At 58.8% G+C, this 47,241-nt stretch carries 37 protein-coding genes; 21 read left to right on the top strand and 16 right to left on the bottom strand.

The window, feature by feature from the left end; translation table 11 throughout:
- Window positions 1–440 precede the first annotated feature (440 nt).
- Window positions 441–1,925, top strand: a complete 1,485-nt coding sequence (locus ABIZ35_RS20870; RefSeq protein WP_348221856.1) for a peptidase S10 — start codon at window positions 441–443, stop codon at window positions 1,923–1,925.
- Window positions 1,926–2,107: 182 nt separating this feature from the next.
- Here ABIZ35_RS20870 and ABIZ35_RS20865 read toward each other — a convergent pair whose 3' ends face one another.
- The 3 genes from ABIZ35_RS20865 to ABIZ35_RS20855 form a co-directional block, all read right to left on the bottom strand.
- Window positions 2,108–2,770, bottom strand: coding sequence for a dihydrofolate reductase family protein (locus ABIZ35_RS20865; protein ID WP_348221855.1), 663 nt, complete (start codon window positions 2,768–2,770; stop codon window positions 2,108–2,110).
- Between the two features lie 244 nt (window positions 2,771–3,014).
- The gene (locus ABIZ35_RS20860) at window positions 3,015–3,935 is read right to left on the bottom strand and encodes an ABC transporter permease (protein ID WP_348221854.1); all 921 of its coding nucleotides are present in this window, start codon (window positions 3,933–3,935) and stop codon (window positions 3,015–3,017) included.
- 3 nt (window positions 3,936–3,938) lie between these two features.
- On the bottom strand, window positions 3,939–4,361 hold the full coding sequence (locus ABIZ35_RS20855; RefSeq protein WP_348221853.1) for a hypothetical protein: 423 nt from the start codon (window positions 4,359–4,361) through the stop codon (window positions 3,939–3,941).
- Between the two features lie 105 nt (window positions 4,362–4,466).
- On the opposite strand from ABIZ35_RS20855, the gene ABIZ35_RS20850 reads away from it, so the two are divergent.
- Window positions 4,467–4,862: a hypothetical protein gene (locus ABIZ35_RS20850; protein WP_348221852.1), complete on the top strand. Its 396-nt coding sequence runs from the start codon at window positions 4,467–4,469 to the stop codon at window positions 4,860–4,862.
- On the opposite strand, the gene ABIZ35_RS20845 is transcribed toward ABIZ35_RS20850, so the two are convergent.
- The 4 genes from ABIZ35_RS20845 to ABIZ35_RS20830 all read right to left on the bottom strand — a co-directional run bounded on the left by ABIZ35_RS20845 (window position 4,837) and on the right by ABIZ35_RS20830 (window position 8,542).
- Entirely contained in the window at window positions 4,837–6,525 is a 1,689-nt protein-coding gene (locus ABIZ35_RS20845; protein WP_348221851.1) for a HAMP domain-containing sensor histidine kinase, read from the bottom strand. The two genes, ABIZ35_RS20850 and ABIZ35_RS20845, sit on opposite strands and share 26 nt — an antisense overlap.
- 30 nt (window positions 6,526–6,555) lie before the next feature.
- Entirely contained in the window at window positions 6,556–7,080 is a 525-nt protein-coding gene (locus ABIZ35_RS20840; RefSeq protein ID WP_348221850.1) for a hypothetical protein, read from the bottom strand.
- Window positions 7,081–7,460: 380 nt separating this feature from the next.
- Window positions 7,461–7,643: a transposase gene (locus ABIZ35_RS20835; protein WP_348221849.1), complete on the bottom strand. Its 183-nt coding sequence runs from the start codon at window positions 7,641–7,643 to the stop codon at window positions 7,461–7,463.
- 668 nt (window positions 7,644–8,311) lie between these two features.
- On the bottom strand, window positions 8,312–8,542 hold the full coding sequence (locus ABIZ35_RS20830) for a hypothetical protein (RefSeq protein ID WP_348221848.1): 231 nt from the start codon (window positions 8,540–8,542) through the stop codon (window positions 8,312–8,314).
- 12 nt (window positions 8,543–8,554) lie between these two features.
- Here ABIZ35_RS20830 and ABIZ35_RS20825 point away from each other — a divergent pair, with 12 nt between their 5' ends.
- Entirely contained in the window at window positions 8,555–9,529 is a 975-nt protein-coding gene (locus ABIZ35_RS20825; protein WP_348221847.1) for a response regulator, read from the top strand.
- A 33-nt stretch (window positions 9,530–9,562) separates the two neighbouring features.
- On the top strand, window positions 9,563–12,751 hold the full coding sequence (locus ABIZ35_RS20820) for a PAS domain S-box protein (protein ID WP_348221846.1): 3,189 nt from the start codon (window positions 9,563–9,565) through the stop codon (window positions 12,749–12,751).
- 23 nt (window positions 12,752–12,774) lie between these two features.
- On the opposite strand, the gene pgeF is transcribed toward ABIZ35_RS20820, so the two are convergent.
- On the bottom strand, window positions 12,775–13,602 hold the full coding sequence (gene pgeF, locus ABIZ35_RS20815; RefSeq protein ID WP_348221845.1) for a peptidoglycan editing factor PgeF: 828 nt from the start codon (window positions 13,600–13,602) through the stop codon (window positions 12,775–12,777).
- Between the two features lie 22 nt (window positions 13,603–13,624).
- Window positions 13,625–15,658, bottom strand: a complete 2,034-nt coding sequence (locus tag ABIZ35_RS20810) for a glycoside hydrolase family 15 protein (protein WP_348221844.1) — start codon at window positions 15,656–15,658, stop codon at window positions 13,625–13,627.
- Window positions 15,659–15,767: 109 nt separating this feature from the next.
- Between ABIZ35_RS20810 and ABIZ35_RS20805 the strand changes: the two genes are divergently transcribed.
- Entirely contained in the window at window positions 15,768–16,340 is a 573-nt protein-coding gene (locus ABIZ35_RS20805) for a hypothetical protein (RefSeq protein WP_348221843.1), read from the top strand.
- A 39-nt stretch (window positions 16,341–16,379) separates the two neighbouring features.
- On the opposite strand, the gene ABIZ35_RS20800 is transcribed toward ABIZ35_RS20805, so the two are convergent.
- The gene (locus ABIZ35_RS20800; RefSeq protein ID WP_348221842.1) at window positions 16,380–18,275 is read right to left on the bottom strand and encodes a family 10 glycosylhydrolase; all 1,896 of its coding nucleotides are present in this window, start codon (window positions 18,273–18,275) and stop codon (window positions 16,380–16,382) included.
- A 445-nt stretch (window positions 18,276–18,720) separates the two neighbouring features.
- Here ABIZ35_RS20800 and ABIZ35_RS20795 point away from each other — a divergent pair, with 445 nt between their 5' ends.
- Window positions 18,721–19,482 carry a hypothetical protein gene (locus tag ABIZ35_RS20795; RefSeq protein ID WP_348221841.1) on the top strand — a complete coding sequence of 254 codons (762 nt, stop codon included), beginning with the start codon at window positions 18,721–18,723 and terminating at the stop codon, window positions 19,480–19,482.
- A gap of 8 nt (window positions 19,483–19,490) precedes the next feature.
- Window positions 19,491–20,228 (top strand): 4'-phosphopantetheinyl transferase superfamily protein, encoded by a 738-nt coding sequence (locus ABIZ35_RS20790; RefSeq protein ID WP_348221840.1) that lies wholly within the window; start codon window positions 19,491–19,493, stop codon window positions 20,226–20,228.
- Window positions 20,229–20,475: 247 nt separating this feature from the next.
- Here ABIZ35_RS20790 and ABIZ35_RS20785 read toward each other — a convergent pair whose 3' ends face one another.
- Window positions 20,476–21,096 carry a hypothetical protein gene (locus tag ABIZ35_RS20785; protein ID WP_348221839.1) on the bottom strand — a complete coding sequence of 207 codons (621 nt, stop codon included), beginning with the start codon at window positions 21,094–21,096 and terminating at the stop codon, window positions 20,476–20,478.
- Between the two features lie 40 nt (window positions 21,097–21,136).
- A complete protein-coding gene (locus ABIZ35_RS20780) occupies window positions 21,137–21,775 on the bottom strand; it encodes a helix-turn-helix domain-containing protein (RefSeq protein WP_348221858.1) in 639 nt (212 codons plus the stop codon).
- A gap of 126 nt (window positions 21,776–21,901) precedes the next feature.
- On the opposite strand from ABIZ35_RS20780, the gene ABIZ35_RS20775 reads away from it, so the two are divergent.
- The 9 genes from ABIZ35_RS20775 to ABIZ35_RS20735 all read left to right on the top strand — a co-directional run bounded on the left by ABIZ35_RS20775 (window position 21,902) and on the right by ABIZ35_RS20735 (window position 34,040).
- Complete coding sequence (locus ABIZ35_RS20775; protein WP_348221838.1) at window positions 21,902–22,738, top strand: SDR family NAD(P)-dependent oxidoreductase; 837 nt, start codon at window positions 21,902–21,904, stop codon at window positions 22,736–22,738.
- Window positions 22,739–22,918: 180 nt separating this feature from the next.
- Window positions 22,919–23,851, top strand: a complete 933-nt coding sequence (locus tag ABIZ35_RS20770) for an alpha/beta fold hydrolase (protein WP_348221837.1) — start codon at window positions 22,919–22,921, stop codon at window positions 23,849–23,851.
- A gap of 26 nt (window positions 23,852–23,877) precedes the next feature.
- The gene (locus tag ABIZ35_RS20765; protein WP_348221836.1) at window positions 23,878–24,627 is read left to right on the top strand and encodes an SDR family oxidoreductase; all 750 of its coding nucleotides are present in this window, start codon (window positions 23,878–23,880) and stop codon (window positions 24,625–24,627) included.
- Window positions 24,628–24,732: 105 nt separating this feature from the next.
- Window positions 24,733–25,653, top strand: a complete 921-nt coding sequence (locus ABIZ35_RS20760) for an aldo/keto reductase (protein ID WP_348221835.1) — start codon at window positions 24,733–24,735, stop codon at window positions 25,651–25,653.
- Between the two features lie 395 nt (window positions 25,654–26,048).
- A complete protein-coding gene (locus ABIZ35_RS20755) occupies window positions 26,049–28,838 on the top strand; it encodes a ribonucleoside-diphosphate reductase subunit alpha (protein ID WP_348221834.1) in 2,790 nt (929 codons plus the stop codon).
- 305 nt (window positions 28,839–29,143) lie between these two features.
- Window positions 29,144–30,184 carry a ribonucleotide-diphosphate reductase subunit beta gene (locus ABIZ35_RS20750; protein WP_348221833.1) on the top strand — a complete coding sequence of 347 codons (1,041 nt, stop codon included), beginning with the start codon at window positions 29,144–29,146 and terminating at the stop codon, window positions 30,182–30,184.
- Window positions 30,185–30,263: 79 nt separating this feature from the next.
- Window positions 30,264–31,424: a WD40 repeat domain-containing protein gene (locus ABIZ35_RS20745; RefSeq protein WP_348221832.1), complete on the top strand. Its 1,161-nt coding sequence runs from the start codon at window positions 30,264–30,266 to the stop codon at window positions 31,422–31,424.
- Window positions 31,333–32,610: a WD40 repeat domain-containing protein gene (locus ABIZ35_RS20740; RefSeq protein ID WP_348221831.1), complete on the top strand. Its 1,278-nt coding sequence runs from the start codon at window positions 31,333–31,335 to the stop codon at window positions 32,608–32,610. Before ABIZ35_RS20745 ends, ABIZ35_RS20740 begins: the two co-directional genes overlap by 92 nt.
- A gap of 14 nt (window positions 32,611–32,624) precedes the next feature.
- Window positions 32,625–34,040 carry a phosphotransferase gene (locus ABIZ35_RS20735; RefSeq protein WP_348221830.1) on the top strand — a complete coding sequence of 472 codons (1,416 nt, stop codon included), beginning with the start codon at window positions 32,625–32,627 and terminating at the stop codon, window positions 34,038–34,040.
- Here ABIZ35_RS20735 and ABIZ35_RS20730 read toward each other — a convergent pair.
- Both ABIZ35_RS20730 and ABIZ35_RS20725 read right to left on the bottom strand, forming a co-directional pair.
- Entirely contained in the window at window positions 34,016–34,276 is a 261-nt protein-coding gene (locus ABIZ35_RS20730) for a UBP-type zinc finger domain-containing protein (protein ID WP_348221857.1), read from the bottom strand. The genes ABIZ35_RS20735 and ABIZ35_RS20730 overlap by 25 nt on opposite strands.
- Before the next feature lie 102 nt (window positions 34,277–34,378).
- A complete protein-coding gene (locus ABIZ35_RS20725; protein WP_348221829.1) occupies window positions 34,379–36,205 on the bottom strand; it encodes a hypothetical protein in 1,827 nt (608 codons plus the stop codon).
- 167 nt (window positions 36,206–36,372) lie between these two features.
- On the opposite strand from ABIZ35_RS20725, the gene ABIZ35_RS20720 reads away from it, so the two are divergent.
- The gene (locus tag ABIZ35_RS20720) at window positions 36,373–36,753 is read left to right on the top strand and encodes a DUF4259 domain-containing protein (RefSeq protein ID WP_348221828.1); all 381 of its coding nucleotides are present in this window, start codon (window positions 36,373–36,375) and stop codon (window positions 36,751–36,753) included.
- Between the two features lie 74 nt (window positions 36,754–36,827).
- Here ABIZ35_RS20720 and ABIZ35_RS20715 read toward each other — a convergent pair whose 3' ends face one another.
- Window positions 36,828–40,175, bottom strand: a complete 3,348-nt coding sequence (locus ABIZ35_RS20715) for a protease pro-enzyme activation domain-containing protein (protein ID WP_348221827.1) — start codon at window positions 40,173–40,175, stop codon at window positions 36,828–36,830.
- Window positions 40,176–40,449: 274 nt separating this feature from the next.
- Here ABIZ35_RS20715 and ABIZ35_RS20710 point away from each other — a divergent pair, with 274 nt between their 5' ends.
- Window positions 40,450–40,845 (top strand): hypothetical protein, encoded by a 396-nt coding sequence (locus ABIZ35_RS20710; protein WP_348221826.1) that lies wholly within the window; start codon window positions 40,450–40,452, stop codon window positions 40,843–40,845.
- 12 nt (window positions 40,846–40,857) lie between these two features.
- The gene (locus ABIZ35_RS20705) at window positions 40,858–43,362 is read left to right on the top strand and encodes a DUF4132 domain-containing protein (protein ID WP_348221825.1); all 2,505 of its coding nucleotides are present in this window, start codon (window positions 40,858–40,860) and stop codon (window positions 43,360–43,362) included.
- Between the two features lie 265 nt (window positions 43,363–43,627).
- On the opposite strand, the gene ABIZ35_RS20700 is transcribed toward ABIZ35_RS20705, so the two are convergent.
- Window positions 43,628–45,190, bottom strand: coding sequence for a methyltransferase domain-containing protein (locus ABIZ35_RS20700; RefSeq protein ID WP_348221824.1), 1,563 nt, complete (start codon window positions 45,188–45,190; stop codon window positions 43,628–43,630).
- A gap of 122 nt (window positions 45,191–45,312) precedes the next feature.
- On the opposite strand from ABIZ35_RS20700, the gene ABIZ35_RS20695 reads away from it, so the two are divergent.
- Both ABIZ35_RS20695 and ABIZ35_RS20690 read left to right on the top strand, forming a co-directional pair.
- Window positions 45,313–45,588, top strand: coding sequence for a hypothetical protein (locus ABIZ35_RS20695; RefSeq protein WP_348221823.1), 276 nt, complete (start codon window positions 45,313–45,315; stop codon window positions 45,586–45,588).
- 118 nt (window positions 45,589–45,706) lie between these two features.
- Window positions 45,707–47,038: an aminotransferase class III-fold pyridoxal phosphate-dependent enzyme gene (locus ABIZ35_RS20690; RefSeq protein WP_348221822.1), complete on the top strand. Its 1,332-nt coding sequence runs from the start codon at window positions 45,707–45,709 to the stop codon at window positions 47,036–47,038.
- Window positions 47,039–47,241 lie beyond the last annotated feature (203 nt).

Below are 47,241 nucleotides of genomic sequence, written 5' to 3'. Positions count from 1 at the left end.
CGTTTCCTGTTTTATACTTTCCGTTGTATCGGGATGCTGTCAGTTGTATTGGTATGCTTTCAGTATACCAGTAGACCAAGAAATATAACGCCCTGAGAAGGGCGTTGCGCTATCCATCCACGCTCATCAATGAGCGGGACTTCCGCGCTTTTTGTTAAGCGCCATAAGTCACCCACCCCTTCCTATAAACAACACTCGAATTGTACCACGCAGGCGAGCTTAGTTTCCCATGCCTCCCGCGCCCCATCTCCAGCGCCGCCGGCGCGGCGGATTATGGCTGTCCCGTACAAATCACGTTTATCAAGAGTTTCGAAAAAATTACTTTGCTATCGTCTTGCAGGCTCAAAGAGTCACTAGAGGTTTTGTTGATCGAGGCCAGGTATCATCTCTGAGAGCAACGATCCACTTTTCACAATACCATCATTAAGAGAAACCACCCAATGAGCACCGAAACACCGGAACCGAAAGAATATGCAGCGCCGTCTGGAAGCAGCAAACGAATTGTATGGCGTGACGGAAAGGAAGAAGCCCTTGAGATAGATGTGGCGGCGGAATGGATCGTCCTGCGCAAGAAGGAAAAACCTGCGGCGGAAATCTTTCACACTTATTACAAGGTCGCAGATGCGAAAGTGCGCAGACCGGTCACATTTGTCTTCAATGGCGGTCCAGGGGCCGCGTCCGCCTATCTCCACATTGGGGGAATTGGACCTCAGCGCATCGCGTTTGGCCCAAATGGCGCGATGCCGCCGCCGCCGACCCGGCTTGTGGAGAACGCCGAAAGCTGGATCGAGTTCACGGATCTTGTCTTCGTGGATCCGGTGGGAACCGGGTTCAGCCGCGTCATTGAACCCGCAAAGAAGCTGGACGAAAAAGAGAAACCTGATCCGTCGAAAACGGTCGATGAGAAGGAATTTTATGCGCTGGAACGAGATCTGGAATCGCTGGGCGAGTTCATTGAGCGGTTCCTCTCCAAGCATAAACTCTGGGATGTTCCAATCTATATCGCCGGCGAAAGCTATGGCGGCTTCCGCAGCGCGAAACTCGCCCGCCGCCTCCAGGAAACCCACGGTGTCGGTTTGACGGCGGCGATTGCTATCTCCCCCGCCCTGGAGTTTTCCCTGCTGCAGGCGAACGATTATGATGTCCAGTCCTTCGTGGACCAGTTCTGTTCGATGTCCCTGGCGGCGGCGTTCCACAAGCGTTCGCGGATTCTTACGGGCGACGAACCTATTGAAACGCAGCGCGAAGCGATCGAAGCCTTCGCCACGGGAGAACTAGCGCGTGCGCTTCTGATCGGAACAGCCAACAATCGGGAAGAAAGCAAGCAGGTGTTTGCCAAAGCCGCGGATTTCCTGGGGCTACCCGAAGATCTGGTGCAGCGGGGGCATGGACGAGTGCCCTTCTGGCGATTTGCCCGCGAGCTTTTAAAATCCGAACAGAGAACGCTCAGCTATTACGATGCGTCGGCCACGGCGATTGATCCATTTCCCGATCGCGACGGAAACGAAGCGCCGGAGCCGGGACTGGCCGGTTCGCAGCGTCTCTTCGTGAGCGGTATCAATCACTTATTGCGCAGTGAGCTGAATGTTGAGACCGACCGCAAGTACGAGATCTTGAGCTACGATGTCAACCGGGAATGGAAGCGCGACGGCAACAGTCACGTCTTTGACGCCCCGGCGGGATCGATCGACGATCTGCGCTACGCCATGAGCGTAAACCCGCACATGAAAGTTCTCATCGCACACGGCTACTACGACATGGTCACGCCCTACTTCTCATCCGAGCGCCTCGCCGCACAGATGAAGCTCTTGCCCGAACAACAAGAGAACCTGTTCATCCAGCACTATCCAGGCGGCCACATGTTCTACACCTGGGACAAATCCCGCGCCGACTTCCGCGACTGGGTGCGGCGGCATTACGTCTGAGGCGACATGGTGACAGAATTGGCGCAAGTGCGGGAATATCTTGCGGATCACCTAGCAGTCCAACGCGATAGAAGGGCTAGATATGTTTTGGAGCCATTTCCCTCGAGAATATGAGAAATTCGCATTTATCCCTATCTACCGCGTCAGACTACTAGCCCCGCAAGATCACAAGCACTCGGTTGTTATGCGTCATTGCGCCCTTGGCGCCGGAGTACAACATGGGTGGCTTTCTCCGACGCAACGAACTGAACGCATTCGTATCCCAGAGTGCGCATGTCAATTCCCTCGAACAGTCGCTCTCCCCCGCCCAGCAGGACCGGCGATATCGCGACGTGCAGCTCATCGATGAGGCCTTCACGAAGATATTGCTGGATCGTGTTAGCTCCGCCGCCAATCCGCACATCCATTCCGTTGGCTGCGTCACGCGCCCGGTCAAGCGCCTCGTGAATACCGCCCGTGACAAAGTAGAATGTCGTTCCGCCTTCCATCTGGATGGGCGGGCGCGCGTGATGAGTCAAGATGAAAGTTGGAACGTGATACGGTGGGGTGTCCCCCCACCAGCCTTTCCAGTCCATGTCAGGCCAGGAACCGCGAATCGGTCCGAACATATTTCTTCCGAGAATCCAGGCGCCCACATTCTTGAAGCCTCGCGCAGCGAAGTCGTCATCGATCCCCGTTACGCCACCGTCGGCGCCAAATAGGGTCCGTTGGAACGTGCGTGTCGGGAGTAACCATTGGTGCAGATCTGTCCCGCCCAGGCCGAGTGGATTGCTGATGTCCTGATTCGGACCGGCTCCGTATCCGTCAAGCGAGATGGTAAAGCTCTCAACTCGGACGCGTGTCATTTTATGCTTCCTTTCGATTGACGCCTAACATTTGAGTGTGCAGTCATGATTGTCATTCTCCTTAAAGTCAATTCCCTTAAGGCTTCAATCATTTGTCGTGTGACAAGACAACAAATCGACATTCCTTCACGAAAAAACAACAAATTTCCGCGAGGCGCCTTATAGGGCCCGAACGGCGCTGTACCCAGGAGGGGATCCGGCAGTATGCAAAAATCGATCATGAATTTGTACGTCCCTGACGCCATTACCCCTGCCGCGCTCCGTCCCCCAGCGCCGCCGGCGCAGCGAACCTGCCCCGCCCTCGGAGGAGCAAAGCGGCGAGGGTAAGTAAGTATGGCAGGGCGAGGAAGAATTGGTAGGGGATGTGGGACGCGGTGGCCTGGAATTGGTATTGCAGGGCGCTGGCGAGGCCGAAGAGGAGGGCGGCGATCAGGACGCCGGCGGGGCGCCAGCGGCCGAGGATGACGACGGCGAGGGCGATGAAGCCGCGCCCGGCGCTCATGTTTTCGACGAAACCGTTGGTGTAGGCGATGCTGAGGTACGCGCCGGCGAGGCCGGCAAGCGCGCCGCCCCAGACGATGGCGAGGGTGCGGACGCGAGCGACGCGCACGCCGTTCGCGGCGGCGGCTTCGGGGTATTCGCCTGTCGCGCGCAGGCGCAGGCCGGCGACGGTCTTGGAGAGAAACAGAGCGCACGCGGGGACAAGAAGCCAGCTTAAGTAACCGAGAACGTTTTGCTCGAAGAGGGCGACACCGATGATGGGCAGCTTGTGCAGAGCGGGAATGGCCAGCGGTTCGAAGACGACGGCGCTGGCGCCGCTCTGGCTGAACTGGGCGCGAAAGAAGACGCCGGTAAGGCCGAGGGCCAGAATGTTGATCGCCGTGCCGGTAATTACCTGATCCGCGCGCAGACGGACGGCGAAGAGGGCAAACAGCAGGGCGAGCGCCGCGCCGGCGACGATGGCGGCCAGCAGTCCCAGCCAGGGCGAATGGGTGTGGTAAGAAACCGAGAAGCCCGCGAGCGCCCCCGCCAGCACCATGCCTTCGATGCCGACATTGATGACGCCCGCGCGCTCCGCCATCACCTCCCCGAGCGCGGCCAGCAGCAGCGGGGTGGCAAGGCGGACGCCGGTAATGAGCAGCCCGGTGATGATCAGGGCAGTCATGCGTTACGCGCTTTTCTTGTTCTTGATCTCGTTCAGATGGCGCTCTTCCTCAAGATCCAGCGCTTCCAGGCTCGTGCGCTGCGTCTCGCCCGTCGCCGGGACGAGGTCGGTGGTGGCGACCAGGATCGTGTAGCGCAGGGCGAACTTCTTCTCGGCGGCGCTCAGGCGGTTGCGCGCTTCGTCGGAAAGCGCGTCCAGCCACTTCTGGCGCTGGGCTTCCGAGCCTTCCGTGTGACGCGCGCGCAGGGTCGCGGGCAGCGTCGCCGGGTCGATATCCACCGCCGCCGTGCCGTCATCGTAGATTTTGGCGGCGATGCCGGTGAGCCTTCGATAATGATTGAAAAACAGCTGCGATTTGACGTCGGCGGCGACCGCCTCGCGGTCCACCACGGTCACTCGGTCTTTTTCCGCGATCAGCTTTGACATAATGCGTATTCCTCTTCGGGTACCATAGTCTCAAATCGGACGCTCCCCGCGCGGTTTGGCGGCGAACGCTTCTCGGGTAGATTGCTCTCGGAGATTATCGAAACTATGAACACCCTTTCCACTGTTGCAGACGTATTGCTTATTTTAGCATTTTTAGGCTTCGTTGGCGTACTGATCTGGCTCGGCGCAACGGCGGTTCACATAAAAAACTCAGTCGTGGGCAACGGCAAGAAGCTTTATATGCGTCCGGCCGCCTCCGCCAAGAACCTGATGGTCGCCGGAAAAGGGATCGTGCAGCAGGAAGGCGTCCGCGTCAAGCGCATTGGCGCGACCGGGAAAGTGGCGGTACATGCCGTCCAGGCCACGGTGGCGGAAGCAAAAGTCGCCGTGGAATCACTGCGGGAAGCCGAGATAGGCCCACTGCTGAAGCATGCGCAGCTGGCCGCGAAGTTCGCCGGCGTCGTCGCGCAGACAATCAAAGCGACGGCGAAGCAGGGATAAATCCATCAGTCGCCCGCGCCGCCACGCCGTTGTTTTCGATCTGCGTGGGCGCGGGCTGGCTGACCAGAACGTGATGCGTCTTCGGCAGCGTCACGGTAAAGATTGATCCGTGCTCCGGGGCGCTCTGGACGCGGATCGTGCCGCCGTGCGCATTGACCAGGGCGCGAGTGAGATAGAGACCGATCCCCGTCCCCAAGACGGGAAGACTCCCTGCCTTACCGACCCCGTTCGTCACATCCTGGATGCGATAGAACTTGTCGAAAACGTGCTCGGCCTGCTCGGGCGTCATCCCCATCCCCTCATCGCGCACGCTGATGTCCACGGAAGTCTCTTTATCGTCCACAATCAGCTCGACCAAGCCGCCGTCCGGTGAATATTTGATCGCGTTGCTCAGCAAGTTGATCAGGATCTGCTCGAACTTATCGACATCCCCTTCGATCGGAACGGGCTGCTCCGGCGCGGTGAGAAAGAGCCGATGCTTCTTCGTATGCGTCCGCATGATCTCCAGCACCTTGGAAGATGGGCTGCGGACATCGAAGGTGCGCACATGCATGACGACCGGCCGACCCGCCTCCACACGGCTGTTGTCGAGCAGTTCATTGGTCATGCGCAGCAATCGCTCGCACTCTTCCTTGATGATGCCGTAAATCTCGGCGCGCTCTTCTTGCGAAACCCCAGCCCCTTCCGGCGTGTCCATGATGTCCAGCGTTTCGATGAATCCCTTGACGGCGGTCAACGGGTTGCGCAGCTCGTGCGAGGCGAAAGAAACGAACTCGGCGCGCAGGGCGTCGGCTTCCTTCAGACGCTGCGCCATGCGGTTCAACTCGTGAGCCAGATCCTGCATTTCGTCGCGGCTGTGGACACCGCGCAGGCGGTAATTGAGATCGCCCTTGCCGATGCGTCGCAGCGCTCCGCCCATCTGGTTGACAGGTTCGATCAGATTTCGCGCCAGGAAGAACGACACGATGGCGCTGCTGGCGACAATCGCCACGAACAGCACGATCAGCGGACGATCGAGGTTCTGATAGGCCATCTGGACGATCGCGGGATCGATCCCGACAAGGTCGCGCAGACTGAGCTGAATGACCGCCGCCACGGACAGGGTGACGAGCATCATCAGCAGAACGCTGAAGATGGAAAAGGCGAGGGTGAACTTGTCCGTCAGCCGCACGCGCAGCACGGTTCGGGTCAGCCAGCGCCAGAGCAGCCACATGCCAATGTCCATGGCGACCATCGAGACCAGCATCATGGGGCGGACGCCGTTGATGGGAGCAAAGCTATGGGGAAGACTGCCGCTGGCGTTCAGCAGCAGCACCGCCTCGCCCAGCAGCAAAAGAGCGAAGGCGAGGCTGACCAGCGGACGACGGCGCAGGCGACGCGGGGTGCTGGCGAGCAGCAGGACATAGCCGCCCATCCGGGTGATCGAAACAATGTCGATCAGATGGATGCCCTGTCCATTGTCGCTGACGGCGGAGATCAGCGCGGCGACCGTAACGCAGGCGAAACCGGCGGAGCGGCAGGCGTGGAGCCAGTGGCTCTGTCGCCAGAGAGCACGGGTTGCCCCATGCGCGGCGTAATACAGCCAGCTGCGGAGCGAAAGATACGCGAGCGCGCTGCTGGTGGCGAACAGATAGAAGCCAAGTAGGAACGCCAGTATGCGCATGGGGACGATCTCTCCGCGAGACGCCGCGGCTTAATGCGCGAGCGGCGCCAGCTTGGGCATCACGACGGGCGGGATAGTGCTTCCCGAACCGGGATTATCGTCCAATCCTACGGATTTTCCATCCACCATAATTCCCACATCGTTCACGGACTGCGCGGCAGGCGAGCGGTCGGCGGCGGGAACGTCAACGTTCACCACCTGCACACTCACGGCGCCATGGCTGTCCTGGGCGATCTTTCGCACGGCTGCGAGGGTCTGGTTAAGGTTCTGGGTCGCGGCCTGGTTCTCCGGCGTGTAAGTCCAGCCGACCACGATCTTGTGCTTGGCCGTGGCGGGGTCGCCGATCTGTTCTTCGGAGGGAATAGGATCGCCGTTCCGGCTCGGAATCGAGATCCTGGCCCCGGGCGGCGCCGGCTTCGGCGGCTCCTTTGCCTGTGACTGCTGCTGCTCATCCTCATCATGATCCGGACGTGCGTTGCTATTCATTCCTTTCGACAAAAACGAAAGCGCGGCGATGAGTACGAGTATGACGACGATTGGTCCTGCGAACTTCATAAATCTCTCCTGTCGTTCTCATGATACGAGAAATTGTGGCGACTGTCAAGAAGAGATACGGGCGCCGGATTTCTTGCTTGAATGCACGCTTCCTTCATCACAATCACTGAAATACGGCGTAAACGCATAAATCAGTAGCCTATACTACCTCCATTCACTTTTCCAAAGGATTTTCAAGCGTGTGACAGGATAATCAAATTCCCACGACGAACTGTATTCATGAAGACTACTCATCGGAGCAAATTTTCAGTCGACACGGTGCTCACCCAACCAAGGCTTCAATGTTGAAGATGCTGCTGCAACGCGCCACCGTAATCATGAATAGTCTGCGATATCTGGTGACAACTCCCCGCTCATAAATGAGCGGGCTTCTACGCTAACTAGTTAGCGACGCATTGTTGTCCCAATGCGTTTATGTTGACGGCGGCATTGGTGTCTCGGTCTAATACCAAGCCGCACATCGGGCAATGATGCCATCGCTCAGACAGTTTCTTTTTGGCCCTGTATCCACAGGCAGAACAGTCTTGCGATGTGTACGCAGGATGGACGGCAACGACCAGCACTTTCAGCCTTCATCGTTAGGGCATTACGGAACTGCGTCCACGAAGCATCGGAAATAGATTTCGCAAGGCAGTGGTTTTTGACCATACTCTTGACGTTGAGTTTCTCAACCGAGAGTAAAATTCGCACTCAGCGGGCTGTTGTTTTTGCTACCTTTGCTAGGACCGATGTTTTATTTTCTCACGGAAGTCAATTCGAGGATCAATTTGTCAGTCTGAAGATCGAACGAGTAGCGCTGGATGCTCCGAATCGTTTGGCTTTACGGGGATATTCTACAGCACCAGCAATTGGCTGACCTTCTAAATTTCGGTGTACAAAAAACCTCGCTCGCGCAAATTGACGGCGTGAGCGACGCCGACATCGCCGCGATTGACGCCATTGCACGACACCATTTGGATGGGTGGATGATCGGCGCCGACTGGCGCAAGGTGAAAAACGATTGGAATGTCCTGAAAATGCCATTCCAACGGAAAGACGCGAGAAAATCCAGGAGCGTCATTCCGCACATTGCTCGATCAGGGGCGCGCCCATGCAGCGCCTGCTCCGCGCCGCGTCCGCGCGGGGATTGCTGCCGGCGACCATCTCCAGTCTCTACGCTATGTTTGCTCCGGCGCCCAATTCTTATATAAAACAACTTCGGCCGCCACTTGCATCCCATCCGCAGATAGACTTACCGAGAGAGAAATTGGATCTTCTCAAATTGATCCATATGGGCTATTCGTACACAGAAATTGCCGAAATCCTCTCCATTTCGCAAAACACCGTAAAAACGCACATCAAAAATTTTTATCTCAAACTCAATGCCGGAAACCAGATGCAGGCGATCGCGCGCCAGAGATTTCGGCGCCATCCTTGTAAAATCGCACCCGAATATCAGGTAATAACGCAGCAGTATCGCCACGGAGAAGAATTCATGAACAATGGCGCGATTTTAGTGGTCGACGATACGATGGAATCTCTCAAGCTATTGACGGACATTCTCAGCGCGGAAGGATACCATGTACGGCCCGCCGATAGTGGACAGCTCGCATTGGCCTCCATCGCGGTGCGCCCGCCAGATCTCATATTGCTAGACATCCGAATGCCGGAGATGGACGGCTTCGAGGTTTGCAGGCGCGTCCGAAGCTCGTCGGCGACGCGGGACATTCCGATTATCTTTATCAGCGCGACCCCGGAAGTGGACGAACGCGTGGAGGGGTTACGGCTGGGCGCCGTAGACTTTATCACGAAGCCATATCAGCGGGAAGAGTTATGCGCGCGCGTCAAAACCCACCTGGAGCTATCCCGTCTGCGCTCCCAATTAGAGCAGCTTGTCGCCGCGCGCACTGCCGATCTGAACGACGCCAACGAAAAGCTTCGCCATGCCGCGCACCAACAGAGAAGATTTTTACGGGATATGCTGGCTAGCGTTACCGATGGAACGCTCCTCCTCTGTCACGATGACGCGGATCTGCCTGTTCCTCTGGCGCCTTACGGCGCTCCGATTTTCCTCTCGGCGACGAGTGGGTTGTGGGCGCTCCGCAAATGCGCGCGCGATGCCGCCGACTACATCGGCATGTCGGGCGAGCGCGGCGCCGACGTCGTTACCGCGGCGCACGAAGCAGGAATGAATTCCGTCGTTCACGCGGGAAACGGCGTGGCCCAGGTCTTTACCGCCGCCGAGATCGAGAAAGTCCAGGTTCGGATCGACGACTCAGGACCGGGGATCTCGCTGGATAACCTGCCGCAGGCGACGCTGCAAAAGGGCTTCACCACTGCGGGGACGCTGGGACATGGGATGAAAATGATGCTGTCCCTGGCGGATCGGGTTTTTCTCAGAACCGGCCCCACGGGAACGACGATTGTATTGGAACAGAACGCAAAAAAACCGGTTGGGATTTTCCGGTAATGGAAGCGCGCCTGCATGGAGGGAACGGCTGGAATGAATAGACTTCTTACCTTCCCAGTGTTTGAAGACGAGGAAAAAACGCGCAGGGCAAGCATGCTGAATACGATGCTGCTCTGCATTATCGCCCTGCTGATCTTGGGAACGCTCACGCCCTTATTCGCGGGAGGAATCGCGCGCCGGATATGGCTAGACGGCAGCGCGATCCTGATCTTGTTCGCCGCGCTCATTCTAAACCGCCGTGGCCGTCTGGAAGGAGCCGCAATCACTTTCTTAGGCATCTTGTGGTGCTCGCTAACGCTAGGCGCGTTTACCGCCCATGGCGTCCACGCCCCCGCAGTGGCCGCCTATACGCTCGTGATTGCCTGCGCGGGCTTGCTTCTGGGCTGGCGTTCTCTCGTCTTTTTCACGGCGATCAGCATTCTCAGCAGCGTTGTCATGGCCTTCGCGGAAATGCATGGCCGATTGCTTGATACCGGCGTCGTTCACAATCCCATCAGCCTTGCCGGAAGCGACTCTATGATATTCGTGATGATGGCGCTGCTCATGGCCATCGCGATGCGGAGCATCCAGGAGGCGCTTGCGCGCGCGCGCCAGGAAGTGGACCAGCGTCGCGCATCGGACCTCGCGCTGATGCTGAGCGAAGAGCGGTATCGAGCATTGGCGCAGAACTTGCCTAACGGCGCGGTGATGCTGTTCGATGCGGACTTACGATTCACCCTGGCTGCGGGCGCCGGCCTGGACGACGTGGGTCTGGCAGCGGCCGGTCTCGAAGGAAAGACTTTGTGGGAAGCTCTCCCACCAGAGACTTGCCGGCTTGTGGAGCCGGTATACCGCGCCGCGCTCGCGGGCGATTCCGTCGTCGAGGAGATTCCCTTCCTCGACCGATTATACTCGGTTCATGCGGCGCCAATACGGAACGCTTCCGGTGAAGTAACGTGCGGGATGGTGATGACGCAGGATATTACCGCTCGAAAGCGAGCGGAGGACGCGGTGCGAAACAGCGAGGAAAAATTCCGCAGGATTTTCGAAACGATGGCGGACGCCTACATCATGGCCGGCATGGATGGCGCGATCGTTTCCGTGAACCCGGCGCTGGTAAAATTGCTGGGATATAAATCCGCGGAAGAAATCATCGGGCTCAATACGGGGCGGGATATTTATGTGCATCATCATGAGCGCAGCGCCGTCATTGCGGTTCTGAAAAGCGCGGGCGCGGTACAGAGTTACCCACTCCAGTTTCGGCGGAAAGACGGTTCGGTGATCTTCGCCGACTGCAATATCCATTTCGTTTACGATGATTTCGGGCAGCCCGCCGCTGTCGAAGGCACTATACGCGATATTACGGAGCGCAAGCGGTTCGAGGAAATCCTCCAGCAAAGCGAACGCCGTCTCGCGCTCGCGCAGCGGATTACCGGCGCCGGCGTCTGGGACAGGGATCTTCAGAGCAATCGCCTCATCTGGGACGATCAAATGTTTGAAATCTACGGAGTCTCTTCAGCGCAGCTGATGGAGTACGAACAGTGGCGGTCGCTCGTCGCGCCGGAGAATCTGGCCGGCGTCGAAGCCGCATTAGAAAAATCCCTCGAATCCCACGGGGCCGAGTATTACGAATTTAAGATCGTTCGGCCGGATGGCGCCGTCCGAGACATCGGCAGCCAGCGGATTGTTTTACGCGATGACGACGGGACGGCGGTCCGGATGATCGGCGTAAATCAGGATATCACTGAGCGGAAACATTCGGAAGAGAGTCTGCGGCAGTACAAAGATCGCCTAGAGGATCTCGTGGATCAGCGCACGGTCGAGCTGACGGCGGCCAGAAACCAGGCGGAGGCCGCGAATCACGCCAAGAGCGTTTTCCTGGCGAATATGAGCCATGAGCTGCGCACACCGCTGAACGCGGTTCTTGGTTTTTCTTATCTCATGCTGATTGCCCCGGATATTTCGCCGGAACAGCGCAAAACGCTGGACATTATTAACCGAAGCGGTGACCATTTGCTGCACTTGATCAATGATGTGCTTGATGTCGCCCGAATCGAAGCCGGGCGGGAAGTCGTGAAGCCGATCGACTTCGACCTGGAAAGCGCCATCCAAGATGTCACCGATATGATGCGGATCCGGGCGGAACAGAAACAATTGCAGCTGATTGTGGAGCAATCCGATCAGGCGCCCCGGTTCGTACGCACGGACCAAACCAAACTGCGGCATATCCTTATCAACCTGATCGGAAACGCCATTAAGTTTTCCGAACGGGGAAGCGTCATTCTTCGTATCGATGTCGCCGGAGACGCCAAATCCCATCCCATGGATCTGATTTTTGAGGTAGAGGATACAGGATATGGGATCTCCCCGGAAGATCAGGCGAGCATTTTTGAGCCATTCTTCCAGGCCGGGACGCCGACCGAGCAAATGGGAACCGGCCTCGGGCTCACGATCACGAAACAGTTCGTGGAGCTCATGGGCGGGTCCATCAACGTGCAAAGCATTCTCGGCGCGGGATCCTGTTTTCGAGTGACCATTCCCGTGGCGATGGGAGAAAGCGCCGCGATCCCGGCGACGCAAAAACAACTCGGGCGAGTAATTCGCGTCGCGCCGAATCAGCCGAATTACAGGATACTGATTGTCGAAGATCAGATCGCGAACTCGACGATCCTGCAAATGCTGCTGGGCAGCGCCGGCTTTCTAACAAAAGTGGTCGAAGACGGCGCGCAAGCGATCGAGCAATTTCGAAACTGGCGGCCGGACTTTATCTGGATGGATCGGCGGATGCCGGTGATGGATGGAATGGAGGCGACAAAGCGCATCCGGGCGATAGAAGGCGGAAACGATGTCCGGATCGTCGGGTTGACCGCCTCCGCATTTGCCAACGAGCAGGACGAACTGCTCGCGTCTGGAATGGATGACTGTATCGGCAAGCCATTCCGACCGAACGAAATATTTGAGTGCATGGCCCGGCAGTTGGGGGTTCAATACGAGTATGAAACGGCCGCGCCGGCCCCTATCTCCCCTGGGGTGTTATCCCCGGAGGCCATCGCATCGCTACCCGAAGAGCTCAAGGTCGAGCTGAAGAACGCGCTTCTTGCGTTGGACATAGGCCAGATTGCCTCGATCGTCCAGCGTATCGCCAGTCAAAACGCGGCCCTCGGAAGAACGCTCCAGGAGCACGCCGATGCCTTTGCTTACACCTCCATGCTTCAGGCGTTGCAGGGGAAGGTCGGCGTCTGACGGGTGAAATGAGCGTACGACCGCTATGGCCTCTGGGAAGCCGACGCCCTGCGGACGCCGAGATAGGCCGCCATGCGCCCCGTGACGCCGTCGCGGCGATAGGAAAAGAAATCACTCTCGTCGCGGCAGGTGTCCTCGCCGCTCACGAGGATATTTTCCGGGCTCATCCCCGCCGCCACAAGCTGGCCGAACAAGACGCGCCGCAGGTCGAGATGGAACTTCCCTTCCTGCGCAAAACTCGGCTCCACGGCGTCCGGCGCGAGCGCCTGAAAAACCCCGGCGACCTCCGGCCCCACGACATAACTCTCCGCCGCGATGGACGGCCCGATGGCGGCGATACACGTTCCCGGCTGACACCCCAGCTCTCGCTCCATCGTCTGCAAGGTCTTCGCCGCGATGTTCGCCGCCGTTCCGCGCCACCCGGCGTGCGCCAGACCAACGGCGTAGGTCAATCGATCGAAAAAGTAGACAGGAACGCAATCGGCGAACCAGAGCGCCAGAAGCACATCACGCGAAGCCGTCACCAGTGCGTCCGCGCCCGCCACGGGGATTTGACTTCCCGACGTCACGACCGCCACCACGTCCCCATGGACTTGTTCCGCCATCGCCACTTGAGTTTCTTCAAACCCAAGACTGCTCCAGAGCCGCCGTCTGTTTTCCTGGACGTCTTCCCAATTGTCCTTGACATGCGTTCCCAGGTTCAGCGCGTCATAAGGCGCAGCGCTGACCCCGCCATGACGCGTGGTGAAGCCCTGGACGACACCCGGCGTCCAAGCCATCGCCGACGCCTGATAGACGGGCAGTTCTCCGCCGGCAGCCCGCTCCCAGGATGCTTGATTCCAATACGCCATCGTTCTTCAGACTCCCACGATCCTACTCCGCCATCTCGTACAGGTCCATATCGCCCGAAAGCAGCGCTTCCTTGGTCGCCGCTTCGCACAGATGGTCCAGCTTGGCGATGTATTCACGGACGGTCATGACCACGGTGGCGTGCGACCATGTCAGCGGCGATACGGAGATCGGGCCGCCGCTGTAGGGGTGGAGTTGTTCGGCGAGGACTCCCGAGTCCAGCGTGTGTTTGCGGACCCAGTCCAGGATTTCCAGGGCGCGGGATAGGTCGGGGAGGCTTTTGGCCTTGGCGATATACCACTCGGCAAGCCAGAGGGTGCAGATGATCCAGGGGTTGCCCGGGACATTCGCGATGTCCTCGCTCACCTGGTGGTAGTAGTCGTTCTCGTAGCGCGCCACGCCGCCGATATCCGTCCGGCACCAGAGGCGCTGCTCGATCTGCTGCATCGTGGAAACGACCATGGGATCGTCGGCGGCGAACATGCCGAATTGGAAGACGCCATAAAGACTGCTGTCGATGTTGACGTCGGCGTCAATGACGCCGGTATGGCGATCCACCGTGATTCGCCGCACAAAGCGCTGACGCTCCGCGTCCCAGAGATGTTTGGCGGCGGCTGCCTTAATTTCATCGCGCGCCAGATTGAACTTATCCACGCGCTCAAAGTCGCCGAAGGTCTCGGCGAACAGGGCGGCGGCGTTCAGCCCCGCCCACACAGCCGCCACCGTGAAGGTATGGATGCCGTGCCGCTCTTCCCAAAGGTCGTAGGAAGCGCCGGGCAAGCCCGTATGCTTGTCCCGGTAAGTCGCCAAGAATTCGCCGGCCGTTCGGATCAACGGCGAATAAAGCGGACGGATGAACTCGACATCGCGATAACGCTGATAGTGCTCCCACAGCGCCCAGATGACCAGGGCGGTCTCGTCTTCCTGGATGGGAAGCTGCGGGTTGCCTTCGCTGTCGGTCCAGGGATGCCACGATGAGCCGAGCGACTTGTCCGGGTTGTACTTGTGCAGCAAATACCCCTCGGGCAGCAGTACGTCCTTGCAGAAGTTGTAGAAATTGCGCGTGACGTCGGGCTGTCCGGCCAGATCGAGCGCATACGCGACGAGGGCGCCGTCGCGCGGCCACATATAGGAGTAGGTGTCGTTGTTGAAGTCGAGGTAATCGCTGTCGTTCGCCGCAAGAATGGCGCCGCGGTTGTCGATCTGCGTGCGCAAGATCAGCAGCGATTGCTTGTAAAGAGTGACGATGGCGTCGGGGAGATCGCCATAGGGGATATCGTCCTTGTTGACCCATCGGTTCCAATAGGTACGGACCCGGTGGATAAAGAACTCGGCGCCGCGCTCTTTCACCAGCGCGTCGATCAGCTTGACGCCCGCGTAATCCTCGGCGGCCGCCAGCCAGTAATACACCGTCGCGGTGCGGTCCAATTGAATATGCGCGCCAATGGTGCTGTCGACCGCGCCCTGGGCGATCGGGTTCATCTCCAGCACGCCATCCTCGGCGTCGCGCCACGTTCCCTCCGCGCCGTGCGCGCGGGAGACGCCAACCGCGTAGTGGTGGACGCCCTGCCGGGGCGGATCGCCGTCCACGCACACATTCGCCAGCATCCAGCACTTGCCCTTGTAATGGATCATCGCCTGAAGGTTCGGCGCATAGTACGCCGTGTTCCCCTCGGAGGACGCCCAGAGGTTGAAGTCATGATGCCAGAACAAACGCACGTCACGCGGCATCGGCAGAAGATTTTCGATCTCGACCTTGCGCACATAGAGGTCGCGGTCGAAATCCACGCAGTCGTGGCACTTGAGCTGGATCCCCAGCCCCCAGTGCGTAGCGGTGACCTCGGTCACAAGCGTTTCATTCTCGTACTTCAGCGTCTTTTGCCAGGAGGGCTCGTGGATCCAGGACATTTGCCCGTCCACCCACACGCCGAAACGGCAGGCTTGGCCGCGCGTGTGGTTCTCCAATCCGACGTAGGGAAAGTAAACGTCTCGCAGTGTGTATCGGGAATCGAACGTTATTAAAAGATTACCGTTGGCAATCGGAATATCGCGTGGCATTTGCTGTTCAGCGCGGCGTGCATTTGCGCTGCCCTCTCATGGCTCAATTATACCACGTGTCCCCGTCGGCGTTTGTTGACTGTGCGCAGCACATCTGTCATAATACGGTATGACCAAAGTGCGAAAATTGCGCCCGCGCCACTCCGACCGTCCCATGGCGCTGGCGATCGTTTTGGGCGCCCTGAGCGTGCTGGCCGTGAGCATGTTTTACGTACTAGTCGAGCTTCTCATCCCAGGCTCGGCAATCCGTAACTTCGTCGACTTGGTTTCCGGCAACCAAAGCCCCACCCTGACAAGCAGTCCTCTCTACATGCGGCTTCTGGACGATATCCATCGGCAGATGATCTTCGAAGAGCCGATCGCCTACTTCCTCGGCGGGTTGGTCATCGGCCGCATCATCTCGCGCCGCTATTCCCAGGCGCAAGCGCTGCTGGCCGGCGGGGTTATGGCGCTTATCCTCAACGTCATCGCGCTTGCAAGCCTGTGGGGGAATGTGCTGGTGACCCAGCACGGCCACTTGAAACCCGGGCAGGTCGATACGAAATTGGAGCTGATGCAGACCTTGCTGGCGGTGTTATGGATCGGTGTTTGCGTTCTCGGCGTGGAAGTCGGCCTTCGCTGGCGGCTCTCGGCCGAACGACGTGCCGAGGCGCAAATGACGCCCGCCGCGTCTCAGCGCTGATCATCGCTTCGCAGCACGGCGGTGAAGGCGCCGTGGACATCAATCCCGGCGCGCCCCCAGCCATCGCACGGCGGACGCTTTTACTATGGGAACACCGCCCTCGTGGCTCACGGTCCCGGTGATCGCCAGCAAGTCCCCGCGCACGGTCGGGGGAATCAGCCCCGGTGAATCGACACGCACCAGCGCTGTGCCTCCCGGATCGGACACATAAAAGAAATCGCCCATGCGATCCGATCCGTTCGTGACCACGGCGTTGACCAGCGTCACGCTCTCCCCGTCGGCAACTTTGCCGATTCCCGCGACCGGCCGACGCGGCAGCCCCGGCGTTATCCTCAAAGTCTCGCCCGCATGAACCTTGAACGTTCCCAAATCGGCTTTGGCTGCGCCGTTCTCCCACGATGCTGTATATGTTCCCGGCGTCACGCCGATCATCGCAAAGAACCCGTTGCCGTCGGCGCGCGCCTGTCGGCGTCCGCCATGCGCGCGCCGGAGTGTGATCACCGCCCCATCGCGCGGCGCAAGGCCGTCCGGCGCCAGCAGCACGCCCTGTACAATCCCCGCCGCTGGGTGAGACTTCCAGGGCATCGATGGGATCGGGACATCTTTTTTGTAAATCCCGGACTCCGCAAGCGCCCCATAAAACGCTTCGTTGTACTGATGGATCCCATCAGGCGCGGCCGCATCAGCGTCCGTACTGGCGTACGAATACAGAAGCGTCCCCGCCAAATGCGCGCTGCTCGGCGACGGCGCGCGCGTCTCGTTGATCTGCCACAGCGATTCCGGGATGGAGTTCATATAGATCGCCGTACCCATCGCCGCCCGCCGCCCATACTGGTGGTCCTTTAGAAACGCGCTCCACTGATACCAATGGTCCCGGTGACGCCCGCTGTTCATATAAGTCATCCCGCAGTCGAGATCGAGAATCCCTTCGCGCATCCAGTCCCGCCACGGCGCGAAGACGCCCGTGTACGAGGCGCTCTTCGCTTCATATTCGGCGTCGTTCGCTGGCCCCTTGCCCCAGCAGATCGTCGCGGCGCTCACGATCACCGAGGGACGCACCGCAGTCGCGCTCGCATAGACACGACGCACGAGCGCCGTAACTTGATCGCGGCGCCACTGCTTCCAACGCTCGTCATCCCAGGCCGGGTCGCCCATTGTCCCATAGCGTGCATTATAACGCGCAATCGAGACAGGATTATATCCCCAATGCCCGACGGTCTTGTCCGTTCCCCCATAGCGGATAAAGTCCATATGGACGCCGTCAACATCGTAATGCCGCACGATATCCGTATAAACGCGAACGGTCCAGTCCGCCGCTGCGGGATTGCCGGGATCGATCTTCGTCACTTCCGAATCGAACGTCTCCTTCGTATCCGAAAGCGAGATCCAGTCGGGATGCAGCTTGGGCAGGGCGCGCGGCCCTTTGTTCCCGCCGACCGCGCAGGCGTTCACCCACGCATGCACTTGAATTCGCGGCAGCCCTGATTGATGCGCGTGACGGACCAGATAATCCAGCGCATCGAAATGCGAGGCATCATCGTCCGCCCACGGCTCATACGACGACCGATAGTAAGCATCCGCCCGCTTACGCATCTGCACGAACACCGCGTTCATATGCAATTGCCGTACCCGCGCCAGCAACGCATCGCATTGCGCGGGCGTCTTGAACCCCTCATTGAACCCATCCACCCAGAATGCCCGCAGTTCCGGCTTTTGCGCCCCATAGTCCTTACGCGGAGGGGGAGGATCGACCGGCTTTGGAGGAACGACCGGCTTCGGCGCAGGCTGGGGAGCCACAGGGACAACCGGAGCGGCGTCCGCAACACGAACGGGCGCTTTCGGAGGAGCGGCGATAGGCGTCACCACCGGCTGAACGGCGCAGCCAGCGACGCCGAGCGTACTGGCGACAAGGGAAAAAAGACGAACGATTGGCACGGAATGCTCCTTGGCGGGGCGAGGGAATTAGGAACATTATAGCAACGTCCCAGGTTACCGGTCAACCGTGCAGGCATTGGGAGAGAAATACGACAGGGATACGAACAGCTGTACTATTTGAAGAGGTATATTGAATGGCAAGAGGCCAGCCGCAGGAACGGCTGACCTCCTAGTTCCAAGGAAAGGAGGTGAACCCTTTGCCTAGAACGAAACAACGGCGATTTTACGTCGCCATCAAGTGGATTACTGCGATTATATCACTAATCGCTGCGATCTGGCATCTCGTTAAGTAACGGGCTGCCCCCGAAGCAGTGTTAACGCACTGCTTCGGGACTTTTGAGAATGCTTAGAATCTATATACCACATTCCCCTTGATTTTGCCATTCTCAGGCCCCGTTTGGAAATAATTGTGATCGCCGAATGCGTCAGGTAAACTGGAAATACCATGAACGGACCCACCCTTGAATTGAACTTTTATCGCGACGAAAACGAGCACGATTTCCTCATTGACTTGATTGAGGTTCTCATCAAGAACGGAGCGGTGCTGTCCGGCAAGGCGCTCGTCCATCGCGGACCAAACATCAGACAGAAGCCATTTAGCTTCGCCTCGGATGAGGATAGAGAAGAAATCGAAATAGCTTCCGTCGACGATCTGCGAGCGATCAACGCCGCGCAAGATTTGCGTCTCGTCCAGATACCCATTACAAACGCCAGTGGCATCAGTCGCAATTCGCCGGAATTAGCAGGGATAGTAGGAATCTCCGACATAGCGGCGGCCAAAGGAGCACACCATCCGGTCGCCATTTGGGCTTCTGGCGATCAGATTAGCTTGCCGACGCCTCAGTCTCGCGCGCTCTCGACAAGCGCCTACCAACGGTTTATCAGGATCGTAGAAAAATTAGCCCCAGACTATGCTGCTATCACTTTAGAGTGGAGTCTGGAATGTCCGATGGACCTTCAAAATGACCCAAATACCCCAGCGTTCATGGATTTTTATTTGTCCAGCTGTTTCTTCGATGCTTCGCTAATAACAGAAGTCATGAATCTCTGCTCTCATGGTTTTATCAAACCACTGAGCACTGGTGTCTATATCTCCAATTCGGGCTTCTTTTCACCTAATCCACTCGAAAAATCAAAAGAGCAAATAGAATTATCGACGAAGATTGGCAAACTGATCGCCACGTATACACGATTGCATACGTATTGAGAGTAACCATGTCTCTCACTTGCTTTGACAAAACACTTTGGCTCTCTGCACCCACACCACGGCTCGCCGCAAACGACGCCCACATTTGGGGCGTCGCGCTCGATGACACAAGTCTGCGTCTCGATGAACTCGTCGTGACTTTGAGCGGCGCCGAACGCACCCGCGCGGAACGGTTCAAGTTCGCGCGCGACCGTGATGCGTTTATCGCGGCGCACGGCGCGCTGCGGTCAATTTTGTGTGGGTATCTTGGCTTGGAGGCGCAGGAGATCGTTTTTACGGAAGGCGCTCACGGCAAGCCCGAACTCAGCGGAGGGATGGCGGGTTCGCTGCGTTTCAATCTCAGCCACACCCACGGCGCGGCATTGATCGGGGTGACGCGAGATGCTCGTATCGGCGTGGATATTGAACGGGTGCGAGAGAACACGCCGATCTTAGATTTGGCGCGACGCTTCTTTCACCCAGACGAGGCGTGCGCGCTAGAGCAAACGCCGCCGGAGCGGCAGATAAGCGCGTTCTTCACCACCTGGACACGCAAAGAAGCCCTGGTGAAGGCGCACGGCGACGGCCTCGGCCATTTGCTCCAAGCGTTCGCGGTCTCCGTGGACAAAACGGCGGAGGTGCTGGTCAAGCCTGTCGGCGAAGAAAAAATCGACTGGCGTGTTTACGAATTGCCCGTGGGGATGGAGTACCGGGCTTCGGTCGCTTGCGACCAGGCCATGACGCTGCGGCGGCTTCGCTGGATTTAGACGAGCAAAAAAAGCAAGAGGCTGGCGACTGAAGTCGCGCCTACAAGAGCGCAGAAGTCCCCCTGCGTGGACTACATAATCCTTCACGATAATGTCTAATGTATGCACCACTTCAGACGGTGCCGAGTTCGAATATGTAACCCACAAAGGTGGGTTTCCGCGCTCTTGCAGGCGCGACTTCAGTCGCCGGCCTTATTATACATTTTGCGCTCATTGAATCGGCAAAATGCTTAAACCAGCCAGCCACTCAGCCCAGATCGTACATTGCCTCAAGCATGTAAGCATCTTTCGGATCGTAGTCACGGGTGACGGCGGGTTGGCGCAGGTTAATCTTCAGGCCGGCCAGCAGACGCATCGCGACGGCGCTCGGTCGCTGGGGCAGCCAGATGAGCAGGCTTCCGACATCTGGCGTGTGGGACAGAACGATCTGGATCGGGCTTTCGTCGCCGCGCACAAAGTCGCCTAATGCTTCGCGCAGCTTCGTCGGATCTGAAAGACCGGCGGACAGCGGCAAATCCGCGCCGAACAGCACGATGTAGCGCTGTTCGCCATCCTCGTCGATCTCCTGCAATTCCCGCGCCAGGGCAGTCGCATTCTTCCCCGTCGCCGCCGTCAACGGACGGTCACGCGGCAGATCATACTGCTCATAATCTTCCGTGGCGTCGCCCGATCGTGTGCTTTCCCAAAACCACGCCAGCTCCGGCGCTTCCAAGGCGTCGTCGAGATCGTCGCCGTGCGCCAGATCCACTCCGCCCGCGATGTCATAGCACAGCACGCCCGACGCGCGCAGATGCGCCGTCACGCCGCCGGTCCGCGCCGCGTCCTGCGCGCGCTGAAAAATCGAATCGAATTGGTCCTGTAAACTCATCGTCATTTCCTCACGACTATGATACCCGAGCCATATGCTCTCAATCGATGCTCCTATCGCCAGATCCCATCGCGCCGTAGCGCAGCCCATCGAAGAGCAGGGCGACCATGCGATGGGCGGGGGCGGGGCAGCCGCCGTCAACTTGCATGCAGAGGTTCGCGACGGCTGTCAGCAGTTCGTATGCATCCACGTCAGCGCGCGCCTCGCCGGCTGCTGCGGCGGCGTCCAGCAATGTTCGAAGCGCCGGCACGAGGCGCTTTTGGAAGTAGGCGGGTAAGCTGTCGAACGCCGGGTTTCCCGAGTGCAGGGCCGACGCAAGACCGCGTTTGGTCGCGATGAAGTCTGCATAGCGCTGCATCCAGCGCGCCAGCGCTTCGCCTGCCCCATACTCCGCAGCCAGGACCGGCGCGGCGTCCGCGCATGCGTCGACTTCATGGCGGAAGACGGCCGCGACGAGGTCCGCGCGCTGCGGAAAATGGCGATACAGTGTGCCGACGCCAACCCCCGCCTTGACGGCGATCTCCCGCACCGGAGCGTCCACCCCCGAAGTCGCGAATACCGCGAGAGCCGCATCCAGCAGCGAATTGACGTTTCGCTGCGCGTCGGCGCGCACGGGCCGATCCACACGCCCCTGGGGCTCCAGACCGTCACACGGGTCTTCCAATTGGTCGTTCACAATACTCCCCTTGACAAAACGGAACAACGTTCCGCATAATCACAAATACGGAACAATGTTCCATATTAACCCTATTATAGCAGATCGCCTTGGCATTGACGGTAGGCCGGCGGATAGAAAGAGAAGAATATGAATAGCAAAGTTTGGTTCATTACCGGAGCATCGCGCGGGTTTGGGCGCGTTTGGGCCGAAGCCGCGCTGGAGCGCGGCGACAAGGTCGCCGCAACCGCCCGCAAGCTGGAGGATGTCGCTGATCTGAAGGAGCGTTTCGGCGATTCCGTACTGCCGCTGGCGCTGGATGTGACCAACGTGGAGCAAGTCCGGCAAACTGTGACGCAGGCGCATGCGCACTTCGGGCGACTGGATGTCGTTCTCAATAACGCGGGCTATTCTCTGGTCGCCACGGTCGAGGAGGCGAGCGAGGAAGATGTCCGCGCTGAGTTTGACACCAATTACTTTGGCGCCCTCCGAGTTATCCAGGCCGCATTGCCGTTGCTGCGGGCGCAGGGCAGTGGGCATATTCTCGGCGTCTCAAGCACCGTCGGCCATGTGGCGTTCCCGCTGATCGGCTTTTACTGCTCCTCCAAATGGGCGTTTGAAGCGCTTCACGATAGCCTGGCGCAGGAGGTCAAAGCGTTTGGCGTTACAGTGACGCTCATCGAACCCGGCGCATATGCGACCGAGTTCGGAAGCCCCTCGTCGCTGAAAATGGCTCCGGGGATGGACACCTACAACGAATTGCGGGAGCAGGTATTCGGGCGTCTGTCGAGCATGGAGCGAGGCGATCCGCAGGCGACATCAGAAGCCATCCTCAAGATCGTGGACGCGGAGAATCCACCACTGCGATTGATCCTTGGCAGCACAGGCTTGCCCATGGTGCGCGCCGCCTACGCAGACCGCCTCGCCACCTGGGAGGAATGGGCGGATCTCTCGAACGCCGCGCAAGGCGAGTCGAAGGTCGGCTAAACCCCTACAGCTGGAAGGCTGTAGGCTAAGCTGGGGCGAAGTCAGCTAAAGCAGACTCTTGGGGCACGCAAATGTCTCTCATCATCCTAACCTGCTTCAGCTGGTTTTGCCTCAGAATAGCCTACAGCCTTCCAGCTGTAGGCACAGCGCGGACACACATCAAAGAAAGAAAATGGTTCTATGCCTGTTATCTCCGTCAGTCCAATCGTGCTGGCATCTTCAGGACGTGGCCCGGATCTGCAAGTGCGGGTTTCTGCACCCATAACTGGGAGTCATCTGCCGATTATCGTCTTCGCGCACGGCTTCGGCTCTTCACTGGACGGCTATGCCCCGCTCGCAAATTTCTGGGCGGCGCACGGCTTCGTTGTGATCCAGCCGACATTTCTCGATTCCCGAACGCTGAGCCGCACTCCCAATGCGTCTCATAGTGAAGCCATCGCGGCCTATCTGGAAGATCCCAAGGCGCCCTTGATCTGGCGGACACGCATTGAGGACATGAAGCACATCTTGGATCAGCTTGACCTCATTGAAGATTCCGTCCTGGGATTAAAAGGGCGCTTTGACCAAAGCCGGATCGCGGCGGTCGGGCATTCGTTCGGCAGTCACACGACAAGTATGCTGCTGGGCGCGCGAGTGATCAATCCCGATGGAGGCTTGGACGAAGAGATGTCCGATTCTCGGATCAAGACGGGCGTGCTGCTGAGCGCCGGCGGCCGAGGCGGTGAAGATTTGAGTCCGTTCGCGGCCGAGCATTTCCCCTATCTGGATCAGAGCTATGCTGAGATGACAACGCCGACCCTCGTGGTGGCGGGCGATCGCGACGTCTCTCCGTTGACCGTTCGCGGACCGGACTGGTTCACGGATGCGTACACCCTGAGTCCAGGGGCGGATTGCCTGGTGACTTTATTTGGGGCCGAGCACATGCTGGGCGGTATCTCGGGTTATCACGTGACGGAGACCACGGACGAGAATTCCGCCCGCGTCGCCGCAGTCCAGCGGCTGACCTGGGCTTACCTCCGCAGCAAGCTCTATCCTGAAGACCTCGCCTGGCCTACTGCGTGTCACGCGCTGAGAGACGATCCTAACCCGCTGGGTCGGGTTGAATGCAAATGAGTGATGGAAAGAACAAGGAGAATACTATGCAGGACAAACTCGTCGCCCTGGTCACCGGGGCCAATCAAGGAATCGGTCTACAAATTGCGACGGAACTCGTCGAGCATGGCTACACTGTGCTTGTCGGATCGCGTAATCTTGAGAATGGCGAGACAGCCGCAACGAGCATCGGACCGGACGCTTACGCTGTCCAGCTCGACGTCACGGATCCAGAGTCCATCGCCGCCGCAGCGGAGCGTATCAAGAGCGAATTCGGTCGACTCGACGTGCTGGTGAACAACGCGGCCATTTCTCATGCGGGAAAACCGGGCCGATCGCTTGAAGACATGATGAAGGCGAGCAAGGCAAGTGCTGCGTCGCTTGATGAGGTGCGCGCGGTCTTCGAGACAAACGTATTCGGCGTGATTGCCGTCACGCAGGCGATGCTGCCGCTTCTTCGGGAAGCGCCGGCGGCGCGCATTGTCAACGTTTCCAGCGGCGTCGGCTCACTGACGCTGAACTCAGATCCCGCCTTTCCCTATCGCGCCGGATTCGGCGTCGTTTACGCCGCCTCAAAGACCGCCCTCAACGCGGTCACGCTGTCCTTCGCAATTGAACTCGAATCGACCAACATCAAAGTCAACGCTGTAAGCCCAGGCTTCACCGCGACGGCTCTAAATAACTTCGAGGGAACCGAGACGATCGAACAAGGCGCCCGTGCGCCCATTCGCGTCGCCCTTGATGTGGACGGCCCGACTGGCTCGTTCTCGGGTCCGGACGGCCCACTGCCGTGGTGAGAAGGGGTGCACGACTCACGCCAATGTGGAACCTTCCCGTGACTTGGGGTATTCCAAGATCATACGACTTTACGAAGTTGATCTCAGAATACGGGAGAATATCACATGGAGACACGCAAGATCGGGTCGCTCGATGTTTCGGTCGTTGGGCTTGGCTGCAACAACTTCGGTGGGCGTATTGACGCTGGCGCCACGAATGCCGTCGTTGACGCCAGCCTCGACGCTGGCATTAACTTCTTCGACACCGCCGACATCTACGGCGGCGCCAAGAGCGAGGAGTTGCTGGGGCGGGCTCTGGGAACGCGCCGAGACCAGGTAATCCTGGCCTCAAAGTTCGGCGCTCGCATCAACGACGCCATGCCCGGCGGGGCCAAACCTGAGTACATCCGCAGAGCCGTCGAGGACAGCCTTCGGCGTCTCAATACCGATCGCATTGATCTGTATCAACTGCACCTGCCCGACGACACGACACCCATTGCAGACACGCTCGAAGTCCTCCATGAACTCGTCCAGGCCGGGAAAGTCCGTGAGATCGGCTGCTCCAATTTCTCCGCCGCACAATTGCGAGAGGCCGCAGGCGCTGTCGCGCCGGGCGCGGCGCGCTTCGTCAGTGTCCAGAACGAATACAGCTTGCTGAAGCGCGACCCCGAGGCCGAGGTGCTTCCCGAATGCGAGAAACTCGGAATCGCGTTTCTGCCCTACTTCCCCCTTGCGAGCGGTCTGCTGACGGGTAAATACCGCCAGGGGCAGCCCCTTCCCGAAGGAGCGCGCATCCAGTCCGACGGTCCCTTCTCGAAGTTGCTGACCGACACGAACCTGGACATCGTCGAGAAACTGATTGTGTTCGCCGAATCGCGAGGCCATACGATCCTCGAACTCGCCTTTTCCTGGCTGCTCACCCGGAAGTCCGTCGCCTCGGTCATTGCCGGTGCGACCAGGCCCGAACAGATCGCCAAGAACGCCGCCGCCTCCGACTGGCGCCTCACGGACGATGACTTGCACAAGATTGACAGCATCCTGGCGTGACACTAGCAGAGGGGGCGCTCAAGAAACCATCGCAGCCACCAAAGGAAAGAAGTCCCTATCCTCTTGACAAGCGCCCCCACATCTGCTATCATAGCCGCACAAACAAACTACATATTGATGTTTATGGGGCGACGCCGTCGTAGCGTCGCTGAAACAACGGGGGAAGTCCGGTCATTCCGGCACTGTCTCGCAGCGGTCGGCTCAAGGGAGCCTAGTCCGAACGCCCGCCCATCAACCGATCACTGCGTCCCCTTCGACAGAGAGGGGTGTGATTGCGTCCCAGGCCGCGCCGGCCACCCCCTCTTCACCAATTCGCCGGCGTCCCCGCGCGCTCTTCATGCCTCCCCTGCCCCAGGAGAGACGATGACAAGAGATAACGCGAAGGGAGCCCGCCCATGGCCGTATCACCGACATTTTCCGAAACGAACTTATCCCCAGAATCCACATTAGGCGCCGTGCGAAAGCGCAATGGCGGCATCGCCACGTTTGATGGCGTACGTATTCACAAAGCCATCGAAAAGGCGTTTCGCGCCGAAAAGCGGCTGACGCCGGACGAACTTCTGAGCGCCGATTTGACAGGCGCCATTGATTCGTATGCGAACGCGGTCATCGCATGGAGCGCGGCTCAGGACGATCTGAACGTTGAGGCGATCCAGGATGAAGTGGAGCGCGTGCTGATGGCGGGGGGCGCGCACGGCGTCGCACGGCGTTATATTCTTTATCGCGAGCAGCACGCCGAAAAGCGACGGGCGCGCGCTCTTTGGTATCGCCGGGCCGACGGCAGCGAAGCGGTGCTGGATATGGACATGCTGCGGGCGAGCATTGAGGACGCCTGCGCCGGCCTCGGGGCAGATGTGAGCGCCGAACCGGTGGTGAAGGAAGCCCTGGGATCACTTTACGCGGGAGTGACGGAAGCGGAGATCGCGCAATCGACGATTTTGGCGGCCCGCTCGCGTGTCGAGATCGAGCCGGGATATAGCAATGCCGCCGCGCGCTTATTGCTGGGCGTGTTGTATGGGGAAGCGACCGGAACGCCCTCGCGCATTGTGGACGCCGACCAGATCTATGCGTCTTATTTCCGAACGTACTTCATGCAGGCCGTCGAAGCGAAGCTGCTCGATCCCGAGATGCTGACATTCGATCTAGATCGCCTTGCCGCCGCCATTCACAGCGAACGCGACTTGCAGTTCCAATTTCTCGGCCTGCAGACGCTTTACGACCGATACTTAATTCAAGACAAGGGACGGCGTATTGAGCTGCCCCAATTGTTCTGGATGCGCGTCGCGATGGGGCTATCGCTGCGTGAGGACGACCGCGAGGGGCGCGCCATCGAGTTCTACACGCTGCTTTCGCAGTTCCATTTCACGTCGGCCACCCCCACTCTCTTCAACGCCGGCACGCTGCATTCCCAGCTTTCGTCATGCTATCTCACCACGGTCCCAGACGACCTCGGCGGCATCTTCTCCAGCATCCGGGACAACGCACTGCTCTCCAAGTGGGCGGGCGGCCTCGGCAACGACTGGACGGGCGTTCGCGCCCTCGGCGCCCCGATTACGGGAACGGGCGGCAAGAGCCAGGGCGTCATTCCCTTCTTAAAAGTCGCCAGCGATACCGCCGTCGCGGTCAACCAGGGCGGCAAGCGCAAGGGCGCCGTCTGCGCCTATCTCGAAACGTGGCACCTGGACATCGAGCACTTCTTAGATCTGCGCAAGAATACGGGAGACGATCGGCGCCGCACGCACGACATGAACACGGCGAACTGGATCCCCGACTTGTTTATGCAGCGTGTCGCCGCCGGCGGCCAGTGGACGCTGTTCAGCCCGAATGATGCGCCCGACCTGCACGATACCTACGGCGCGGCGTTTGAAGCGCGCTACACCGAATACGAGCGGCAGGCGGACGCCGGGAAGATCGCGCTCTTCAAGCGCATCCCCGCGCTGGACCTCTGGCGTAAGATGCTCGCCGCCCTGTTCGAGACCGGTCACCCCTGGATTACATTCAAGGACCCTTCCAATGTCCGTTCACCCCAGCAGCACGTCGGCGTCGTCCACAACTCCAACCTCTGCACGGAGATCCTGCTCAACACGTCCGACGAAGAGACCGCCGTCTGCAACCTGGGCTCCATCAACCTGCAAGCGCACCTTACGGACGGACGCCTCGACCACACGCGGCTCCAAGCGACCATTCAAACGGCCGTCCGAATGCTCGACAACGTGATCGACATCAATTACTATCCGACGCCCCAGGCGAAGACGGCCAACCTGCGTCACCGCCCGGTCGGCCTCGGCGTGATGGGCTTCCAGGACGCGCTCTACACACTTGGGATCAGCTACGCCAGCGACGCCGCCGTCCAATTCGCCGACCAGAGCATGGAAGCCATTTCCTACTACGCCTTCCTGGCGTCTTCGGACCTGGCCGCCCAACGCGGCGCCTACCCCACATACCAAGGGTCACTCTGGGATCAGGGCCTGCTGCCGATCGACACCATCGATCGCCTGCAAAAAGAGCGTGGATCGGATATCTTGATGGACCGAAGCAGCACGATGGACTGGAGCGTCGTCCGCAATGCGATCCAGCAAAACGGCATGCGCAACAGCAACGTCCTCGCCATCGCGCCGACCGCCACGATCTCCAACATCGTCGGCGTCAGCCAGTCAATCGAGCCGACCTACAAGAACCTCTACGTCAAGAGCAACCTCTCGGGTGAGTTCACCCAGGTCAACGCCCCGCTCGTCAACGACCTGAAGGCGCTGGGCCTCTGGGACGCCGAGATGCGCGACGATCTTAAGTACTTCGACGGCTCGCTCCTCGAAATTGAGCGTATCCCGCAAGAAATCCGCGACCGATATCGCACGGCGTTCGAGATCGACGCCCATTGGATCATCGAGTGCGCCAGCCGCCGTCAAAAGTGGATCGACATGGGCCAATCGCTCAATCTCTACATGGACCAGCCCAGCGGCAAAAAACTCAGCGAGATGTACTTCCTCGCTTGGGCCAAGGGTCTCAAGACGACCTATTACCTGCGCACCGTCGCCGCCACCCAGGTCGAAAAATCCACCCTCGACATCAACCGCCGCAGCATCCAGCCCCGCTGGATGAAGAACCAGAGCGCCTCCGCCGATATCCAGGTCGAACGCGCCCCGGAAACATGCACGCTCGGCGCCGAGTGCGAGGCTTGTCAGTGATTTAGGCCCTATTCCCGTGCCTTCGTGACCTATTCCCCCGCGCTTTAGCGCGTTTCCCCCTTTTCCCAGCAAGGCCCTTCGGGCGGGAAAAGGGGTGTTCGTAACTATGAGCCAGGCGCGTGTTCCGTGTTGTGAGAAGAGTTTTCAGAGAGCCGAAATTCTTTGTAGGCAACGACAAGATTCGCCTGGATGATAATTATCAGCACCCCTTTTCCCCCGCGAAGCGGCTTGCTGGGAAAAGGGGGAAACGCGCTAAAGCGCGGGGGAATAGGTCTCGCTGCGAAACAGATCCCAAGGAACCCCAAATGAATTACACCGAAACCGTCACCGAACCCGCCGCCGCGCCCGCGCGCAAGCGACTGATCAATAGCAGCCAGGTGGACGTCAACCAGCTCATGCCCCTCCAATACCACTGGGCGTGGGAGCACTACGTCAACGGCTGCGCGAACCACTGGATGCCGACTGAAGTCTCAATGGGCGCCGACATCGCGCTCTGGGGCTCGAATGGCTTGACCCAGGCCGAGCGGCTCGTGATCCTGCGTAACTTAGGCTTCTTTTCCACCGCCGAGAGTTTGGTGGGAAACAACTTGGTGCTAGCGATCTTCAAGCACATCACCAACGCCGAATGCCGACAGTATTTGCTGCGGCAAGCGTTTGAAGAGGCTGTGCACACGCACACGTTTCTTTATATCGTGGACAGCCTGGGACTGAGCGAGCGGGAAGTCTTCAATATGTATCGGGAAGTCCCAGCCATCACGCGCAAGGACGAGTTTGAGATGGCGCTGACCGCCGATGTGCTCGATCCAAACTTCACCACGGAGACCTTTGAAGGCGGCCAGAAGTTCTTGGAGAATCTCATCGGCTACTATCTGATCATGGAAGGCATTTTCTTTTACACGGGCTTCGTGATGATCCTCTCGTTCCACCGTCAGAACCGGATGACGGGGATCGGCGAGCAGTTCCAATATATACTGCGCGACGAGACCACGCATCTCAACTTCGGCATCGATCTGATCAACGGTATCAAACAAGAGAACCCGCATCTGTGGACGCCGGAGTTCCAGTCGCGGATCTTGGATCTCGTGGATCAGGCAGTGTCATTGGAAATCGCGTATGCGTGGGATTGCCTGCCCGAGGGGATTTTGGGTCTGAACGGCGATCTGTTCCAAGAGTACGTCCGGCACATCGCCGACCGGCGATTGGAGCGCATCGGCCTGCCCGCGCAGTACGGCGCGTCCAACCCATTCCCCTGGATGAGCGAGACGATGGATTTGGGGAAGGAAAAGAACTTCTTCGAGACCCGCGTGACCGAGTACCAATCCGCCGCAGGACTGACTTGGGATTAGCGTTCCCGGTGTATAATCATCATGAATACAACGCCCGCCCTCTTTTCGCGGCGGGCGTTGGACAGGATGATAGCGCCCATTGAAACTCCGCTGGAAATTTACTCGTAAAGCCACCGTCAAAGTAGTAGCCGCCGTCGGCGTGCTATGCGCCGTCCTCTACTGCTCCCCATACTTCATTCCTCGCACAGTCACTGTTCCACACGAGTTATGGAGCCTTGCCTATTCTCCTGACGGAAAAACATTGGCCACAGGAGATCAATTTGCGATTGATAAGCCCGATGGTACGCATGGCGGATACGGAGTCGGAGATCTTCGCCTATGGGGTACGCGAGGCTCAATATTTGGGGATATCGCTGCTGATCCTCTCACGACTCCATATCTTGGAATACAAAGAGACAAATACAACCCCATCGCCGCCACGGGCCCTTGCACCGATATTCGCTTTTCCCCAAATAGCCGTTACGTCATGGCGGCAAATCCAACGAGTTCATTCGGCATTTGGGATACAGTGGAGAAACGCTGGATTTACCATCGTCCGTTGTCCCAGGTTATCATGAGCAAAGAAAGATGTGCGCCAATTGGATTCTCCGCAGATAGCTCCCTTTGCTACTATGCAGTAATTCAAGAAGGCAAGCCGACAGAAGTGCAACGCAAAAACTGGAAACAACCGTATCAAACGGACATTATTGTTCAGAGAATATCGGATGGCGTCGTTGTAGGTCGCCTGAACGATTTTCTCAAGGACCGTGTCTGGCCCGTAAAATTTCGTCTTTTGTCGGACTCCAAGACGCTCGCATGCCTAACGAACAATGACGGGCCAACGACAGGCGATGGACCAGGATTATTAAAACTTCTGAACATCACGAATGGCGCGACGTTAGAATCATGGCCGATCAAAAGAGTGCGGCAAGATTTCTCAGCTTCGCAAGATGGCCGCCAGTTCGCAACAACGGGAGGCAATAATGGGCGTATGATTGTTTTCAATCGTGGCGTTGTAAAACCATCTGTAGTGAATATCCCAAACGGTGATAGCATTTCACATTCCGCGTTCTCGCCAGATGGGACGCAGATCGCCGCTTGCGGCTGGGGTGGCGATATCTTTGTTTGGGACGCACATTCCCTAAAACCGCGCAAAATAATTTTCGGTTTTGATCGGTTCGCCATGGGCGTCACGTTCTCACCGGACAGCAAGACACTTGCGGTTGCATCGGTACTGTCCGTCAAATTCTGGAAAGCGTAAGCGAAAGAACGTGCATCAAAAAACTTTGAAAAATTCTCTAAAAATAGCAGGCTTCACTCTGGCGACGGTCGGCGCGCTTGTCTGCTTCAGCATATACAATATTCCCAGAACACTGCGTACATCCCAAGATATCGTCGGCGCTGCATTTTCGCCCGATGGGAAAACCCTTGTGACGGGACATGAGTTTATCGCGAGCGCTCGTCAATCCAAGTGGATCGCCAAGCAAGCCGTGGGCGCTCTCCTCCTCTGGCAAGCGCAGGACGCAACGCGCGGAGCCTCCGAAAACAGCGCTATTAAACTTCCCTATCTGGTCAATCCCAAGAACTTATTGGATAGCCGTAATGGCGGCGCCGCCAATGACTTACGATATTCTCCCAACGGCCGCTATCTGATGGCGGCGAGCCGAGGCTCTTCTTCGCTCGGCGTTTGGGACTTCGCCGACAACCGATGGATATCGCGCAAGTTTGGATATATTGCAGATTCGCAAGCAACGTATCAGCCCATCGGCTTCTCCAATGACAGCACGCTTTATTTTTACGCCAAGCAGCGTATTATTTATCCAAAGCAGCACGGTGCTGAGAAGCAAAATTTTGAAGAGTCGATTGATGGGACGATTTGTCCTACAGACATCGTTGCGGAAAGAGTAGTCGATGGCTCAAATGCGTTTACCACTGCGAACATCTTCAAGGATGGTCAGTATGCGGAGCCATTCCGCTTGCTTTCCGATGGAGAAACGTTTGCTTGTCTTAAACATCGCGGAGGCCCTGTTTCTTTTAGTGGAACCGAAACGCTGGAAATCCTGCCCCTGAAAGGCGGACCACCGCTGCAATCTTGGGAAATAAAAGAATGGCTGCAGGACTTCTCTTGTTCGCTGGATGGCCGTCAATTCGCGACGACAGGCGAGCATAACGGGGAAATAATGATATTCCGGCGAGGCGTGGCGGAGCCGATTGTGCTGGATATTCCGAACCACGACAGCATCAGCCATTCCGCCTTTTCGCCAGATGGAAGTCTATTCGCCGCATGCGGATGGGGCGGCGACGTTTTCCTTTGGGATGCGCGCAATTTGACATTCCGCAAGACCCTTTATGGTTTTGATGAGTGGAACCAAAGCGCCACCTTCTCCCCGGACAGCAAAACGCTGGCCACCGTCAATGGAAAAGTTGTCAAATTCTGGCGAATGTAAGCCAGCAATCCCGTATGGAATTTTTGTTTAAACTCTTGTTATGCTCTGTCGATCCCGCTGCCGCTTGGCTGGCCCCTGTCAATGGACGACTGAGTTTACCGGAGTATACAGTCACCTTATCGGAAGATGGCGATATGATGGCGCCCGCCCTGCATCAAACGGCCATATTCAGCAAATTTTCTGCCGATGCGATCGTCTTGAGTACATTCTTTATCCAGCCGGAAGGGCAGACGAAATCCTGCTATTACGTCACCGCTGAGATGCTTACTCCTGCGTCGGACGATATCCCGGTTGGCCTCGTAGCCGCGCCACAGGGTTGCGGCGTTACGGTCGACTTTAATGATCCTCTCGATCGGCGTGTCTTTGAGGCATGGAGCATCGACAGAGATACGAATTTGGGGGTGGATATTCCCTGGGCGAAACCAGGTTGGCGGCAAAAGGCGGCCCATTGGATTAGGGAAAGCACCGGGCAGAGTTCGGTGGAAATGATACCGCTAAGGACATGGCAGAGATCCACTGTCATCGCTGTCCGTCACGCAGACGGAACCTCGTTCTTTAAAGCTGTCCCTCGCATGTTTCGGCGAGAATTGTCGGTGATCGAATGCCTTTCTCGATCTCATCCACACCATCTGCCTCGTATCCTGGCTAGCCATCCCGGCGACTGCTGGATGCTGATGGAAGAGATCGATGGCGTGGAGCTGAAAGATTGTGACGAGATTGAAGTTTGGGAGAGCGCGATACGTCACTATGCCCGCTTGCAAAAATCAACGATCGGAAGCACAGCGAGTGAGTTAAGGACCATCTGCCCAGACTATACGCCCGGGCAGATGGAATCGCAAGTCGATAGCCTTTCCATCCGGATCCAATCGGCGCTGGATGGTCTGGCGGATGGGGTGACTGCGCAGGAACTTGAGCAGTTGGCTTCGAAAGGGGATTTCCTCAAGCAAATCTGCAAAGAGCTGGACAACTCTGGCTTACCGCATGTGCTGGAGCACGGAGACTTTCAATGGCGCAATATCCTGATTCAACACGGCGCTCCAATCTTTATTGACTGGTCGGAGGCTTGCATTACCACGCCGTTCGCGGGGATGGCCTGGTTTATGCAAGAGGATTTCTTGCCCGATTGGCTTGCAAGCGAGAGCTCCCGAGAACGGCTATGGCAAGCGTATACGACGGAATGGTGTGATTACGCCAGCCCAGGAACACTCTCGCGACTGGCTGAGATCAGTGTCGTTTTCGGATGCCTGTGGAAGCTCGTCGTCTCGTGCGATTATCTCGACGGATATCAATCTCAGACTCAGGGAAAGGCGCTGCCGGTGGAATCCTTGAGCGGGCACGTCATCTGGCAGGAGAAATTCGAGCTGGCTTACCAAACAAAACAATTGCTCCAGCTCTTGAAAACGCCTCACACCTCAATCTCATCCACATAACACCAGCGCCAGTCTTCGCCGGGCTGGAACGACTGCATAATCGGGTGCTGGGTGGCGTGGAAATGCTTCGTCGCGTGCTTATTTTTCGAGGAGTCACAGCACCCAACATGCCCGCACTCCAGACAGAGGCGAAGATGGACCCAGGTGTCATCCATCTCCAAACACTCCTCGCACCCCTGCGGCGTTTTCGGCTCCACGTCCTTGATATGATCCAGATGCGTACATGTCTTAGGCATCATCAATACTCCTATCGGATGTTGTCGCGATATAATCTCGCTGTTTCCTAATTCTACCTTACCCACCCCGCCATCAAAGATCACCAAAAGGCTCGCGGCGAACTACGCTTTACGCTTGCGTGGCTCCTGGTAAGCTGGCGGCGTAGTCACCTTACTATCCACCGGCGCGCGCCAGTCGCCGCGCCAGGTGCGCGTCACGCCCTGAGAGTCCTTGAACCGCAGCCAGATATCACGGCCTTCCAGGTTTTGGAATCCGTCGGGGAGCCGCCAGGCGTCGTAAAACGAATGACGGCCGTCGGCGAGTTCGATTGTGTAGGCCGCCGAGCGCTTACCTCCTTTGTCGATCCAGATTTGAAACTGGGCAGGGCGATTGTCTAGTGACGGCCAGGCGGCGAATAATTCCAGCCATGTCTTGCCCGCAAGAGGACGCAGTTTGCCGAAGACGATCGGCTTTTGGTCGTATCGCTCTCCGTCCTCGGCGTTCTTGGCGACCACCGGCAGATGAAACCAGCACCATTGAAATGCTCCGTGGTGCAGCGGATCTAAGGCGCTGTAGCGATGGGCGCCCTTGACCAGATACTCCATGACGCCGGGCGTATTATATTTCCAAGCCTTCGTATAGTCGGCGCCCATCGGACCGGGCGGCGTGTTGGTGTCCGACGACCAGACGACAATGTCGTCGGCAGTGAACAGATACATCCCGGTCAGCATTTCGATCATCCAGCCCGGCAGAGGACGGTCGTTTTGCTGGATGCCCTGCATCCCTTCATTGGTGATCCGGGTCCATGCGCTGACGCGGACATTTTTGAGAAAGGGCTTGCGCCGGTCGCTGGCGTCTGGATACTGCCCGGCCATTCGGTGATACATCAGATACATGCGTACGGCCTGCCGGTAGAGATCATGCAGGGTATGCTCCGCTTCCCCCGGCTCTAACGGGACGTCGGCGCCGTAGAGAGTCGTATGCGTGAGATCGCTGAAGACGGGGCGCCCACTCCGCATTTGAATGGCGCCGTCAGTCGTGTGTTTGTACAGCGGCTCGCTGCCCCAGATGGCCTGCATATAGCCGTCCATGGCGACGACGCCCCCACTGTCCTCGCAGGCCTGAAGCGTGGGATCGGGCGCGGCCAGAAAATCGCGCTCCGGCAGTAAGTACTCCGGATCGCCCGTTCCGCCCTGTCGCACGGATTCGTCGAACGCGCCCACGGAATATGTCCACTGACCGTAAGTCACCGGGACAATATGATCGCCATGCGTGACCGCCTCCGACGCCATCCCCTGATAGAGCCAGCCGAAGCAATCCCGCTGATGCTCCCAGCCCCCGGTCGCCTCGATGTCGATGGATGGATACAGCACCCCATGACCTTTCGCATCCGACGCCTGCCGCTCGCCCTGCCAGACACGCCGGCCTAAAGCCAGATAGGCGGCCTTATCGCCGACCATCTTATGATCGACGGCCAGCGTCCGCAGCGAAGCGATGCGTGGGTCTTTGGAGTCGGCCGCCGTCAATTCGTCGGCCAGCATCTTCGCATATGTCCAGAACAATGGATCGCCAAGCAGCTGCCACTTTTGGGATGCGGGGATGTTAAGAATATTCGTCGGCCCCTGGCGAAAGTTCGGCATGTCCTCCACGGAGGTAATCCCACGGCTGAAATGCAGATTGGCTCCCGCGCTGTCATACCAAGGGCCGGAGATATGGATACGACGATCCGAAAGCGCGAACGGCGGGAATCGCCCAAAGAGCGCAACGCCACGCGCCGTCTGTTCGGCGAAGGGATAGTCGATCCCGCGCCGATGGGGCGACGAACGCCGCTCAAATTTTAGCGTAGGCGCCGCTTCTGTGACAAAGGGATGTCCCAGATAATCCACGGCGGGCGCTCCGTACACAGGGCGCAACGCAGCGAACACAGCCAAAACCGCCACGATCCACATTCTCGCTCGCCTCATCATCTCATTATTCCCATCACTGTCGATCATCGATTGCGATACTCACATCATTCTAACACAAATCGGCAGGAGACACATTGCGCGATGTCGAATGACCGGTCGCCATCGCTCGGGCCAATGGACGCCTGGGATCGCCGGCGAAAGGACGAATTATGGGAACTTGGGGCGCGGGAAACTTTGACAGCGACAGCGCATTGGATTATATCAGCAGCGTGGTGGACGACCTGGAAGGTAAGATCGAGGATCTGCTGACGGACGAGGAGCGCAGCGCCCTGGACGAAGAGGGCGAAGGCGTACTCGTCCCCAGTGTCGCGATCCTTTCGGCCTTGCACGAAACGGTGCAGGCGCCGACGCCCGAACCTGCGAATGTCGCCCGCTGGCGCACGCAATATCTCGCGATCTACGACGCGCAGATCGACGGTCTGGAGCCGGACGCCGAATACAAAGTCGAGCGCCGTCAGGTGATTCAGGATACGTTCGATAAACTGGAAGCGCAGGCGCAGGCGTTCTGGAGCATTGCGACGGAGGGATGAAACGCAAACCAGCCCCGGAGACCAATGGTCTTCGGGGCTGATTTCTTTGGTCGATCGCCTCGCGCGGGTCCGTATTACGGAACCAGCGTCAAAGCCACGATCTTGATATTCGCGATGTTCGGCAGCGTGACGCTCTTGACCGTCTTGCCGCTGTTGATCGCGAAGGAGTACCCGAAGAGGTTCCCCTTGTTGTTGTCCTGCGTCCCGTTCGAGACGTTGCGATAGGCTTGGACCATCGCAATGGACTCGCCAGCGTAGTTCTGAGGCGCGTACCAGTCGCTGACGCCCTGCGTAATGGTCGTCGTCGTGTTGTCGGTGTAGGTCACCGTGAACGTCTTCGACGGCTGGCTGCCGTTTTCGGCGGTCGCCAGCATGCGCAGCGTCGAGAAGGAGCCTGCGGGCAGCGTGATGATCTGCCCGGTGGCGGTCACCATATTGGACGTATTGGCGGTTCCGATGGTGAACGGCGTACCGTTCCAAGTGACTGATGTTCCAATCAGATTGGACGAATAGGCGTAGCCGCCGCCGTCCAGTCCGCCGGTCGCGAAGGTCGTCCCATCCGTGTAGATCCCGGAGAGGTTGTAGGTCAGACTCACGGGGACGGGAGCAGCCTTCACGGTCAGGGCGATTGTGACCGTGTGGGTCGTTGCTCCCGAGGTTCCCGTCACGGTAACGGTCGCCGCGCCGAGCGTGGCCGTGCTGCTGGCGGTGAGCTTGAGCACGCTTGTCCCGGTGGTGCTGGACGGGCTGAACGCAGCCGTGACCCCGGTGGGGAGCCCGGAGACGGTCATGGCGACGCTGCTGTTGAACCCGGTCGTCGAAACGACCGAGATCGTGCTGGAGGCGTTCGAACTGCGCACGACCGTCAGGCTCGACGGCGACGCTGAGAGGCTATAGACTGCGGAAGTCGGCGCTTTTGCCAGCGACATTGCGAACACAACGACGTTGCGGTTATTGGGAAGCGTAATGCTCTGCACGGTTTTCGCCGAGTTGAGCGCGAAGCTGTACCCGTAAACGTACGTTTGCGCGCCGTCATGCGTCCCGTCCGCCAGGTTACGGTAAGCCAGCGGGCCTTTCACAATCGCCTCGCCCGCAAAACTCGCAGGCCCGGCCCAGTCGCTCACGCTCTGCGTAAAGTTCGTGAACGTGGCGTCCGTGTAGGTCACTTTGAAGGTCTGCGACGTCTGGTTACCCTGTACGCCCGCTGCCAAGAGAAGGAGCTTCGAATACGTTCCGGAGGGAAGCGTTACGGTGGCGCTGCTGACGGTATCCAGCGCATTGGCGGCGCCCAGGGAGAACGTCACGCCGGACCATGTCAGCGAGGAGCCAAGCAGAGCGGACGAGTAGGCGTAGCCGCCGCCGTCGAAGCCGCCCGTGGAGAACGTCGACCCATCCGTGTAGACACCGTTGATGTTATAAGCCGATGCAAGGCTGACCGAAGTCACGGCGCCAATGGTCGGCTTGATCGTGACGGGAATATAGGTGACATGGGTCAGCGTTCCCGACACGCCTGTGACCTTGACGAAGGCCGTTCCCGGCGGCGCCGTCGCGGACGCCGTGAGCGTCAGCGTGCTCGTAGTGGTCGTGGACACCGGGCTAAGCGATGCGGTAATCCCCGACGGCAGCACGCCCAGCGTGAGACTGACGCTCGATGTGAATCCATTCAAAGCGCCGACGGAAACGACGGTCGTTCCCGATCCGCCCTGAGAAACAGTCGCGGCGGGCGCCGTCAATCGGAAGTTCGCGGTGGTTCCGCCCGCAAGGTCGGCCACTAAGTTCGCCACGATCGGCGTGCCCCAGCCGGTCGCCAGGTCGAATCCGGTAACCGCACTGTACGAAGCCGAGCCGTTGCCGTTGTTACCGACCGTGATGTCGTGGAAGTCGTTCGCGTAATTCGTCCCCGTTCCAATGGTGTAGAGCGCGGGGTTCATGAAACCGATCGCCCCCAGACCGTTCGCCGTACGCTGCTGATTGACCAGCGCCGCGATGCCGGCCCAGATAGGCGCCGCGCCGCTCGTTCCACCGATGCCGCCCCATGCGCCGTTGTTGTAAAACGAGAACGGGGAGTAAGGATCGGCGACAGCCGAGACATCCGGACCGTTGCGCATCGTCGTTGAGCCGCCGTTCGACGACATGCTGACGGGCTTCTGATACGATGGGATCGACCAGAGCGTGCTCACGCCGCCACCACTGCCGCCCCACGCCGGCTCGGTGAGCCAGGAGCCGTCCGAGTTTGTGTTCAGGTGTGTGCCGCCGACGCTCGTGACATAAGGATCGTCTTCAGGATGCGCGCCGCCGGACCACGCGCCGCCGTCGCCGCTTGCGACAAAGAACGACTGGCCCTGCACGCCCATCTGTTTGTAGACCTGATCCTCCGCCTGATCCGTGCCGTCGCCCCATCCGAGCGAGCAACTGACGACCTTGGCCCGGTTCTCCGTCGCGATCTTATTGGCGATCCCCAGGCCCGAGCCGCCAATATAGACGATCTCCTTCGTCGCGCTGGGTGCGATCGCGATCTGCATCTCGATATCGAGCGTCGTTTCGCCCGATTGTCCCTGGTTCGCCGCCGTTTTTCCGTCGAAGTAGACATTCTCCAGCGGCATATTCGGCAGGCTATAATAAGTCTCGTAGGTCGTGATATCGCTGACCAGATAGCCCGTGTTCTGGAACACGCCCATCGTCACGCCCGCGCCGGTCATCGTGCTGGGAATATCATAAGCCTTTCGGAAATCCCCAGGAGAAAACCCCTGATTTCCCGTCGATGCCTGTGGGGCGACTTTCGTCTTTCCCGCAGCCATCGAGACGGAGAGAACGGGACTGCCGACAGGTTTGCGCAGCAATTCGGAGCCGACCGGCAGATGATGCAGCGGGTTTGCATTGTCGAGGCCGCCGACGCAGAGCAGGTCCACCGGACATTCGGCGTCCACCGAAGGCGGCCGGTCAGGCCCATGGAACTGACTGCCGTCCTGCCGCCGGTAAACGACCTCGGTCACATGGAACGCCTGTTCCGCCGCTTCGGATGTCGTGGTAACGCTGAGCAGCATCCGATTGGGCGACGTTTCCGCCACGGTCATCCCATGCGACTGGGCGTACTGGATGAGGCTCTGATAATCGGCGTCCGTCGGGCCGAACTGCGCGGCAAACTCCGCGCTCGTCAGATAGCGGCCATAGCGAGGACTGGCGGGATCGTAAAGATCCTTCAGGAGCTTGTCCATCTGCGGCTGATTGCGCAGCGGCAGGGCGAGGTTGAGCCGCAGCGGCGTCGAAGGCGCGAGCCGAGCCGACGCCAGCGCGCTGCTCGCCGCAGCGGCAATGTGGCCATTGGCCTGACCCAGCAGCGCACGCTGAGCCGAAGCGGGGGTTGTGATCAGGACGGCCACAGCGGCCGCCAAACCGAATTTCCACGGGACTGATGCGATCATTGTCTACTCCTCTTCGTGAGCTGTCTTGCAACGATAGCGAGAAAACCGTCTTAACATGTCCTCCGCACACCCCTTATACAGGTGGTCCATCTAATCTGCGTCATAAAATCCTCAAACAATTGACAGGAGAAACAATTACGGCGCCAAAGATCGTCTCGCCTCATGAGAATTTCGAAGCATCTCTCAAAATCCATCTCACAAACCCTCGCCTTGCCTCTCAATCTTTGGTACACTCAAAGCACGAATGCATAGACGTGGTTTAAGGAGTTTTGCAATGTCACACCAGATTACGATCTACGATGAAACCCTCTCCGGCGAGCGCACCCCCTCGCTGAGCCTCGATCTTCTGTCTGCAACCATCACCCTGCGCGAGCTGATCCGCCGCCGCGTGTATGAAGAGGTTCAGGACTATAACGCCTCCACCCCCGAATACTTCCGTGGCTTCGTGCAGCCCACCGACGCCGAGCGCGTTCTGAACGGTTACCGCCTCAAAGAACGCAAGCATATCGACTGGGAGGCGCAGTACGACCGCGCCATCCAATCGTTCCTCAGCAACGGTTTCTTCGTTCTGGTCGATGACCGACAGATCGAGGAGTTGGATACGGAGATCGAGCTGAAGATCAAGACCCAGATCAGCTTCGTCAAACTCGTACCGCTCGTGGGCGGATAGGAAGGCAAAGCCATGGACCTCTGGAATACGATCAAACAGTATGTCTCGGATACTCAAGGAAGCGATACACTCGTGCGCGAGGTCCCGCAATTCGCGGAAGCGCGGCGTGAAGTCGAGAGTTATCTTGACGCCGCCCGGCGCCGTTCCCTGTGGAATATCAAGCCCAAGGACCTGGAGGCAGGCGAGTCGATTCTCAAGGCCGGGCCTTCGTTTCAAATCGCCGCGCTGCTGGCCGCGCTCAGTATTTCCAAAGCGGCGCGCCACGGCGCCGACTACCAAACAATTTTTCGTTTGAAGAATCTGATCGGCGTCCTTCTGCGAAAGTCGCTTCCATATTCGGATAAAGACGTGGAGCGGCTTGTTCGATTGGGCCTGGAAGCCGAGGAAAGCTCCAAAGCCCCCCTCCTTCGCATCTTGGAGGACCGCGTCAAGGCGGGCGTTCCGCTTTCGGACCCCGTTCGCGCGGCGCTGGAAACCTGGCGAGCCGACTTGGAGCCGGGTGAAAGCGGCGTCAACGCTGTGCGGCTTCAAATCCAGATCGGCGACCTGCTTGCCGGAACAAACCGCGCGCCATTGCTGGAGGGCGAGCCGTGGGGCGACGGCGTTCGGGCCGATCTTGCGTCCATGCCTCCCCACGAAAACGCCCATTGGAGCGCGCTGCTTTTGCACGCGATGACGTCCGAGGCCGCCAAACCATCCACGAAGTGGCTCAAACAAGCGAAACCACTGCTGGGCGCCATAGGACAGGAAGCCTTTATCGCGCGTCTCACAACTTGGTCCACACTGTTCCGCGCAAACCATTATCCTGAGAACGCTCTTGAAGATGGCTACGAACGTTACATGGAATGGATGCGCCTTTCGGCCCTGGTGGGCCACAACTATTCGGCATTAAAGGGCATGGTGTGGTGCTGCCGGCTGATCGATCACGACGCCATGGCTCCGCTGCTGGGCGACCTTGCCGACCACGCGCTGCGCAAAATCCCCGGGCATGGTCCGAAGTCGGCGAAAGTCGGCAACGCCTGCATTCTCACGCTCGGCGCAATGTCTGGAATGGCGCCGGTGGCGCAGCTGAGCCGGCTGAAACGCAAGGTCAAGTATGTCGCGTCGCAGGGCATGATCGAAACAGCGCTGGCGGAGGCCGCCCAACGCGCCGGTCTGCCCGCCGAAGATTTGGAAGAGCTGGCGACGCCGACATTTGGATTGGACACCGACGGGCGGCGACGCGAGGAGTTGGGCGAGTACTTCGCCGATCTCCTCCTCAAGCCCTCCGGTCATACCGATCTGATCTGGAGCGATAAGAACGGCAAGGCGCTCAAGTCCGTTCCGGCCGACGTGAAAAAGAACCATGCCGAAACGCTCAAGGAACTGAAACAGACCTTTGCCGAGATGACGAAGATGCTTCCCACGCTACGCGATCGTTTGGAGGGATTGCTGCTCACGGAGCGCGCCTGGACGATTGCCGACTGGCGCGACCGTTATCTCGATCATCCGGTGATGGGCGCGCTGGCGCGGCGATTGATTTGGAGTTTTACGGACGAGGAACGAACGGTGCTGGGGATTTGGCGCGACGGTGCGATGGTCGATGAAACGGGCCATGCGCTCCCATCATTGTCCGAAAGCACGAAGGTTCAGCTCTGGCATCCTCTCTCCGCCAACCCAGAAACGGTGCTCGCCTGGCGACGATGGCTGGAGGCGAAGGAACTACAGCAGCCGTTCAAGCAGGCGCATCGCGAGATTTACATTCTGACCGACGCCGAAGTCGCGACGGCGACATATTCCAACCGGTTCGCCGCGCATATCATTCGGCAGCACCAGTTCCAGGCGCTCTGCCGCGAGCGCGGCTGGCGATACCAATTACAGGGTGGGTTCGATGGCCACAATACGCCGACATTGAACCTGCCCCAGCATGGTCTTCGCGCCGAGTTCTGGGTGGAGGGAGGCGACGGTCACGCCATGTCCGCCTCATACATCGATCTTTACGTCTCCACTGATCAGGTCCGCTTTTACAACGATCGCGGCGCCCTGCTGCCGCTCGCCGATGTTCCGCCGCTTTTGTTCAGCGAAATCATGCGCGATGTCGATCTCTTTGTCGGCGTGTGCAGTCTCGGCAACGATCCCAACTGGCAGAACAACGGGGAGCTTCGGGCCTACTGGAACGACTACTCCTTTGGCGACCTGACCGCCCCCGCCCAAACCCGCCGCGATGTTCTGAGCCGTCTGATCCCACGCCTCAAGATCGCCGCCCAATGCACGCTCGACGGCAAATTCTTACATATCCGAGGCTCACTGCGCACGTACAAGATCCATCTCGGCAGCGGAAATATTTTGATGGAGCCAAACGACCAGTATCTCTGCATCGTCCCCGACCGAAAGAAGGACGCCAAGGCCGACGCCTCCCACGTTTTCCTCCCATTTGAGGGCGACCAGACACTGGCCGTCATCCTCAGCAAAGCGTTCCTGCTGGCGGAGGACGGGAAGATCAAGGATGCGACGATCCTGAGGCAGATACGAAGTTAGCGCTAACCGCTGTGAGACATTTGCGTTTCGAACCACGAAAAGAGCCGGCGGTTAGAAACCGCGCCTGCAAGAGCGCGGAAGTCCCCCTGCGGGGACTACAAAATCCTTGACGATACCATTTAATATATGCCCTCACATAAGGCGGTATCGAATTCGAATATGTAACCCACGAAGGTGGGTTTCCGCGCTCTTGCAGGCGCGGTTTCTAACCGCCGGCTCTTTTCGTGGTTCGTTACGCTCTGTTACGACATTACGCAATCATCTTCTATATTCCCAGCCCCTTCTCCCCCACCAGCACCATATTCGTCACCGGCCACGCCAGTGGCTTTCCATCGATATCCACAAGGCCGACGTGCCCCTCAAAGATATGCTCCACGCGCCAGTCATTGACATAGGCGTGCGACGCTGGGTGCAGCGTAAAGCCGGCGTCTTTCAATTCACGCTCCCAGTCGGCGAACGACCAGAATCCGAACTCTTCGTGCATCTCCGACGCCCAGTTGTCCGTATACTCCATCTTCGTGATGAACTCCATCGCGTCGCGCAGGGGCAGCGTGAATTGGGGCGCATCGCCGTCAGCGGCGCCTTGCGGCGCGTGCTGGATGGGGCGCGGTGAGTAGTCGTGCTGGAATTTGAGGAAACGACTGTAGGTAGAGAGTTCGCTGGAGGGCGTGGTCAGATAATCGCCCGTGGTGAGGCCGTCGGCGGCGCTGCACCAGAGCTGAACGGGTGTGTCGGCGGCGTGCGGGCCGACGACGTCCCGGATCACGAGGCGGCCGCCGCGACGGAGCTGTTTGTGCTTGTCCCGCAGGTAGCTGCGGACACTTTCGGCGCGGTGGCCATAGCTCCAAAGTTCGTGCAGCGTGGAGTTGCAGATCACGGTGTCGCTGGTGTTGGCCTGGGATTCGGTGACGGGCGTTGTGAGGTTCTGCTGTTTGAAAAATACGAAGGCGTTGCCGAACGCGCCGGCGCGCTTCCACTCGTAGGCGCGGGCGAGCATCTCGGCCGAAAGATCAATGCCGATGATGTCGCTGTCCGGGTAGTCGCGGACGATCCGGCTGATCAGGGCGCCATCGGCGCACCCCTCGTCCACGATCTTGCCGGGGATGATATAGTCTTTGATCGCCTGATACTTCAGATCGATCACCTCCGCCATCGTCGAGGCGTAGGTGTTGTAATCGCGCGTCGCGGTCAGGTCGCCATCTTCGGTCAAGATAGGGTCGTTGTAAAGACGCACGATCCTGGCGCCCGCCTCGGGCAAATCTGAAAACACGGTGCGGGCGCTCGCGCTCAGCCCCAGCGCCTCTAATCCAATCTCGCCGGTCCCGATCTGGCGCACCAGATCCGTAGGCACGTCATGCACATAGCGCTGGGCGGCCATGTCGTATTCGGCGGGCAACACGGCGTATCCGAGCGCCCGGGAAGCAGCAATCACCGGCGGCGTTGACGACAGCACGATGGTGTTCTCCGACGACAATTCCAAAGCGGCGACGGTCTGCTCCGCGATCTCCTTGAGCATCAGCGCCATAAACTTATCCGTCGGCTGATAGTGCGGGATGCCGACGATATGAAAATTGGCGCCGTACTTGCGCTTCCACTGACGCGCAAACTCATAGATCACGATCGAGCGCAGCTCGAACGGCAGCGGGTTATAACGACTGTTGCTCTTGTTGCTCGAAGTGACGGCAAACACCAGATCCGTCACGCGCCCCGCCGGCGCCGCGCCGAGAAGATCGGGCAGGCCAGCGATCTCCTGTCCGAGAATTCTGTCCAAATACTCTTCCTGGAACTGCGTCGTCACAATATGGCGGCCGGGGAATAAGAGGTACATAAAGATGTCTCCAAAAGCGGGCTGATATGACAGGTGAGAACAAGACTGCCTTTGGAAACTTTACCCGATAATCGCGCGCTGTAGAGTATGCCCTAGCAGTCCACCTCACACCAGGAGACCATATGAAAACAACTTTCGCGGCCATTCTCGCCGTTTGCGCCCTGTCCACATCCGTGTTCGCCGCCGCGCCGAAGGCGCCGGTCACCCATAAGATGACGGCCAAGGTGATGACCTGCCCGGCCTGCAAAATGCCGATGCCGATGAAAAAGACCGCCATGTATTCGGTTCCGGTCAAGGTCGGCAAGAACACCTACTATTGCTGTGCGGGATGCCCCGCCGGCAAAAAGGCGGCCGCCGCCGCGATGACCCCGAAAATGGGCAAAAAGCACGCAATGTAAGACAGGACGCGGGGCCGGCGCTCTGCATTGCCGGCTCCGCGAACGGCTGCCGATGGGAGGTATACTACTCGGGTCGCCAACGACGCGAACCAGAATTTCCACTCAGAGGAGAGCCAGCATGACAGACGAACTGACGCCACGTTACCCCGGACCGGTGTCCGCCGCGATGCTGGAGGAACTCCCCAAATACGTCATCGCCGATCCCTACCCCTTTGTTCTCGATCTGCCCAATTGCGAAGGAATGTATCTTGCCACCGTGGACGGCCAGCGGCTCTTCGACTGGGCCGGATACTTCGGCTCGAAGCTCATCGGACACAACCACCCGCGTCTCTACGAACAAGAGTATGTGACGCGGCTCGTCTGCGCCGCGAACAACAAGGTCGCCAACCCCGACTTTCTCACCCCCGAGTGCCTCGAATACTACCGTCTGCTGCACCGGATCGCCCCGGAGTCCATGCGCAACCCGCGCCTGGAAGTCTACGCCGTGAACTCCGGCGCCGAAGCCGTCGAGAATATGATGAAGTATCTGGTCGCGCGCTTCAACGCCAAGCGGCGGGCGAAAGGCGCGGAGATCACTGGCAAACGGTTCTTGTACTTCGACAACGCCTTTCATGGCCGGACGGTGTTCGCGCTCGGCGTCACGCAGACGGTGAACCCCGTCGCCACCAAAGATTTCCATGGCCTCACCACCGGAGGCAACATCCAGATCCCCTTCCCGGCGATCAATACATCCGAGCCCGATGAATGGAATGAGGACAAGCAAAAGCGTTCGCTGGAGATGATCGAGACGGTGCTGGAGCAGATGGCGCACGAGATCGTCGGCATCATCGTCGAGCCGATCCAGGGCGCAGGCGGGCACCGAGTCGCGACCAAAGAGTTCTTCCAGGAGCTGTCGCGCCTCGCGCACAAGCACGATGTCTATCTCGCCTTCGATGAAGTCCAGACCAGCCTCGGACCGACCGGCAAGATCTTCGCGATCGACAACTTCGATCTGCCCTACCCGCCCATGTCGGTCGCGGTCGGCAAGAAGTTCGGCTGCGGCGCGGTCTATATGTACGAGCCGCTGGAAGATCTCGGCGTGCTGGACTCCACCTGGGGCGGCGCCCTCGCCGACATGGTTCGTGTGGTTCAGGAAGTGAAGATCGTGGAGGAAGAAGGCCTGATCGAGGCCGCCAACGCCAAAGGCGAACGCCTCGCCGCCGGTCTGCGCCGCCTTGCCGAGCAGCCGTCACCGATCTACAACGTTCGAGGCATGGGCCTGTACCAAGGCTTCTCGCTGCGCTCGCCCGAAGCGAAGGGGCGGCTGATCGAACGCGCCCTCGAAAAGCACGACTTACTGCTGCTCGGCGCGGGACGGCGTTCGATCCGCACGCGGCCGTGCTTGTCGGTGACAAATGAGGAGATCGACAAGTTCCTGGAGCTGCTAGAGGATTTGCTGGGGGAGATTTGAGGAAGGCCCTATGCCCCCGGCGCTTTAGCGCGCTTCCCCCTTTTTCCCAACAAGCTGCTACGCAGGGTAAAAGGGGCGCTCATAACTATAGTCCTTGCACGCTCGACAAGTAGGTATGAAGAAGTTTGGCTTTGGCTATAAATTCCTCACGGCTCTGTGACGATTGAATGGAACTCAATGATTAGCACCCCTTTTACCCTGCG

The sequence above is a fragment of the Capsulimonas sp. genome (assembly GCF_039929585.1).
Classification (GTDB): domain Bacteria; phylum Armatimonadota; class Armatimonadia; order Armatimonadales; family Capsulimonadaceae; genus Capsulimonas.
Note: the sequence above shows the minus strand (reverse complement) of the source record. Positions and strands in the feature narration are given on the sequence as shown.

What these genes read in the sequence shown, in the direction of transcription:
- ABIZ35_RS20870 (WP_348221856.1), top strand. Translation starts at nt 441, where the DNA reads ATGAGCACCGAAACACCGGAACCGAAAGAATATGCAGCGCCGTCTGGA.
- ABIZ35_RS20865 (WP_348221855.1), bottom strand. Translation starts at nt 2,770, where the DNA reads ATGACACGCGTCCGAGTTGAGAGCTTTACCATCTCGCTTGACGGATAC.
- ABIZ35_RS20860 (WP_348221854.1), bottom strand. Translation starts at nt 3,935, where the DNA reads ATGACTGCCCTGATCATCACCGGGCTGCTCATTACCGGCGTCCGCCTT.
- ABIZ35_RS20855 (WP_348221853.1), bottom strand. Translation starts at nt 4,361, where the DNA reads ATGTCAAAGCTGATCGCGGAAAAAGACCGAGTGACCGTGGTGGACCGC.
- ABIZ35_RS20850 (WP_348221852.1), top strand. Translation starts at nt 4,467, where the DNA reads ATGAACACCCTTTCCACTGTTGCAGACGTATTGCTTATTTTAGCATTT.
- ABIZ35_RS20845 (WP_348221851.1), bottom strand. Translation starts at nt 6,525, where the DNA reads ATGCGCATACTGGCGTTCCTACTTGGCTTCTATCTGTTCGCCACCAGC.
- ABIZ35_RS20840 (WP_348221850.1), bottom strand. Translation starts at nt 7,080, where the DNA reads ATGAAGTTCGCAGGACCAATCGTCGTCATACTCGTACTCATCGCCGCG.
- ABIZ35_RS20825 (WP_348221847.1), top strand. Translation starts at nt 8,555, where the DNA reads ATGAACAATGGCGCGATTTTAGTGGTCGACGATACGATGGAATCTCTC.
- ABIZ35_RS20820 (WP_348221846.1), top strand. Translation starts at nt 9,563, where the DNA reads ATGAATAGACTTCTTACCTTCCCAGTGTTTGAAGACGAGGAAAAAACG.
- pgeF (WP_348221845.1), bottom strand. Translation starts at nt 13,602, where the DNA reads ATGGCGTATTGGAATCAAGCATCCTGGGAGCGGGCTGCCGGCGGAGAA.
- ABIZ35_RS20810 (WP_348221844.1), bottom strand. Translation starts at nt 15,658, where the DNA reads ATGCCACGCGATATTCCGATTGCCAACGGTAATCTTTTAATAACGTTC.
- ABIZ35_RS20805 (WP_348221843.1), top strand. Translation starts at nt 15,768, where the DNA reads ATGACCAAAGTGCGAAAATTGCGCCCGCGCCACTCCGACCGTCCCATG.
- ABIZ35_RS20795 (WP_348221841.1), top strand. Translation starts at nt 18,721, where the DNA reads ATGAACGGACCCACCCTTGAATTGAACTTTTATCGCGACGAAAACGAG.
- ABIZ35_RS20790 (WP_348221840.1), top strand. Translation starts at nt 19,491, where the DNA reads ATGTCTCTCACTTGCTTTGACAAAACACTTTGGCTCTCTGCACCCACA.
- ABIZ35_RS20785 (WP_348221839.1), bottom strand. Translation starts at nt 21,096, where the DNA reads ATGAGTTTACAGGACCAATTCGATTCGATTTTTCAGCGCGCGCAGGAC.
- ABIZ35_RS20775 (WP_348221838.1), top strand. Translation starts at nt 21,902, where the DNA reads ATGAATAGCAAAGTTTGGTTCATTACCGGAGCATCGCGCGGGTTTGGG.
- ABIZ35_RS20770 (WP_348221837.1), top strand. Translation starts at nt 22,919, where the DNA reads ATGCCTGTTATCTCCGTCAGTCCAATCGTGCTGGCATCTTCAGGACGT.
- ABIZ35_RS20765 (WP_348221836.1), top strand. Translation starts at nt 23,878, where the DNA reads ATGCAGGACAAACTCGTCGCCCTGGTCACCGGGGCCAATCAAGGAATC.
- ABIZ35_RS20760 (WP_348221835.1), top strand. Translation starts at nt 24,733, where the DNA reads ATGGAGACACGCAAGATCGGGTCGCTCGATGTTTCGGTCGTTGGGCTT.
- ABIZ35_RS20755 (WP_348221834.1), top strand. Translation starts at nt 26,049, where the DNA reads ATGGCCGTATCACCGACATTTTCCGAAACGAACTTATCCCCAGAATCC.
- ABIZ35_RS20750 (WP_348221833.1), top strand. Translation starts at nt 29,144, where the DNA reads ATGAATTACACCGAAACCGTCACCGAACCCGCCGCCGCGCCCGCGCGC.
- ABIZ35_RS20735 (WP_348221830.1), top strand. Translation starts at nt 32,625, where the DNA reads ATGGAATTTTTGTTTAAACTCTTGTTATGCTCTGTCGATCCCGCTGCC.
- ABIZ35_RS20730 (WP_348221857.1), bottom strand. Translation starts at nt 34,276, where the DNA reads ATGCCTAAGACATGTACGCATCTGGATCATATCAAGGACGTGGAGCCG.
- ABIZ35_RS20725 (WP_348221829.1), bottom strand. Translation starts at nt 36,205, where the DNA reads ATGTGGATCGTGGCGGTTTTGGCTGTGTTCGCTGCGTTGCGCCCTGTG.
- ABIZ35_RS20720 (WP_348221828.1), top strand. Translation starts at nt 36,373, where the DNA reads ATGGGAACTTGGGGCGCGGGAAACTTTGACAGCGACAGCGCATTGGAT.
- ABIZ35_RS20715 (WP_348221827.1), bottom strand. Translation starts at nt 40,175, where the DNA reads ATGATCGCATCAGTCCCGTGGAAATTCGGTTTGGCGGCCGCTGTGGCC.
- ABIZ35_RS20710 (WP_348221826.1), top strand. Translation starts at nt 40,450, where the DNA reads ATGTCACACCAGATTACGATCTACGATGAAACCCTCTCCGGCGAGCGC.
- ABIZ35_RS20705 (WP_348221825.1), top strand. Translation starts at nt 40,858, where the DNA reads ATGGACCTCTGGAATACGATCAAACAGTATGTCTCGGATACTCAAGGA.
- ABIZ35_RS20700 (WP_348221824.1), bottom strand. Translation starts at nt 45,190, where the DNA reads ATGTACCTCTTATTCCCCGGCCGCCATATTGTGACGACGCAGTTCCAG.
- ABIZ35_RS20695 (WP_348221823.1), top strand. Translation starts at nt 45,313, where the DNA reads ATGAAAACAACTTTCGCGGCCATTCTCGCCGTTTGCGCCCTGTCCACA.
- ABIZ35_RS20690 (WP_348221822.1), top strand. Translation starts at nt 45,707, where the DNA reads ATGACAGACGAACTGACGCCACGTTACCCCGGACCGGTGTCCGCCGCG.